Here is a 57,671-nt window from a genome sequence, read left to right as displayed (position 1 = left end):
ACCGCGCTCTGGTACGCGGGCGACGCGCGCCGGTTCCTCGACCTCGCCTGGCGGCGGCTGGTCGAGGCGAGCTGCCACGACTCCGTCACCGGCTGCGGCAGCGACGAGACCGCCGAGCAGGTCGCCGCGCACATGGCGGAGGCCGAGCAGCTCGGACGGGCCGTCTGCGACCTCGTCACCGCCGAGCTGGCCGCGTCCGCGCCGCTCGGCGCGCACGTGGTGTTCAACCCGTCCCCGGCGCCCCGGACGGGCCTGGTCGTCGTGGACGTCCCCGGCGATGGGCCGCTGGTGACCGGCGACGGGGAGCCGGTGCCCGCGCAGACGCTTGAGGCCGCGCCCACCGTGCTGGACGACGCCGTCCACCCGGCGTCAGCGCTGCCGATCGTGCTGGAACGCGTGTACGGGCGGGTGCTGTTCGGGCAGGAGGTGCGCGACTGGTCGGTGTCCCACGACGACCGGACGCTGACCTTCCACGTGACGTCCCGCGCCGACACGCCGTTCGACATCGGCGACGTGCGCGCGGCCCTGCGCGGCGCCGAGGGGGAGTGGCGCGTCCGCATCCTGGCCGACCCGAGGCGGACGGTCGCCGCGCTGGTCGGCGTGCCCGCGCTGGGGCTGGCCACGGTGCGTCCCGGCGGGCCGTCCGCCGCCGTCTTGGACGCCCCGGTCACGGCGGAGGGAGGCGTCCTGGACAACGGGCTCCTGCGCGCCGAGATCCGCGCGGACGGCACGCTCGGGCTGGCGGCCCCGTCCGGCTGGGCGGCCGAGGGCCTCGGACGCGTCGTGGACGGCGGCGACCTCGGCGACACCTACAACCACGCGCCGCCCGCCGCCGACCGGCTCGTCTCCGATCCGCTGAGCGTCCGCGTCGAACCTGTCTGGACGGGCCCGCTGGTCGCCGCCTACGACATCGTCCGGACGTACCGGTGGCCCGCCTCCGGCGACCTCGACCGCGACGCCAGGTCAGAGGCGGAGGAGGACGTGACGGTCACCACGCGGGCGGAGCTGCGGGCGGGCGAGCCGTTCCTGCGGCTGTCGGTCGCGTTCGACAACCGCTGCGCCGACCATCGCGTCCGGCTGCACCTGCCGCTGCCGGGCCTCGCGGAGTCGTCGTTCGCCGAGGGGCAGTTCGCGATCACCGAGCGGGGGCTGACGGCGGAGGGCGGGTTCGGGGAGCGCCCGGTGCCGACGTTCCCCGCGTCCGGGTTCGTCGCGGCGGGCGGGCTCGCCGTCCTGCTGGAGCACGTCACCGAGTACGAGGTCACCGGCGGCGGGCGGGAGCTGGCGCTGACCCTGCTCCGCTCGGTCGGCCACCTGTCGCGTGACCGCAACGCCTACCGCGACCAGCCCGCCGGGCCGCAGCTCCCCACCCCGGCCGCCCAGTGCCGGGGCGAGCGCGCGGTCTCCTTCGCCGTCATGCCCTGCGGCGGGCGTCCGGGGCCGGACGTCCTGCGGGCCGCCGAGGAGTTCCGCCACGACCTGCTCGCGGCCGCCGGGTACGGGCCCGCCGACGCGTCCGCGCCGCCGTCCCGGGAGGGGCTCGCGATCACCGGCGACGGCGTCGTCATGACCTCGCTGCGCCCCCGCGACGGGTGGATCGAGGCCCGGCTCACCGCCCAGCGGGACGAGCCGGTCACCGCCGTCCTGCGCGGCGCGTTCACCCAGGCCGTCCGGGTCGATCTGCGCGGGCGGCCCCTCCTGCCGCTGGACGTCCGCGACGGGACGGCCGCGCTGGCGCTCCGCCCGTGGGAGATCGCGACCGTCCGGCTCAGGCGCTGACCCGACCGGCGGGATGCGCCGCGGCGGCGGCCATCGCCGCGCCGACGATGCCCGCGTTGTTCACCAGCCGCGCCGGGACGATCTCCGCCCGCACCCCCTTGATCAGCGGGACGAACCGCTCCGCCTTCCGGCTCACCCCGCCGCCCAGGATGAACAGCGACGGGGAGATCAGCGCCTCCAGCGTGCTCAAATACACGCTCAGCCGCTTGGCCCACTTCTCCCAGCCGAGGCCCTCGTCCTCGCGGGCCTTCGCGGACGCGCGGTGCTCCGCGTCCCGCCCGTCGATCTGGATGTGCCCGAACTCGGTGTTCGGGACGAGGACGCCCTCGGTGAACACCGCGCTGCCGATGCCCGTCCCGAGCGTGAGGACGGCGACGGTGCCGCCGCGGCCGCGTCCGGCGCCGAGCCGCATCTCCGCGATCCCGGCCGCGTCCGCGTCGTTGAGGACGGTCGCCGGGCACCCGGCGGCGTCCGCGATCAGGGCGGCGGCGTCCACCCCGATCCAGCGCTTGGACACGTTCGCCGCCGACAGCGCCACCCCGTCGATCACCACGCCCGGATAGGTGACGCCGACCGGCCCCTCCCAGCCGAAGTGCTTCACGATCTCGGCGACGACCCGGGCGACCGCCTCCGGCCTGGACGGATGCGGCGTCGCCGCGCGGAACCGGTCCCGGGTGAACGAGCCGTCCGACAGGTCGACGGGAGCCCCCTTGATCCCGGACCCGCCGATGTCGATCCCCAGCATCTCGCTTGCCATGACTCCACTCTGCCCCGTGGGCGCGGGCCCTAAGAGCCCTCCACGAGCTGCAGGCCGACCACCCCCGCCACGATCAGCCCGAGGAACACGAGCCGGGCGGGCGACGCGCTCTCGCTGAACGCGACCATCCCGGCGACGGCGACGCCGATCGCGCCGAGGCCGACGAACACCGCGTACGCCGTCCCGACCGGGAGCTGCCGCAGCGACAGCGACAGCACGGCGACGCTCAGCACCGCCACGCCCAAACCGGTCACCGTGGGCCAGAGCCTCGTCAGCCCGTCCGACTGCTTCAACGCCGTCGCCCACACCAGCTCCATCAGCGAGGCGACGATCAACAGGATCCATGCCATCAGGCCGCGTACCCCCCATCGACCGCGATCGCCGCGCCGGTGACGTAGTCGCCGCCCGGCCCGGCCAGGTGAGCGACCATCGCGGCGATCTCCTCCGCGCGACCGTAGCGGCCGAGCGCGCTGAACCCGCGCTCGAACTCGGCGCCGGGGGAGTCGGCCGGGTTCATCTCGGTGTCGGTCGAGCCCGGCTGGACGACGTTCGCGGTGATCCCGCGCGGCCCGAGGTCGCGCGCGAGGCCCCTGGTCAGGCCGGTCAGCGCGGACTTGCTCATCGCGTACAGCGTCCACCCCGGGTAGGGGACGCGCTCGGCCATGCTGCTGCCGATGTTGACGATCCGCCCGCCCCGCCCGAGGTGCCGGGCCGCCGCCTGCGCCGCCACGAACGCCGCCCGGACGTGGATGTCGATCGTCAGGTTCAGCTCCTCGGCCGAGACGTCCTCCAACGGCCCGTAGGGGGCGATCCCGGCGTTGTTGACCAGGATGTCGAGGCGTCCGAACGCCGCCGCCGCCCGGTCGACGGCGGCGGTCACGGCCGCCGGGTCGGCCGCGTCGGCGGCGATCGCGAGGCCCCGGCGGCCCGCCGCCTCGACGCCGCGGACGACCTGCGCGGCGCGCTCCGGGGCCCGCACGTAGGTCACCGCGACGTCGGCGCCGTCGCGGGCGAGGCGCAGCGCGATCGCGGCGCCGATGCCGCGTCCGCCGCCCGTGACCAGGGCCGACCGTCCTTCAAGGTGCGCAGCCATCCCGTCCTCCGGGGTGTAATAGGAGAAGTTTCCGGTTATGGAGATTAATCGGAGAACTCTCCGGATACAACTCCGCTACGCTGCCTAGCCGAACCGAGAGGGGGACGGGATGCGGAACCTGCCGGTCGTCGGAAGCCCGCCCGCCGAGCGCGCCGACGCGGCGCTCAACCGGCGCCGCATCCTCCGCGCCGCCGCCGAGCTGATCGCCACCCGCGGCCCGGAGGCCGTGTCCATGGACGAGGTCGCCCGCGCCGCCGGGGTCGGCGTCGGCACCGTCTACCGCCGGTTCGGCGACCGCGCCCGGCTCGTCTACGCGGTGATCGACGAGCGCGAGCGCGAGTTCCAGAGCGCGTTCATCCAGGGGCCGCCGCCGCTCGGGCCCGGCGCGCCCCCCGGCGACCGCCTGCGCGCGTTCCTGCACGCCCTGGCCGACCGCACCGACGCGCAGGCCGACCTGCTGCTGACGGCCGAGTCCGGCCCGTCCGACGCGCGGTTCAGGGACGGCTCCTACGGCCTCTACCACCGGCACCTCGCGCTGCTCATCGGCGAGGTCCGGCCGGACGCCGACGCCGCCTACCTGGCCGACGCGCTCCTCGCCCCCTTCGCCGCCAACCTGTTCCTCCACCAGCGCCGCACCCGCGGGATGCCGCTCGACCGCATCAAGGACGGCCTGGACGCCCTCGCCTCCGGGCTGGTCTCCGGCGCGCCGGCCGGATGATCAGGGCAGATCATGACGAGAATCCTTTAACCGGACGCCCGCGGACCGTCAGACTGGGGGGCGTGAGCGACTTCGATCTCCTCGTCCTCGGTTCGGGCCCCGGCGGGCAGCGCGCCGCCATCGCCGCCGCCAAGCTGGGCCGCAGGGTCGGCATCGTGGACCGCCGCGACATGATCGGCGGCGTCTGCATCAACACCGGGACGATCCCGTCCAAGACGCTCCGCGAGGCCGTCCTCTACCTGACCGGCCTCAACCAGCGCGAGCTGTACGGCCAGAGCTACCGGGTCAAGGACGACATCACGGTCGCCGACCTCGGCATGCGGACGCGGCACGTCATCGGCCGCGAGACCGACGTCGTCCGCAGCCAGCTCGCCCGCAACCGCGTGACGGTCCTGCCCGGCCGGGGCCGGTTCCTGGCGCCCGACACGGTCGGGATCGGCGGGAACGGCGCCCGCGAGCAGAAGGTCACCGCCGACCGCGTCGTGATCGCCACGGGCACGCGCCCGGCCCGGCCCGAGACCGTCGACTTCGACGACCGGACGATCATCGACTCCGACGGCATCATCCACATGGACCGCATCCCGGAGACCATGGTCGTCGTCGGCGCGGGCGTGATCGGCATCGAGTACGCCTCGATGTTCGCCGCCCTCGGCACCAAGGTCACCGTCGTCGAGCGCCGCGAGCGCATGCTGGACTTCTGCGACCTGGAGATCGTCGAGGCGCTCAAGTACCACCTGCGCGACCTCGCCGTCACGTTCCGGTTCCGGGAGACCGTCGCGTCCGTGGAGCGCATGGGGAACGGCGCGATCACCGTCCTGGAGAGCGGCAAGCGCATCCCCGCCGACACCGTCATGTACTCGGCGGGGCGCCACGGCATGACCGACGACCTCGGCCTCGACGCCGCCGGGCTCAGCGCCGACAAGCGCGGCCGGATCAAGGTCGACGAGGACTACCGCACCGAGGTCCCGCACATCTACGCGGTCGGGGACGTGATCGGCTTCCCGTCCCTCGCCGCCACGTCCATGGAGCAGGGCCGCCTCGCCGCCCACCACGCCTGCGGCGAGCCCGTCGCGGAGATCCACGAGACCCAGCCCATCGGCATCTACACGATCCCCGAGATCAGCTTCGCCGGCCGCACCGAGGACGCCCTCACCGAGGCGAAGATCCCCTTCGAGGTCGGCGTGTCCCGCTACCGGGAACTCGCCCGCGGGCAGATCATCGGCGACTCCTACGGGATGCTGAAGCTCCTCGTCTCACCGGAGGACCACCGGCTCCTCGGCGTCCACGTGTTCGGCACCGGGGCCACGGAGCTCGTCCACATCGGCCAGACCGTCATGGGCTGCGGCGGGACGGTCGACTACCTCGTCAACGCCGTCTTCAACTACCCCACGCTCGCCGAGTCCTACAAGGTCGCCGCCCTGGACGCGATAAACAAGATGCGCCACATCGCCCGCCTGTCCGGCTAGGACGGCCAGAGCAGGTTCTCCAGCTCCGCGTCGATGTCGATGAACTCGCTCTCCTCACCGGCCGGGACGGCCTGGTAGGTGCGGTGCAGGAAGTCGGCGAGCGGCGACAGCGGCACCTCGAACAGCGCGTCCCCGAACGGGGACGACAGCGCGATGTTGAGCGTGCCGTCGTCGGAGCCCGGCCAGACCTCCACGTCCCCGTCCCCGACCTTGCGCACGATGCCGACCGTCAGCAGCTCTCTAGCGAAGATCCACTCCACCGGCTCGTCATCGCCCACGTAGAAGGCCATGCGGATCGCGTACGGGTCGTCGGCCGCGTACTCCATCCCGGCGAGCAGAGGGACGGTCGTGCGGTCGGGGACGACGAGACGAAGGCCCAGCTCCGCTGAGACTGTGGTACTGCTGTCCATGGCCATTCCCTCTGACGTCGGTCCCCTGGCGGGGAGTGCCCCCGGTGCTCCCACTCACGGACATCCCCGCGATCTATGACGCCTAACTGCCTGAGCGCGGCCGAACATTCCGGCGTCCTGGGGCCTTGTGACCCATCTCACCGCCTTTGACCTGCACAAAGACGCCTCCCGCCGGCGCCGCCGCCCGCATCGCCGCAGTTCCCGGGGCCGACTCCTGCCTTAACGTAAAGCCGTGGCAATCAATGACAAAAAGGAAGCCCAACCGGCCGAGGAGCGGCGGTTCCACCGTTTCCGCGCCCGCCTCCGCCGCAACCCCCTGCTGAACACGGCCTGGCGCGCCGGCGTCTTCGCCGTGGGCGCCACCGTCCTCGTCGGCGGCCTCGTCATGATGGTCACCCCCGGCCCCGGCCTCCTCGGCACCGCCACCGCCGTCCTGGCCGCCGCCGTGGTCGCCGCCTACCTGGCCGTCTACGGCTTCGTCGTCCCCTGGAACATCGACGACCCCACCTTCTGGACCTGACCCCCCGCCCAAACGGATGCACGCGCAACCCCCGACATGCGCTAGAGTTTCCGTCGCCGGGGCGATTAGCTCAGTGGGAGAGCGCTTCGTTCACACCGAAGAGGCCACTGGTTCGAACCCAGTATCGCCCACCCCTCACCCAGCAAGGCCAGAGGCCACTTCCGAATTCGGGAGCGGCCTCTTTGTCGTACTCGGGCCACATCCGGCTCCGCGAACCCGGGGCGGCATCCGTCCATCTCCTGGAAAGATCTAGTGGCGGGTGTTATGGCCCGTTACCAGGCGGTTTCGCGTGCCTGGGTGGGGTGTCGCCGGGGACGGGCGAGGGCGTGGAGGAGGCGGTGCCGTGGAGCCTGGTCAGGTGCTGGGGGATAGGTACCGGCTGGTGGAGCGGCTCGGGCGCGGCGGCATGGGTGAGGTGTGGTCGGCCGCCGATCAGGGCCTGGACCGCAGGGTCGCGATCAAGATCGTGCTGGCGGAGCTGGACGGCGAGCCGGGGCTGATCGCGCGGTTGCGGCAGGAGGCCCGGGTGGCGGCCGGTCTGCAGCATCCCGGCATCACCGTGGTGCACGACATCGGCGAGCACCGGGCCGGTGACCGCGTTCACCCGTTCTTCGTGATGGAGCTGCTGGCGGGCACCGACTTTCGGACCTTGCTGGCAGGTCACCCCGATGGGCTGCCGGTGGAGCGGGTGACCGAGCTGGTGGCGCAGGTGGCCGACGCGCTGGACTACGCGCACCGCAAGGGAGTGGTGCACCGCGACGTCAAACCGGCCAACCTGATGGAACTGGCCGAGGGCGGGGTGAAGATCTGCGATTTCGGGATCTGCCGGTACGCCGACGCCACCACCCAGCTCACCGCGACCGGCGGAATGCTGGGCACCCCCGCCTACATGGCCCCCGAACAGTACGAGGGCAAACCGGTGGACGCCCGCGCCGACCTGTACTCGCTGGGCTGCACCCTCCACGCGCTGCTCACCGGACGGCCGCCCTTCACCGGCTCCCCGGCCACCCTGATGCACCAGCACCTGACCGCCGACCCGCCCCGCCTCACCGTCCTGCGTCCCGACGCCCCGCCCGAACTCGAACACCTCATGGCGCGGCTGCTGGCCAAAGACCCCGAGGACCGGCCCGCCACCGCGGCCGACGTCGCCGCCGCCCTGCGTGACATCCCGCACCGTCCCGCGGATCCCGCGCCCGGCCCGGTCGGCGACGGCATCACCCAGGAGAACCTGCCGACCGAGCCGGTCGCGGTGCCGCCCGCCGGGGACGACGGCACACCACCGACGACTCGGGCCCCCCGACCGCCGCACCTGACCCGCCGCCGCGTTCTCATCGGCGCCGCCGCCACGGCCGTGGCCGCGGTCGGCGGCGGTGGCGTGGCCCTGGCCTCGCTTCTGAAAGATCACGACCGATCGGACTCAGACAAGCCGACTGGACCAATCGTCCTCTCCGGCTACTTCGGCGCCGTCAACGAGGTGGCGGTCGCTCAGTTGCGCGGCAAGACCGTCGCCGTGTCCGGAACCGCCGACGGCACGGTGCGGCTGTGGGATCTGGCCGCCGGGGAGCAAGTCGGCGCACCCCTCTCCGGCCACACCGGCGCCGTCTTCGGAGTGGCGGTCGGCCACTTGAACGGTAGGGTCATCGCCGTCTCCGGTGGCGACGACAACACCGTGCGGGTGTGGGATCTGGCCGCCGGGACGCAGCTCGGGGCACCCCTCTCCGGCCACAGCGACGCCGTCAGCGCGGTGGCGGTCGGCCAGTTGAACGGCAAGACGATCGCCGTCTCCGGAGCCTGGGGCGACGGCGCGGTACGAATGTGGGATCTGGCCGCCGGGAAACAGCTCGGTACACCTCTCACCGGGCACAGCGACTCCGTCAACGCGGTGGCACTCGGTCAGTTGAAGGGCAAGGCCATCGCCGTCTCCGGAGAGCTCGACGGCACGGTGCGGGTTTCGGATCTGGCCGCCGGGAAGCGGCTCGGCGCACCTCTCACCGGCCACAGGAACGCCGTTTACGCGGTGGCGGTCGGTGAGTTGATGGGAAAGGCCATCGCCGTTTCCGGAGGCGCCGACGGCACGGTACGGGTGTGGGATCTGGCCGCCGGTAAACAACTCGGCGCACCCTTCGAGAACGACTCCGGCAATGTCAACGCGGTCGCGGTCGGTCAGTTGAACGGCAAGACGATCGCCGTCTCCGGAGCCGGGCGCGGCGTGGTGCGGGTGTGGGACCTGGTCGCATGGAAGCAGCTCGGCGCACCCCTCACCGGCCACAGCGACATGGTCAATGTCTATGGGGTGACGGTCGACCAGATGAACGGCAAGACCATCGCCGTCTCCGGAGCCGGAGACAACGCGCTGCGGGTGTGGGACCTGGCCGCTGGCAAGCCTTTCACCTACCCCGGGAGTTGAGGGACGGAGCAGCCGATTTCGTCGCCCCTCGGGGCGGGTTCACGAGTGCGACCTGTTCATCGCGACGCCCGGCGTGGGCGCAACAAGGCGTGGCGCGAGGCAGTTTGGGCCGCGCGGCCGGGATGCACCGGGGAAGACTCCCCGGCCGCGCGGCGGCTTTGGGTTAGCGCTGGTTGCGGGCCTTGAGGATCAGGTGGACGAGGGTGTCCGGGTCTTCGGCGCTGACGATCTTCCATCGGGTGCCGCCGGGGACGATCGCCCACCACTCGTAGGTGTACGCGCCCCACCAGCAGACGACTCCGGCGAAGCGTTCGTGCAGTCCGGCGATCGCGGTCGCGTGGGTCGGATCTGGGACGGCTGGGGGAGTGGACGACGGTCGTCTTGTCGTCTGCGTTTGGTGTGAGCGGGCCGCGCGTACGGCTGTGACGTACGGGATCAGGATGCGGGTCACCTGCTTGGCCGCCTGGGCTGGCTTGGTGTGGGGTGCGAGGTCTTCGCCCGTGCTCGACCTGAACCACCATCGGTTGGGGGCCAGGTCGGGCGCGAGCGTGATGCTCTCGCCGAACTCCGGGATGTCGCGGTCGTAGACGTGGACGAGCGGCTGCGGCCCGTCGTATCGCCGGGCGACTTGCCAGCCTTCTTGGACGGCTTCGTCGGCGAATCGGTCGAGATGGAATTTCCTGGACGAAGCGGGAACGTGGACGCTCCAAGGCTTCGGTTCGATCCACCTAATCACCGTCGCACCCACTTGGTGGGGTTCGATATTGGGTTGATGGATGCGCGTTTGAGTTCGACGGTCAGCGCCTCGTGTAGCTCTTCTGCGTTGTTGCGTACAACGGTCGCTTCTACACCGGCCTTTGGGTCGTGCAGAGTGGCGACCCATGCGCCGAGTTTTCCGTCGTGGCGTGTTGCGCGCCAGATGCGGTGTCCCTGGAACTCCTCGCGGAGTCGAGACAACGCCTGGTCAGCGGGGTTGGCGGGCGTTTCCATGATCAGTTGAACTTTCGTCGCGATTTCTCTCCGTTACGGCTTCCTACCTTCCCGTGATCAGGTTATCTTCGGGAAGAGCAAGAAGGCCGTCGAAAGAAAGCCCCCGGGTGCGGTTGGAAAGTCGCGCCACTTTCGGATCTTGGAGTTCTCCATGCCTCGCCACCCTCGCGACCCCGGTATCCCGTCCTCGCCATCCGAATACTTCGGTACTGAGTTGCGCGCTAGGCGGGAATTGTCCAGGATGTCGCGACCGCAGCTTGCGGAGAGGCTGGGCTACTCGCCCCAATGGATCGGACAGATCGAATCCGGCATCGGCACTCCGTCTGAGGACTTCGCCAACGACTGCGACGCCTTCTTCCAGGCAAACGGGACGTTCCGCCGCATCTGGGAGTGGATGCAGGAGCTCGGCAAGTTGCAGGTGCTCCCGCCCGGCTTTCCTGACTTCGTTGAGCGCGAACGGGAGGCCGAGGTGGTGTACATCTTTGAGACCATGCTCATCACGGGCCTGTTCCAGACGCCCGAGTACGCCCGCGAGGTGCTCAAGTCGGGGAAGACGCCCGATGCGGTAGAGCAACTCGTTACGGCTCGGATGGAGCGCCAGGAGATCCTAAAGCGAGAGTCCCCGCCCCACGTGGTCACGATCTTTGATGAAGGAGCCGTTCGCCGCCCAATCGGGAGCCCGGAAGTGCTGAAAGGGCAGATTCAGCACCTCGCCGACCTCGCGGAGCTGTACCACGTTACGATCCAGATTGTCCCCACCGTCACGGGAGCCTACGCGGGCTTGCCTGGCGCATTCACGATCTTGAGTTTCCAGGACGAGCCAGACGCGGTCCTCGTCGAAGGTCATGTGGGTGGACAGCTCGTGGATCACCCTGCGGTTGTCCGGAAGTATGGGGTACGTTTCGATTTGATCAGAGCCTCGGCGTTGAACGCCGGAGACTCTCTCGCCTTCCTCCGGACGATCTTGGAGAGCCTATGAGTACGCAGCATCAGTGGGCTGTGGAATGGAGCAGGAGCAGCCACACAACTGATATTGGTGGACAGCACGTCGAGGTCGTCTTGGTGCCGTCAGGTTGGCACAAGAGCAGCTACAGCACTGACACCGGTCACCAATGCGTCGAAGTGGCGCCGATGGTGCCGATCTCCGCTGCGGTGTGGAAGAAGAGCAGCCGAAGCACAAACACCGGTGACCAATGCGTCGAGGTGGCGGACCTGGCGGCGGCGGTGGCGGTGCGGGATTCCAAGGACCCGGACGGGCCGAAGCTAGTGTTCGGTCCGGCCGCGTGGCAGGCGTTCGCGGCCGAGGCCAAGTCAGGTGCCCTCGACCTGAGTTGAGACCGTCCGACCGGGAGCCCCGGCCGTCTTCCTGACGCCCGGGGCTCCCGCGTTCACACACTGGTTTTGCTGCGGTTCCGGCGCCGGGCGGCCGTCCACATTTGCACCGAAGCCCTCGACCCATGCCGAAATCGGCGATGCCCCCGTCCGTCACACGCCGAGCCCGACGAAGCGCGCGAAGCCTGATCGGAATCAGGGGAAGTGGACGAGACAGCCCGCCAGTAGCGCTAGTTGACCATTGACCGTCAGTGCGGAACCGGATACGGAACGAGAATGGGCATCGACCGGCCGAAGGCGACCGACACCCCCACCGAGAACAACGGGCAGGCTCCAACCAAAGACGGTCCGCCGCCCGACTTACCCGGACAGCCCGGCTACCCCTCTAATAGCGCAGGTGTGGCTTCGTGTCCCTGTCTCGTATGCGCGTTCAGGCGCCCCCTCTAAATTCCGTGGTGAGCGGGAGAAGGGGGAGCATGAACTTTGATGGAGGGGCCGAATTGGTCGGAGCAGGGGATCGATCGGCGGGCGGGGTGGTATCCGCTGCGGGTGGAGGTGCCGGTCCTGCGGGCGATTGACCTGCTGGTTCCGGGGTCTCGGCGGTGACCCGGTACGTCCGCTACTACGCCCTGTACACGGCGCTCGGCACCCATGCCGCCGAACACGACCTGGGCGGCGCGGCGTGCCCGCGGCTGTTGCGGCGCAGCGAGCCGGACCCGGCACGGCACGGGAAATCCGGCGAACGCCGCCGACCGGGGGCCCTGCCCGCTCGGCTCGCCACCGCCACCCTCGCCGCCCGTATCGCAGATCTGGACAGTGCCCTGGCGGTCCTCTCCGAGCCTGTTCGTTTCATCGGCGAATAGCAGTTTCGCGTGTTCGTCCGTGCCCACGCTCGGCCTTCTGGGGAGGTGGGCGTGGGCATGGACGGTCACGGGGGTTTGGGCTCGGTTAGAGGCCGCGGACGGTGGCTACGGTGAAGGGGAGTTTGGGGGTGCCTGGGCCGGTGGGGCCGCCCTTGTCGAATTGGGAGCGGACCACGTAGAGCTTGCCGTGCTTTCGGAGCAGGGTCGTCGGGGTCTGGAAGTCCAGGTCGATGACGCGGCGGGTCAGTCGGGCCGTGTGGCCGTCCGAGCCGATGTGCCAGCGGCTGATCGCGTAGGCGTCGGTTATGGGGTGGGCCACCCAGAGGGTGTTGTCCTGGAATTCCATTCCGTCGCCCGTGGTGACGTCGCCGCCGGTGAGGGCCACCTTGTCGACCTTTCCGGAGGGGAGGGCGATGCGGTACAGGTCCCCGCCGGTCATGTCGACCGTGAGCAGGTAGCGGCCCGAGGGGCCGGCGACGATTCCGTTGAGGGTGATCGTGTCGGGGGCGTGGGGTTCGACGACGTCGCTCAGGTCGAAGGCGGGGGTCAGGGGTGTTTCGCCGCCTTGTTCGTGGGCTTTTTCCAGTTGGGCTGGGGTCACGCGGTAGACGGTGGAGCGTCGGCTGTCGGTGATGTAGGCCGTGCCGTCCGGTGTGATGGCCATGTCGTTGACCAGGCGGGCCGCGTCACCGGGGACGACGAAACGGGCCACCAGGCGCCGGGTGGGGATGTCGTACACCGCGAGGCCGGTGGGGCGGTCGATCACCCACAGGCGCCTGGCGCGGTCGACCTCCAGGCCGAGGGCCTGGGAGCGTCCGTCGATGCGCGGGGGCAGGAACTCGGTCGCGACCCGCTGTCCGGGTGACGCCTTGAAGATGGTTCCGCCCTCGTACGTCCCGACGTAGAAGTCGCCGGTGTAGGGGTCGGTGGCGATTCCCTCGGGGTAGACGCGGTCGCCGGGGAGCTCGAAGGCCGTAGAGATCCGGACGTGTCCGTCCGCGTGGGGCTCCGCCGCCGCCCAGGCGGCGGAGCCGAGGAGCAGCGGCGCGGTCAGGGCCGCGATGACGATGGAGTGACGCCGGGCTGCGCGGTACATGATCACCTTCTCCGTGAGGTCTCTCGGGCGGCGGCTCGACCCGTGGGCCGGACGGGTCCCGGGCGTGGGCACGGGCGGTCTGCCGTGGTCACGTGGTGCGGGGACGGCTGCTCAAGAGACAAGGCGGGGGTCGTCGTCCGGGCGTAACGGCGGACGCATCAGGCGCATGACCGCTCCTCCGCCTCTCCGGACGCACTGGTGCGACCTCGGGGAACCGGCAGGTTCCTCGCAAGGCAGGCTAATCAGCCGAAGTGTCAGTGTCTACGTAGTACGGACGTTGACCGATGTCGGACAAACTCGCCGAAGCTGGACGGGTTCGGTCCGGCGCGTCCGGGGAGCATGGGGGCGTGGAGGCGTTGGTGACGTTCGGGCACGGGGTGGCCGGGCGGGAGGAGATCGTCCGGCTGCTCGACGGCGCGGGGGTGCGGGACGTGGTGGACGTCCGCACCGCGCCCGGCAGCCGCCGCAATCCCGACGTCATGCGCGACGCCCTGGCGGAATGGCTCCCCGAAGCCGGAATCGGCTACCGCTGGGACAAGCGGCTCGGCGGTTTCCGGAAGCCCGCCCCGGACGCCCCCGACACCTTCTGGCGCAACGACGCGTTCCGCGGCTACGCCGGATATATGCGCACCCCCGAGTTCCTGGCGGCGATGGACGAACTCCTCCCCGCGACCGAGCGCACCCGGACGGCCGTGATGTGCAGCGAGTCGGTGTGGTGGCGCTGCCATCGGCGGCTCATCGCCGACTTCGCGGGGCTGGCGCGCGGGCGGGACGTCCTGCACCTGGCCCACGACGGGCGCCTCGCCGAGCACCCGCCGACGCCGGGCGCGCGGCTGCGGGACGACGGCCTGCTCGTCTACGACGTGGAGCCGTGACGCGGGCGGAGCGCGGGCGGGTGTCGGTCGCGTGAATGGGAGATCGGCGCACGGGGGCGGAAAAGGGAATTGCGGCGGTCCAACGGCTGGGGCATATGGAGGGTCGAGCGGGATTCGGGGTGATTCTCAGGCTGATCAATTTATGGTGGTTTCAGGTGGTAGGTCCGCACTGTCTGTGCTACCTTGTGAGCCACGTGTCACCGGCTTTCGAGGGTAAGGGATTCGGGGAATTCGCAGTGGAGAAACCTCTTTCCGTGGCGGCCTCCCCGGCTGCGGAATCCGCCGAATTCGAGGATCCGTCGTATTCCTGGGTATTCGCGCTGTTCGGGGTCACCCTCGGGATGTGGATCGGCCTCCTCGCGGCGGCGCAGGTCCTGCTGCCCAGTCAGATCGAGGCGATCGACCCGTCCGACAAAGTGTGGCTGATGGGCGCCGTGACCACCTCGGGCGCGGTCGCGGCCGTGCTCGCCGCGCCCGTCATGGGCGCCCTTTCCGACCGCACGCGATGGGGTTTCGGAAAGCGCCGCTGCTGGGTGCTCGGCGGCATCGCCTGCTGCGCCGCCGCCCTTCTGACGATGTCCCGGCAATCGTCGGTGGTCGTCGTCGGGATCTGCTGGACGATCGTGCACGGCGGCGTCGGCGGAATTCACGCCGTATTGTGCGCCATCATCCCCGACAAGGTGCCGGTGCACCGCCGCGGCACGGTGTTCGCCATTCTCGGGTTCGCCCAGCCGCTCGGCCTGGTGCTCGGCACGCTGCTCGTCTCCGGCCTCTCCGTCGGCGTCGGGTACCCGGTCGTCGCCGCCCTGGTCGTGGTGCTCGCGCTGCCGTACGCGCTGATCGGACGGGACGTCCCCGCCGCCGCCGAGCCGAGCCCGGTCGGCCGCTGGCTGCCCGACCCGTCCGCCCTCGGCCGGGATTTCGGCTGGGCGTGGGCCGGCCGGTTCGCCGCGCAGTTCGCGACCTCGCTCGCGACCATCTATCTGCTCTACTTTCTCCGTGACCAGATCAAGATGGGCGATCCGGCCAAGGGCGTGGCCGTGCTCAGCCTCCTTTACACGGCGGGGATCGTCACCGTGAGCCTGGTGGTCGGCCGGATTTCCGACCGGGTCCGCAAGCGCAAGGTCTTCGTCATTCTCGCCGCCGTCCTGATGGCCGGGGCGCTCACCGGAATGGCGCTCGTCCCGACCTGGCCGACGGCCGTCGCGGCGGCCACCGCGCTCGGCGCGGGATACGGCGCCTACCTCGCCGTCGACCAGGCGCTCGCGACGCAACTGCTGCGCAGCGAGGGCGACCGCGGCAAGGATCTCGGGACGATGAACATGTCCACCAGCGCCGCCGTCGCGATAGCCCCGGTCGTCGCCGCGGAGAGCGTCGCGTACGGTGGTTACCCGATGCTGTTCTTCCTCGCGGCGGGCATGGCCGTGTTGGGCGGATTCCTCGTCCAACCGATCAAATCGGTCCGTTGACGGCATACGTCGTAATGGCTCCTGATTGGCGTTCGGCGGAGGTGTCGCGGGCGTGAGCGCAGAGGGTGTGTCCTTCCGGGTCCTCGGCCCGCTGTCGGTCGGGGTCGACGGCGCCGAGGTGGCGCCGCCGCGCTCGCCCGTCCTGCAGGGGCTGCTCGGCGTGCTGCTCATCGGACGGGGCGAGCCGCTGTCCGCCGACCGCCTCGCCGAACTGGTGTGGGCCGACCGCGCGTGGGAGACGAGCCGCCAGTCGGTCCACGTCGGCGTGTCGCGGCTGCGGAAATGGCTCGCCTCCCTCGACGCGGGCCGTCCCGACCGGACCGAGATCAGCTACCGCGACGGCTACCTGTTCCACCACGCCGCCGACCGCTCCGACCTCGGCCGGTTCCGCGCGCTCACCGGCGAGGCGGGCTCGCTGACCGAGCCCGCGCGCCGGTACCGGGCGCTGTCGTCGGCGTTCGCCGAGCGGAAGGGGCCGCTGCTCGCCGGGCTGCCCCGCATCGACCGGGACGACCCGCTCGTCCGCGGCCTGGAGGAGGAGATCCGCCGCGCCGGGATGGACCTCGCCGCCGCGGCCCTGGCGGCGGGCTCGCCGGAGGGCGCGGTCGCCGCCGTCACCGCGCTGACCGAGGAGTTCCCGTTCGACGAGCCGCTGCACGCCGCCCTCATGGACCTGCTCGCGGCGAGCGGGCGGCGGGCCGAGGCCCTGCGCGTCTACCGGCGGCTCGGCGAGCGGCTGGACGCCGAGCTGGGCGTCCAGCCGAGCGAGCGGGCGCGGCGCGCGCACATGCGGGCGCTGTCCGCCGACCAGGACGAGCCGGGCGGCAAGGACGAGCCGGGGCCAGCGGCCGAGCCGCCCGCGCCGGGGCCCCCGCCCGCGCAGCTCCCGCCCGACATCCCCGACTTCACCGGCCGCACCATCGAGGTCGCCGAGCTGGCGGAGCGGCTCATCGGCGGCGCCGGGACGGGCCGCCACCGCTCGGTCGCCGTCGCCACCGTCGCCGGGATGGGCGGCGTCGGCAAGACCACGGTCGCCGTCCACGTCGCCCACCAGATCGCGAACTTCTTCCCCGACGGCCAGCTCTACGCGAACCTGCACGGCGACTCGGCCAGCCCCGCCGAACCCGGCGAGGTGCTCGGCCGGTTCCTGCGCACGCTCGGCATGCCGGGCGCGGGCGTCCCGCCGTCCCTGGACGAGCGCGTCGCGCTCTACCGGAGCCGCCTCGCCGGGCGGCGGATCCTCGTCGTCCTCGACAACGCGGCGCGGGAGAGCCAGGTCCGGCCGCTGCTGCCTGGCACCCCGGACGCGGCCGTGCTCGTCACCAGCCGCAACGCCCTGCTCGGCCTGGAGGGCGCGAAGCCGCTCGAACTGGACGTGCTGCCGTCCACCCAGGCGGTCGAGCTGATCACGAGCATCGTGGGGGAGCAGCGCGTCGCCGCCGAGCCGGGCGTCGCGGTGGAGATCGCCCGGCTGTGCGGGCACGTCCCGCTCGCGGTGCGGATCGCGGCGGCCCGGCTGCTCGGCCGCGGCCACTGGACGCTGGCGCACCTCGCCGACATCCTCCGCGAGGAGCGCCGCCGCCTGGACGAGCTGGTCGCGGGCGACCTGGAGGTCAGGGCCGGGTTCGCGATGAGCTACCGGCTGCTGCCCGCGCGGGCGCAGCGCGCGTTCCGGCTGACCGGCCTGCTCGACGCCCCCGACTTCGCCTGCCGGACGGTCGCCGCCCTCCTCGACGTCCCCGAGCTCGACGCGCGCCGCCAGCTCGAAACCCTCGTGGACGCGCACCTCGTCACCGTCGCGGGCGTGGACGAGACCGGCGAGGTCAGGTACCGGCTGCACGACCTCCTCCGGCTGTACGCCCGCGAGCTGGCCGAACGCGACGACACCGAGGCCGAGCGCACCGCCGCCCTGCGGCGCGCCCTCGGCGGCTGGCTGGCGCTCGCCGAACAGGCCGCCGAGCACGTCCCCGGGCCGTGCTACGCGCTGATGCACGGCCCGGCGGAGCGGTGGACGCCGCCCGGCGGGGGCCGTCCGCCCGCGGACCCGATGGCCTGGTTCGCCGCCGAGCGCGCCGCCCTCGTCGCCGCCGTCGGGCAGGCCGTCGACCTGGGCCTCGCCGACCACGCCTGGGACCTCGCCGCCTCGATGGAGCGGTACTGCGACGTCCGCGCGCTGTACGACGACTGGCGGCGCATGCACGAGCGGGCCCTCGGCCTGTGCGAGCGGACGGGGAACCGGCGCGGCGAGGCCGTGCTCCTGCGCGGCCTGCTCGAAGTGATCACGTGGACGTCGCCCGCCGGGCCCGGACCGGCGATGACGCGCATGCGCGCGATGGCCGCCCGCCTCCTCGACCTGTTCACCGAGCTGGACGACCCCGTCGGGATGGCCGACGCGATGGTCGCGATGGTCTGGGGACGGGTCGCCGACGGCGAGAACAGCGAGGCGTTCGAGCTCGCCGAGCGGGCGCTGCGCGTCGCGCGCGGCGCGGGCTACGAGAGCGGGCAGGCGCGGGCCCTGCACGTCATGGCCGTCGTCCACGGGGAGGAGAACCCGCGGCCCGCCCGCGAGTGCCTGGAACGGGCGCTCGTCATCGCCGAGCGGGTCGGCAACCCGCGCTTCGTCGCGACGATCGTGCAGTTCCTCGGCGCGGCGAAGGCGCTGTGCGGCGACATCGAGGGCGGCCGCGCGCTGCTCGACGAGTCCGTCGCGATGGCGCGGAGCCTCGACGACCGCTACCTGGAGACGTTCTCCCTCCTCTACCTGTCCAAGCTGTTCGTCGCCACCGGGGACGAGCGGGCCAGGCCGACCCTCGACCTCGCCCTCGCCTACAGCCAGGCGGGCAACTTCCGGCACCATCTCGCGGACGCGCTCGGCGTCCTCGGCGAGCTGAACCTGGCGGAGGGCGACCTGCCGGGCGCGGTCGCGTCCCTCGAACGGTCGGTGCAGGTGTGGCGCACCCGCGGCTGGATCCCGTTCCTGGCCCGCGCCCTGCGGACGCTCGGCGACGCCCACTCCGCCGGCGGCGACCACGACGCCGCCCGCGCGTCCTGGACGGAGGCGCGCGAGCTGTTCCAGCGGATCGACGACGCGGCCGGCCGCTCCTCCGTCGAGGAGCGGCTGCGTTCCCGGGACATGATCGGCTGACGCGCCGCGCATTCCGGTTAGCGATCGGTAAGGACCCTCTCGCTAGTGTCCGACGAAGACGCGCGGGAACGGGGCGCGGCGGGAGGGAATCGGCGCGGGGGCCGGTGGTCCGGCGGGCCGCGTCCGCCCTCCGGCGAGAGGTTCCTCGGTGGCACGGGTGCCCACCGAGGCGCCGGTGGCCCCGGGCCACCTCGTCCGGTGCGAGGCGGCGCGGCACGCCCGCCCTCCCGGGTGTGCCGCGCCACCCGGCCCCGCCCCGGCGTCCTCGCCCCGGCGGCCTTCCGCGGGGCCGAAACGGCGGACTTCACGCAAAGCGACATGTCGATTGCACGCGCCCTGCCCGGATGGGAGCCTGCTGCCGTGGCCGCGGACCGTCCGCGCCGTCCCCGCATGCCTCCTGCCGCCGACACACGCCATCAGGACGACCGAATCGATGACCCCACAGAACCCTCCGGGCTGGTCCGCCGGGGCCGGCGTCCGTCCGCTCGACCCCGGCGACCCCGAGTCCGTCGGGACGCACCGCCTCCTCGGCCGCCTCGGCGAGGGCGGCATGGGCGTGGTGTACCTGGGGCTCGCCCCGTCCGGCCGGAAGGCCGCCGTCAAGGTGATCCGCGGCGAGCTGGCCCGCGACCCCGCGTTCCGCGCCCGGTTCGCCACCGAGGTCGCGAACGCCCGGCGCGTCGCGTCGTTCTGCACGGCGCGGGTCCTCGACCACGGCGAGTCCGGCGGGGCGCCCTACCTCGTCACCGAGTACATCGACGGGCCGTCCCTCACCGACTACATCAAGGCGCACGGCGGGTTCCCGCCCGGCGCGCTGCGCAGCCTCGCGGTCGGCGTCGCGACCGCGCTGACCGCGATCCACGCGGTCCGGCTCGTGCACCGCGACCTCAAGCCGCGCAACGTGCTGCTCGCCGCCGACGGGCCCCGCGTGATCGACTTCGGCATCGCCCGCGCGCTGGACTCCGAGGACCACCACACCCAGACCGGCGCCGTCATCGGCAGCCCCGGCTACGTCGCCCCGGAGCAGGCGTTCGAGGGGCGGGTCGGCACCGCCGTCGACGTCTTCGCCTGGGGGACGCTCGTCGCGTACGCGGCGACCGGGCGCAACCCGTTCGGCACCGGGACGATGCCCGTCCTCGCCGCCCGCGCGCAGCAGGCCATGTACGACCTGACGGGCGTGCCGGCGGACCTCCTGCCGATCGTCCGGGCGGCGCTCGACCCCGACCCGGCCCGGCGCCCGGCCGCGGAGGACCTGCTCGTCCGGCTGGTGGGGGAGCAGGCGCCGGAGGAGGCGGCCACCGACATCATCCACAGCGAATGGCGTCCCGGCCCGATCCCGCCGCCCTCCCCGCCGGGGCCGCGGGCGGGGACGGGCACGTCCGCGTTCACGCCCCGGACGGTGCCGCCGCGCTCCGCCGGGCGCCGCGCGCTGGTCGCGGCCGGGGCGACCGCGCTGATCCTGCTCGGGACGACCGGCGTCGTCTACGCCGTCGGCCGGAGGTCCGGCGAGCGTCCCGCCGAGGGGGCGGCGCCGCCGACGTCGGCGAAACCCACGGTCACGGTCACGCGGGCGCCCGCGAAGCAGTGGCGCGAGGTCGGCGGCCTGGACCGGATGACGGCCGAGTGCGCGGAGCGCGGCTACAAGGAGACGTCCCTCTACACCGAGGGCGGACGCAAATGGTGGTGCCAGGACCCCGGAGGCGCCCTGCACCGCATCGACCTGGCGGCGTCCTGCCGGTGGCACTATCCGCGCTTCGACGAGGTGCGCCTCCGCCAACGCCCCGACCCGGGCCCCCTCTACGAGGTCCACTGGTACTGCGAAGCCCTCGTCTGACCGTCCCGTACTTCGACCGCCCGGCAGGAGTACGGAGCGGAGCTCTACCGATCGTCCGACATATGTGAGAACGCACCCCCGGGGGAATCACGTCAGATGAGGCGTCTTTCAGCCATCGCCCTGCTCTTTGCGTTAGCGGCGTCGACGGTCACCGCCGGTGTGGCGGTGAACCAGATCTACAGCGACGGCAAACTCAGCTTCCATTACACCTACCTCGCCTTCGGCTTCGCCGTTCTGGCAGTGGTGCTCGAACTGCACTACTGCGAGTCGCTGAGGGCGAAACTGTCGGATAAGAAGGCGTTCAGGGGGAGGTTCAGCGTCTATGTCGATCAATTACGCGCGTCGGTCTCCTATATGGAGACCCTCGGCCTGCTGACTCAGGGGGAATACGTTCACCGGATGGAACAGGTGTACGTGGACGTCGCGCTGCGTCCACGGCCGCCGCAGGACACGGCCGTCGAATCGGTCCAGATGGCGAGGGACACCGATCACAGGCGGCGTCCGCTGACCTCCTTCCTGGAGCCCGGCAGGACGCTGGCCGTCATCGGCCTTCCGGGATCGGGGAAGACGACCCTGGTCAGGCACACCGCGCTGAACCTCTGCACCCGGCAGTGGCCGCCCCGGGCGCGGCGCGTCCCGGTGCTCCTCTACCTGCGCGATCACGCGGACATGATCCTCGGCGACCGGCCCTGCGACCTGTCGGAGGTCGCGGGCGCGGCGAAATGGCTCGAAGGCAGGGTCCCCGCCTCCTGGCTGCGGGCGCAACTCGCGGCGAAGCGCTGCGTGGTCCTGCTGGACGGGCTGGACGAGGTCGCGGACGCCAAGGACCGCAAGAAGGTCGTCGCCTGGATCGACGCTCAGATGCACCGGTACCAGGGGAACGCCTTCGTGCTGACGTCCAGACCGCACGGATACCTGTCCAATCCCCTTCGGGCCGCCGACATTCTCGAGGTCCAGCGGTTCACCACCGACCAGATAGCGCAGTTCCTGCGCTACTGGTACTACGCCAACGACCAGCGCGCGCACGGCACCACGAACGAACACATCCGCAAGCAGGCGGAGCAGAAGGCGGACGACCTCTTCAAGGGCCTGCGCGACCGCGTCGCGCTCTACCACCTCGCCGCGAACCCGCTGCTGCTCACGATGATCGCCCATGTGCACCGGTATCGCGGGGCCCTTCCCGGGAGCCGCGCGGAACTGTACGCGGAGATGTGCGACGTCCTCATCCACCGGCGACAGGAGTCCAAGGACCTCGCCGACCTCACCGGGCTCGACGGCGCGAAGAAGGAGAACGTCATCCGCCAGTTGGCGTTCCACATGATGGTCCACGAGTTACGCGCCATCCCGGTCGGGCAGGCGTGCGCCGTCGTGGCGGCGCCCCTCACGTTCGTCGCCGGAGAGAACTCGCTCTCCGCCACGGAGTTTCTCGAGGAGGTCCGCAAGAGCGGCCTGCTGGTGGAACGAGAGCAGGGCGTCTACGGATTCGCCCACCTCACGCTTCAGGAACACCTCGCCGCGGCCCATATCCGAGAGAACCCGGCCTACCTCTCGCTGTTATCCGGCAACGTGAACAAGGCGTGGTGGCGGGAGACGACGCTGCTCTGGGCGGCGGCCGGCGACGCGACACCCGTGATCAACGCCTGCCTCAACGCCCGCACCTTCCACGCGCTGGCCCTGGCCTTCGACTGCGCGGACGAGGCACGGAAGATCGAGCCGGCCGTCCGCGCCCGCCTGGACCAGGCGATGCGGGTCGTGATGGACGACAACTCCCCGGAGAACGTGCAGCACCGCAGGCTGGTCGCGGCGGTGACCCTCAACCAGCGGCTCCGCGACATCGTCTGGCTCGACGATCGGGCGGCCATCTGCGCGCACCCCGTCACGGTGGAGGACTACGCCCTGTTCCTCCTGGACGAGCACCTTTCGCAGCGACATGCGGCGAGCGGCCCGTCCAGCGCGACCAGGAGGGGGAAGAGTCCTGTGACGGGGATCTTCCCCGACGATGTCGCGCGATTCGTGAACTGGGTCAACAACATCCTCCAGGACGGACGGCGGTACCGGCTGCCGACGTCGGCGGAAGTGTCCAAGATCGACGGCCGGCTCGTGCCGGTCCTCGCCGATCACACACCGTGGATGCGGGCGGGCCACGTCGAGATCCGGCTGGCGAGGCCGGGGAGCCGGCGGAGCCCTCGGCTCCCGAGCCCGGAGTGGCAGCGCCAGCTGCCCCGCGCGCTGACGGAGAGCATGGGCGACGCCAGGCTCATCCTGCGGATCAGGCAACGGCGGGGGCTGCCCGTCACGAGTCTGGAACTGGGGTACGCCAACGCCTTCAGCGACGCCGCGCGGGGTGTCCGCGGCACGCCGCACCAGAAGCTCGTGGTCGCCCTGGACCACGCGCGTGATCGGCTGCTCCTCGCGGAGCGGACACGGCCTCCGGAACTCGACGACCTGCCCGGTGTCATCGACGCGTTCGGTGTGGCCAGGGAGCATTGCTCCGATCTGGTCAGAAGGCTTTCGGCGACCATGGAGGGCGCCTCGGACAGCCGGTGGGACACGAACCTCGGAAATCTGAAGGCCTACGCCGACTCGCTGTCCTGGGCCATTGAACAGCACGTGTTCTATGTGCGAAGCCTGGTCGGATATCGGCGGTCTCAGTCTCACCTTCTCTTCAACCGGCCCGCGGGAGCGGTCGTCGCCGAGATAGCGGCCGGCGTGAACGGATCCATCCAGACGGCGATCTCGCTGGCCCGCGGCGTGGACGGGCTGGCGACCGCGGGGACGCCCGCGGTGGACGCGGCCGAGCTGCGCCAGGCGTTCAACATCGCCGACGGGACCCTGACCGCGACGGACGTCCCGGTGAACGGGCACTACGCCGAGGTCGACCGCGCCCGCCTCACCGACCTGTGCCGTCGCTGCTGGGGGGCCGCTCTGGCGGAGGGCGGCGACGCCCGGCGCCCCCTTCCACCGCTGGAACCGGTCCCGTACGGCTCCGCGGACGCCGATCACTGGCATGCCCGGGAACTGGCGCTCGCCCTCACCGCCGGTCCCGGCCATGGGCGGCACGTCACCGGATTGATGACGACCTACGAGGTGCTCCGCCGCGAGTCCGCCGGCGGCCCGCCCGGCAAGAGGCTGGCGGAGCTCATCGCCAAGACCGTCGCCATGGCCGACTCCTCGGCCGACGATCCCGAATGGAACCTGCGGCAGGCCCTGCACGGAGCGCAGGGCGTCGACTTCCGGCACGCGAGCGGGTTCGACCGCGGCCACCTCCAGAAGGTGCTGGAACTCGCCGTCAGCATGGTCCTGCCGATGACGAAACGATGGACGCCGTTCGACGCGCGGGCCGCGCATTCGGCGATGGCCGCGATTCTGGCCGGCGTCGTCCTCGTCCGGCCGCTCAGGGGCATGGACCAGCCGAGGCGGCACCTCGCGTCCGCGTTCACCGGTCTCGCCGCGATCACGGACCCCGGCTTCGCGGAACGGGCGGACGACGTGATCCTCCTCGTCCGCGACTGACGCACTCGTCCGCATCCGACGCACCGGTGTCGGCGGCCCGTGTCGCCGGTCCGGTGACGTGGGGTAGCGTGGCGGGCTCGTCAGGGGGATCGGTGCGGGTTGCCACGGGTTTGTCCGCGGGTGCGGTTACCCTGCCGTGAACTGGTGGTCCGCGGGTGATTCGGGTGGGGACGCATGGCCGACGAGGCGGCGGCGGGACAGGTCGTCGGACGGGTGCTCGGGACGCAGTCGGCGACGCCGCTGTCGTTCTGGGTCGGGCTTGAGCCCGGCACCGTCGTCCAGCTGGACGAGGTGATCGCGGCCCGCCGGGACGTGCCCGGACGCGGCGAGGTGCTGATCGCCGGGGTGGTCACGAACGTCGAGGCCCGGCACGAGGGCGCCGCCTACGACTCCGACGTCTTCCTGATCGCCGAGGGCGTGCTGCCCGCGGCCGTGGTGGAGGCGGCCGAGGTCACGGTCACCCGGGTCGAGCCGGAGGTGTACGTGCCGCCGCTGCCCGGCTCGACCGCGTCCCGCGCGGGGGAGCGGGAGCGGGAGCGGGCGCTGTACTTCGACGTGATGGAGCGGCGCGTCCCGGTCGGGCTCGGACGCGACGGCGAGCCGATCCACGTGAACATGGACTTCCTGGACGGCACGCGCGGCGCCCACGTCTCCATCTCCGGCATCTCCGGGGTGGCGACCAAGACGTCGTTCGCCACGTTCCTGCTCTACTCGATCTTCAACTCGGGCGCGCTCGGCGCCGAGGCGCACAACACCAAGGCGCTGATCTTCTCGGTGAAGGGCGAGGACCTGCTGTTCCTCGACCACGCCAACAAGCGGCTGGACGCGGACGCCCGCGAGGCCTACCGGCGGCTCGGGCTGGAGCCGAACCCGTTCGGCAGCGTCCACGTGTACGCGCCGCCGCGGCCGGGCGACCCGAACGGCACGCCGCACGTGTCCGCCCGCACGCAGGACGTCAGCCCCTTCTACTGGACGCTCGCCGAGTTCTGCCGGAACGAGCTGCTGGGCTTCGTCTTCGCCGACGCCGAGGACGAGCGGGCCCAGTACACGATGCTGATCGGGCAGGTCGCGGCGCGGCTCGCCCGCACGGCCGAGCCCGTCGGCGGCGCGGTGCGGCTGCGCGCCACCGACGACGCCGAGCCGGTGGTCTGCCGCACCTACGACGACCTCGTCCGGTTCGTGGAGGAGGCGCTCACCGACGAGGACGCCCGCCGCGCGTGGGGCGCGCAGCTCATGGGGCTCGGCACCGTCAACGCGTTCCTGCGCAGGCTGCGGTCGTCGGTGCGGGCGCTGTCGCCGATCGTCCGGGGCGACCTGTCGGCGAAGGCGTCGATCGCGACGGAGTCGCAGGTCACCGTCGTCGACCTGCACAACCTGCCGGAGCGGGCGCAGCGGTTCGTCGTCGGCGTGGTGCTGCGCGGCGAGTTCGCGCTGAAGGAGAGCACGGGCAGCGCCCGGCCGCTGCTGTTCGTCGTCCTGGACGAGCTGAACAAGTACGCGCCCCGCGAGGGCGGCTCCCCGATCAAGGAGATCCTGCTGGACGTGGCCGAGCGCGGCCGGTCCCTCGGCGTGATCCTGATCGGCGCGCAGCAGACGGCGTCGGAGGTGGAGCGCCGGATCGTCGCGAACTGCGCGGTCCGGGTCGCGGGACGGCTGGACGCGGCGGAGGCGTCCCGCGGCGAGTACGGCTGGCTGCCGCCCGCAGCGCGCGCCCGCGCCACGATCGCCAAGCCGGGGACGATGTTCGTCGGGCAGCCCGAGATCCCGGTGCCGCTGGCGGTGGAGTTCCCGTTCCCGGCGTGGGCGACCCGTCCCGCCGAGGCGGCGCCGCCGCCCGCCGCGCGGTCCGGGCCGGGGCGCGCCGACCCGTTCGCGGGGCTCGGCGCCGACGCCGACGAGGAGGTCCCGCCGTTCTGACGCACGGGGAGCGGAGATGAGATTCCTGCACACCGCCGACTGGCACGTCGGCAAGGTGCTCCGGGGCCGGTCGCGGTTCGAGGAGCACGCGCGGGTGCTGGACGAGCTGGTCGGCGTCGCCCGGGAGGAGGACGTCGACGCGGTCGTCGTCGCGGGCGACGTGTTCGACGGCGCCGTCCCGACGCCGCCCTCGCAGGCCCTCGTGATGCGGACGCTGATGGCGCTGCGCGAGGACGGCCGCGAGGTGGTCGTGCTCGCGGGGAACCACGACGACCCGCGCCTGCTGGACGACGTGTACCGGCCGGTGCTCGGACGCCTCGGCGTCCACGTCGTCGGCAGGTTCCGGCGGCCGGACGACGGCGGCGTCCTGGCGTGGACGTCCCGGTCCGGCGAGCCGGTCCGGCTCGCGGCGATGCCGTTCCTGTCGCAGCGGTACGTCGTCCGCGCGCTTGAGGCGCTCACCGGCACGCCCGACCAGCACAACCGCGACTACGCCGACCGGTTCGCGCGGCTCGCGGACGCGCTCACCGCCGGGTTCGGGTCCGACACCGTGAACCTCGTCGCGGCGCACGGCACGCTGCCCGGCGGGCGGCTCGGCGGCGGCGAGCGCGAGGCGCAGACGATCTTCTCCTACTACTTCGAGTCGGCGGCGTTCCCGCCGTCCGCGCACTACGCGGCGCTCGGCCACCTGCACCGGCGGCAGCGCATGCCGGGCCCGTGCCCCATCTGGTACAGCGGCTCCCCGATCGCGGTCGACTTCGGGGAGGAGCAGAACACGCCGGGCGTCCTCGTCGTGGACGCCTCGCCGGGGCGCCCGGCCGAGGTGCGGGAGGTGCCGCTGCGCGGCGCCCGGGTCCTGCGCACCGTGACCGGCACGCTCGACGAGCTGGCCGCGATGCGCGACGACCTCGCGGACGCGTGGCTGCGCGTCGTCGTCGCCGAGCGGCCGCGCGCCGGGCTCGCCGACGACGTCCGGGAGATCCTGCCGGACGCGCTGACCGTCGACGTCGACGAGGCGTTCCGGCCCGCCGCCGCGCGCCGCCCGGCGTCGCTGACCGGCGGCGGCGAGTCCCCGACGCCGCGCGGGCTGTTCCGCGCGTACCTGGAGCACAGGGGCCACGAGGACGAACGGGTCGTGGCGCTGTTCGACCGGCTGCACGACGAGCTCGACGGGCATGGGGGAGGGGACGCCTGATGCGCCCGCTGTGCGTCCACATGGACGACTTCTGCAGCTACCGGACGCCCACCTCGGTGGACCTGCACGACGTCGACTACTTCGTCCTCGTCGGCCCGACCGGCTCGGGGAAGAGCACGGTCATCGACGCGATCTGCTTCGCGCTGTACGGATCGGTGCCGCGCTGGGGCAAGGAGAACGTGATCAAGCTGGCGCTGGCGCCGTCCGCGAACTCGGGGCGGGTGGCGCTGGTGTTCGAGTCGGCGGGCCGCCGGTACGGGGTCGTCCGGGCGCTGGCCCGCAGCAGCCGGGGCACGGTGGCGACCAAGACGGCCCGGCTGGACGAGCTCGACCCGTCCGTCGACCCGGCGGACGGCATCGAGGCGATGCTCGGAGCCCAGGTCCGGTCGGTGGCCGAGGGCGAGGGGGTGACCGCCGCCGTCGAGAAGGTCACCGGGCTGGAGTTCCGGTACTTCACGCAGTGCGTCGTCCTGCCGCAGGGGCGGTTCGCCGACTTCCTCCAGGCCGAGCCGAGGAAGCGGCAGGACCTGCTCGTCCAGCTCCTGGACGTCGGCGTGTTCGAGGCGATCATGAAGCGGGCGGGCGAGGAGGCGAAGGCGGCCGAGGCCCGCGCCGGTTCGGCCCGGGCCAGGCTGGACGAGCTGGACGGCGCCGACGAGGCCGCCGAGGACGCGGCCGCCCGCCGCCTGAACGAGGTGCGGGCGCTCGAAGACCGGGTCCGCTCGGCCCTGGACGACCTCCAGCGGACGGACGCCGAGATCCGCGAACGCGAGTCCGAGGCCGAGCACGCCCGCGACCTGCTCGCCGCGCTGACCGCGCTCGCCATGCCCGCGGACGTCCCGACCCTCGCGGACGAGCTGAGGTCCGCCGCCGACGAGACGGAGCGCCTCAAGCGGGAGGTGGCGCGGCACGAGCGGGCGGAGGGCGCGGCGCGCGAACGGCTCGACGCCCTCGGCGACAAGGCGGCCCTCGCCCTGGCCGCCACGGCGCACCGCGAGCACGCCCGCGTGACCGCCGAGATCGAGACCGCCCGCGCCGACGCCGAGCGGGCCCGCCGGGAGACGGACGCCGCCGAGGGCAGGGCGGCCGCCGCCCGCGCGGACCTCGAGGAGGCGGAGCGCGAGCGGCAGCGCGTCCGGGACGCGCACACCGCCGCCGACCTGGCGCGGCGCCTGTCCGCCGGAGAGCCGTGCCCGGTGTGCCTGCGCGAGGTCGCCGACCCGCCCGAGCACCACGCGCCGCCCGCCCTCGGCGCCGCCGACCGCGACGTCGAGGCCCGCAAGCGGGACCTCGACGAAGCGCAGGCCGAACACCGGAACCTGGAACGCGGGCTGTCCCGGCTCGAAGCGCACCTCGACGGCCTCGCGCGGCAGCTCGCCGTCCAGGCCGAGCACATCGGGGCCCACCCGGAAGAGGCCGACGTCCGCCGCCGTCTCGGCGCCGTCGCCGAGGCCGAGGCCGCCGCCGCGGAGGCGCGCCGCGGCCTCCGCGCCGCGCGCGACGAGCTGGCCGGGGCCGAGCGGCGCCGCGCCGAGCTGGACGACAGGGCCGCCGAGGCGATCACGAAGCTGGACGCGGCGCGCGACACCGTCGTGGCGCTCGGCGCGCCGCCGCTCGACCGGTCCGACCCGCACGCCGCCTGGACGGCCCTCCTCGCCTGGCGCGACCAGGAGAGGGGCCGCCGCGAGCAAGCCGCCGGGGAGCTGGAGAACGACCTGGGCGCCCTCCACCGGAGGCGTGATGGTCAGCGGGGCTCGCTCGCCGAGGAGCTGGCCGCCCACGACATCGCCGCGCCCGCGTCCGTGGAGGGCGTCCGCGAGGCCGTGGTGGAGGCCCGGAACCGGGCCGAGCACCGCCTCGCCCGCGTCCGCGACGACCGGCGGCTCGCCGGGAGGCTCGCCGAGGAGGTCCGCCGCCATGAGCGCGACGCCGCCGTCGCGCACGACCTGGCCCGGCACCTGCGCGCGAACAACTTCGAGAACTGGCTGTGCGGCGAGGCGCTCGCCGTGCTGGTGGAGACCGCGTCGCAGACGCTGCGGGAGCTGTCCGGCGGGCAGTTCGAGTTCGTCCTCGACGACCGGAACGCGATCGAGGTGGCCGACCACACCGAGGCGGGGCTGCGGCGCAGCGTGCGGACGCTGTCCGGCGGCGAGACGTTCCAGGCGTCCCTCGCCCTGGCGCTCGCCCTGTCGGACCAGGTCGCCCGGTTCGGCGGCGGCGCGGCCCGCAGCCTCGACTCGATCTTCCTGGACGAGGGCTTCGGCACCCTCGACCCGGTGACCCTCGACACGGTCGCGACGACGCTGGAGCGGCTCACGGCGAACGGCGACCGCATGGTGGGGATCGTCACGCACGTCCCGGCGCTGGCCGAGCGGGTCCCCGCCCGGTTCGACGTGGCGCGCGACAACACCGGCTCGCACCTGACGAAGAAGGCGGTCTGATGGCACGGACGACCACGGCGCCGCGGGCCGCCATCACCGTCGACCCCTGGGACCCGGGGTACGCCACCTCGCTCACCGCCGAGGCGCTCGGCGAACTGGACGCCGGGTCGCGCCGCCAGCTCGACCTCGGCGTGGAGCTGCCCGCCGACCGGTGGCGGCCGGTCACCCCGGCGGCGGCCGGGCTCCCGCCCGGCGGGCTGATCGTCGCGGACGGGGTGCGCCGCGTCGAGGCGCGGGTGTGGGTCGCCGACCCGGACGGCGGCATGCCCGCCCCCGGCATCGCCGCGTCCTGCGCCGCCGGGCTCGTCCGCTGCCGTCCGGGGCGCCCGGCGGAGCTGGCCGAGGTGGACGTGCGCCGGTCGCTGTTCACGCCGTCCCCGCACGCCGCCGACGTCGCCACCTGGGCGGGCACCTACCAGGCGGAGAAGGCGCAGGGCGGCACGGCCGAGCAGCTCTCGCTCGCGCTGCAGCGGCGGCTGACGGACGTGGAGGTCGGTCTCGCCACCCGGTACCGGACGGAGTCCGGCCACGACGACGACCTCCTCATCGTTGACGGCCCGCTGCGCGGACGCGCCCACCTGCCGCGCACCGTCGGCTACGTCAAGACCCACCACGCCGCCTACCTGACGGGCGCGCAGGCGTCGGTGCTCGCGGCGCTGCGGCCGGGGCAGCGGACGCCCGTGTTCCTGATGACGACGAGCTGGGCGCGGCACTCCTGGTACCTGCGGCTGCCGACCCCGTCGGACGCGCCGTGGGCGGGCGTCGCCCGCTGCGAGGCCGCTCCCGACCTGCCCCGCAAGGCGGTCGCGGAGCTGGCCGACCAGAGCGCGGCGATCATTCCCGCGCTGGCGGGCGTCGACTACAAGGATCCGCGCGCGCCGCAGAACCTCGTCCCGATCGGCGGGCTGGAGAAGGTGCTCCGGCACCGGCTCGGCGACGCGGGCCTGCTGTACCGGGCGCTGCGCACGGTCGCTCAGGGCTGAAGGCCGCGCGTCCAGGTCGGTTCGAGGCGGCCGCCGTCCGCCGGGGCGAGGCCGCGCGAGCGCGCCGCCGCGCGGGGCCCGGCGGCGAGCCGGACGGCGATCGCGTCCTCGATGTCCTTGGGCGCGCCGCCGGAGTAGCCGTTGAACACGATCGAGAAGATCAGCCTGCGGCCGTCCGGGCCGGTGACGTAGCCGGACAGGGCGGTGACGCCGGTCAGCGTCCCCGTCTTGGCGTGCACGTTCCCGGCGGCGGCCGTGCCGCGCATGCGGTTCGCGAGCGTCCCGCCGACGAGCGGACCGGGCCGCCCCGCGACCGGCAGCGCCGCGTACCAGGCGGGGAACCACGGCTGCCGCCGCGCGCTCCGCAGCAGGGCGCCGAGCTGCGTGGCCGTCGTGCGGTTCGAGCGGCCGAGGCCGGAGCCGTCGGTCATCGTGATCCGGGACGTGTCGACGCCGAGCCGGGTGAGCCGGGCGCGGATGGCGGGCAGCCCGGCCGCCCACGTCCCCTCGCCGCGCGCCTTCCGGCCGATCGCCTTGACGAGCGTCTCGGCGATGACGTTGTTGCTGAGCTTCAGGAACGGCGCCGCGAGCCGGGACAGCGGCATCGACGTCCGGGACGCGACGGTCCGCGCGCCCGGCGGGGTCCGGCCGCGCCTGGTCGCGCCCGTCACGCGGACGCCGTGCGCCGCCAGCGCGCGGCGGAACACGTCCGCCGCGTACAGCGTCGGCCGCTCGACCGTCCGCAGGACGGTCGCGTCCGCCGCGTCCGCCGGGTGCGACCCGGTCACGACGATCGTGTCGGACCCGTTCTCCCTGTTCACGGCGAGCGTGGACGGCGACCCCGCCGCCCCCGTGGTCGCCCTGTTGTCGATCTTCACGACGCCGGTGGCGGGGGTGAGCCCCACCGCGACCGGCTCGCCCGGACGCGTCGCGGCGACCGAGACCTGGACCGAGCCCGCGTCGAAGTCGTCGTTCGGCGAGACGGTCAGCGCCGACGTCCGCCCCGCGTAGGCGTACTGGAGGTCGTCCGGCTCCCAGCCGTCGGGGACCCGGTCGGCGTCGAACCAGGTGTCGTCCGCGACGAGGTCGCCGCCGACCTTCCGCACGCCCGCGGCGGCGACGGCGGCGGCCAGCCGGTCATACTCGGCCGCGCGCATCGTCGTGTCGCCGGTGCCCTTCAGGTAGAGGTCGCCGCCCCTGACGCTCACCGCCGTCCGGAACCGGTACCCGGCGCCGAGGATCTCGAAGGCGGCGGCGGAGGTCTGGAGCTTGTTGTTGGAGGCGGGCATGACCCGCCGCCCGCCGCCCCGGTCGTAGCGGACGCGGCCCGTCCGCGCGTCGCGGACGACCACGCCGACCGCCGCGCCGGACAGCCGCCCGTCCCTGAGGATCGCGTCCAGATCCCTGGCGAGGCCGCCGTCCGGGGCGGCGTTCGCGGGGAGGGCGGCGGCGCCGCCGACGACCATGCAGCCGCCCAGGAGCAGGCCGAGCCCGACGCTCTTGATCATGACCTCTGAGTTTACGGTCCGGGGGTCGGGTACCAATGGGCCTTGACCATTCCATCACCTCTTCTTGCCTCGGACGGCGCGTCCCCGTCACGGGAGTGCCGTACGAGTTGAGATGGCACGTTCCCAGGGACCTTTGTCCTCTTCTGGAGTGGACCGGATGCGCGCAGACTGGCAGGAGGAGGGCAGGCATATGGACCGCGGAGGAAGGACCCGAAGACCGAGCGTCCTGTTCGGCTTCGACGGGACGCCCGAGAACGACGCCGCGCTGGGCTGGGCCGTGGACGAGGCCCGCCGGCGCGACCTCGACCTGGAGCTGTGCCACTGCTGGCACTGGCCCTACGCGAGCGGGCACGTCGACCGCGACGCCGAGACGATCAGGCGGCGGGCGGGCGACAACCTGCTGGAGCGCGGGGTCGCGCGGGCCAGGGAGCTCGGCGCGCCCGCGGTGCGGCGGCGGCTGGTGCGCGGGCCCGCGGCGGCGGCGCTGCTGGAGGCGTCCCGCGGCGCCGAGCTGATCGTGATCGGCGCGCACGAGCGGCTGGACCCCGGCGCGACCGCCCTGGAGGTGCCCGCGCGGGCGGACCGGCCGGTGGTCGTCGTCCGGGGCCCGACCGGCGGGCCGGGCCCCGTCGTCGCCGGCGTGGACGGGACGTCCCGCTGCGACGCCGCGCTCGGCTTCGCGTTCGAGGAGGCCGCGCTGCGCGAGCGGGACCTGCACGTCGTGTACGGCTGCTGGGAGCCCGGCGCGGTGATGGACGCGGAGCTGGCGCTGTTCAGCGACCGGGAGCTGCTGGAGAAGACGCGCGCCGCCGAGCTGGAGGACGCCGTCGCGCCGTGGCGGGACCGCTGGCCGAAGGTCGAGGTCACCGTGTCGCTGCTGCTGGAGCGCCCGTGCGAGGCGCTCCAGGACGCGGTGGCGGGCGCGGCGCTGCTCGTGCTCGGCGACCGCGGGACGGGCACCGACCCGCTCGGCGCGACCAGCTCCAGCATGCTGCGCCTCGCGCCGTGCCCGGTCGCGATCGTCCCCGGCAGGCCCGGCGGCCGACCCGGCGGCTGACCCCGGCGCCCCCGGCGGCGGCTACGGTTTCGCGACGAGGGCGGCGGTCGCGGCGAGCGCCGGTTCGGCGGGCTGGTCCGGGTCGAGGATCAGCTGCAGCATGAGGCCGTCCAGCACCGCCGTGCACAGCATCGCGGTGCCCTCCCGGCGCTCGGCGGGCCAGTCCGGGCAGGTCTCGGCGAGCCGGGCGGCGACCCGGCCCCGGACGGCGCGCGTCCAGTCCCGCCGCTCGGCGCCCATCCGCGGGTCGCGCAGCGCCCTGACCAGCAGTTCCGCGGCGAGCCTGAGGTTGCGCTCGGCCGCCACGGCCGGGACCCCGGCGCGCATCGCGGCCACCGCGGACGCCGTGTCCGGCGCGGCGAGCAGCGCGTCCAGCACCGGGTCGACGACCATCTCGGTGGCGCGCCGCGCGACCGCCACGTGCAGGCCGGGGAGCCCGTTGAAGTAGTGGTGGAGCAGGCCGGGCCGGATCCGGGCCCGGTCGGCCACGGCCCGCGCCGTGATCGCGGGCCAGCCGCCCTCGGCGAGGAGGTCGAGGCCGATCCGCACCAGCTGGTCGCGGCGCGCCCGCCCGCGAGGAGTCGACGCGGCGCCCTGGCCGGCCGGGTCCTCGGGGGTCATGTCGCCCAAGCTATCCCAACGGTTGCACCGTGCAAAGATCGTTGAGCGGCCGCCCGGCGGTGCCGGACGGCCGCTCAGCGGCTTCGACCAGGGTCAGGAGGCGCGCTCGCGCTCGGCGGCGAGCTGCAGCGCCACGTCGATGATCATGTCCTCCTGGCCGCCGACGTACCCGGCCTCGCCGACCTTCTGCAGGATCTCGTGCGCCGGGACGCCGTAGCGCTCCGCCGCCCGCTCCGCGTGCAGCAGGAAGCTCGAGTACACGCCCGCGTACCCCTGCGTGATCGCGCCCCGGTCGGCGAACGGCAGCCGGTGCAGGAACGGCTTCACGACGTCGTCCGCCGCGGCGAGGGCGCCCTGCACGTCCACGCCGGTCGGGACGCCGAGCCGCTCGAACGTCGCGACCAGCACCTCGGTGGGGGAGTTGCCCGCGCCCGCGCCGAGCGCGCACAGCGCCCCGTCGATCTGCCTGGCCCCGTTCTGCTGCGCCAGGACGGAGTTCGCCACGCCCAGCGACAGGTTCTGGTGCCCGTGGAACCCGACCTGCGCCTCGTGCCCGATCTCCTTGACCAGCGCGCTGATCCGCTCCTGCGCGTCGCCGAGGACGAGCGCGCCCGCCGAGTCGACGACGTAGACGCACTGGGCGCCGCCGTCCACCATGATCCGGGCCTGCTTCGCCAGCTCGTCCGGGCCGATCCGGTGCGACAGCATCAGGAAGCCGACCGTCTCCATGCCGAGGTCGCGGGCCGCCGCGAAGTGCTGCAGCGACACGTCCGCCTCGGTGCAGTGCGTCGCGATCCGCGCGACGGACGCGCCCGCGTCGTGCGCGAGCCTCAGGTCCTCGACGGTGCCGAGCCCCGGCAGCAGCAGGACGGCGATCTTCGCCTGGGACGCCTCGTCAACGGCGGCGGCGACCAGCTTGACGTCGTCCTCCAGCGAGAAGCCGTAGTTGAAGGACGACCCGCCGAGCCCGTCGCCGTGCGTGACCTCGATGACCTCGACCCCGGCGGCGTCCAGCGCGTGCACGACCCCGCGGACCTGCTCCTCGGTGAAGCGGTGCGCCATCGCGTGGCTGCCGTCCCGCAGCGTCGAGTCGGTGATCCTGATCTTCTCGGTCATGAGGTCGCCTTCCTGCGCGCGAGCTGCTCGCCGACCCGGGCGGCGGCCGCGGTCATGATGTCGAGGTTCCCGGCCCACGGCGGCAGGTAGTCGCCGTTGCCGCGGACCTCAAGGAACACCGCGACGCGGGCCATGCCGTTCCAGATGTCGCGGGGCTCGTCGAACTGCGGCTCGGCGCGCAGCGTGTAGCCGGGGACGTAGGTCTGCACCTCGGCGACCATCTTCTCGATCGACGCGGCCACGGCCTTCGTGTCGGTGTCCTCCGGGATGGCGCAGAACACCGTGTCCCGCATGATCATCGGCGGGGTGACCGGGTTCAGGATGATGATCGCCTTGCCCCGTCCGGCGCCGCCGACCCGCTCGATCGCGCGGGCGGTCGTCTGGGTGAACTCGTCGATGTTCGCGCGGGTGCCCGGCCCCGCCGAGCGGGACGCGATCGACGCGACGATCTCCGCGTACGGCACCGGCACCACCGACGACACGGCGTGCACGATCGGGATCGTCGCCTGCCCGCCGCACGTGATCATGTTGAGGTTGGGGGCGTCGGACAGCGTGTCCAGGTTCACCGGCGGGCACACGAGCGGGCCCGTCGCGGCGGGCGTCAGGTCGATCGCCGTGATCCCCGCCTCCGCGTAGCGGGGCGCGTTGGCGAGGTGCGCCTTCGCGGAGGTCGCCTCGAACACGAGGTCGGGCTTCGTCGGCTGGGCGAGCAGCCAGTCCACCCCCTCCGCCGACGCCGGGACGCCCATCTTCCGGGCGCGCTCCAGGCCGTCCGACTCCGGCACCACCCCGACCATCGAGTGGACCTCGATCAGCTCGCTGCGCGTCAGCTTGACCAGCAGGTCGGTGCCGATGTTCCCGGGCCCGACGATCGCGGCCGTCAGCTTGCGCCGTGCTCCCTGCGAGGGGGCGACCCCCCGCGCCCCCCGGGTCGCTTCGCTCATCAGTGCTCCTCCTTCCCGAACCGCGCGGTCACCGTGCCGACGCCCGCGAACGTCGCGGTCAGCGTGTCGCCGGGCGCGACCGGGACGGCCGCGGTGATCGACCCGGGCAGCACCACGTGCCCGGCCTCCAGCGACACCCCGCGCTCGCCGAGCACGTTCGCCAGCCACACCAGCGCGTTGATCGGCGAGCCGAGCACCGCGCCGCCCGCGCCCGTGTCGATCAGGTCGCCGCCGCGGCGCAGCAGGCACCCCATCAGCGACAGGTCCAGGCCGTCCAGCCGGACGGGGCGGGTGCCGAGCACCACCCCGCCGCTGGAGGCGTTGTCCGCGATCGTGTCCGGCAGCGTGATCTTCCAGTCCGCGATGCGGGAGTCGATGACCTCCAGCGCGGGCAGCACGTACTCGACGGCGGCGACCGCGTCGGCGGCGGTCGCGCCGGGCCCGGCGAGCGGGCGGCCGAGCACGAACGCGATCTCCGGCTCGATCCGCGGCTGCAGGAAGCGGCCCGTGGGGATCGGGGCGCTGTCCTGGAAGAACATCGTGTCCAGCAGGACGCCGAAGTCCGGCTGGTCGACGCCCATCTGGCGCTGCATCGCGGCCGAGGTCAGCCCGACCTTGTGGCCCTTGATCCGCGCGCCCGCCGCCGTCCACGCCTCGACCTGCGCCTGCTGGACCGCGTAGGCGTCGGCCACCGTCATGTCCGGATGGCCCGCCGTCAGCGGCGCCACCGGGGTGCGCGTCGCGTAGGCGTCGAGCAGCGCGGCCGCGGCCTTCTCCACCGAACCCGGATCCATGGGGCCGTCCTTCACACGTCGTCTCATCGGCTGGCACGCCGAGCCTCTCCCGCGCGGCCCACCTCGGGCAACGCGGCCGTCCCGTGTGGTGGGACACTTCTTGCATGGCCGAATCCCCGCCGTCCGGCGGCACGTTCCTGCGCCGCGCCGTCGCGGTGCTCGCCGCGTTCCGCGCCGACGACGCCGACCTCGGCGCCGCCGAGCTCGCGCGGCGCAGCGGGCTGCCGAAGTCGACGGCGCACCGGATCGCGCTCGACCTCGTCGAGGCCGGGCTGCTGGAGCGGCGCGGGCCGCGGGTGCGGCTCGGGCTGAAGCTGTTCGAGATCGGGCAGCGGGTGCCGCGCCAGCGGGTGCTGCGGGACGCGGCCGTCCCGCACATGTCCGACCTGCGGGAGGCGACGCGGCAGACCGTCCACCTCGCGGTGCTGGAGGGCGCCGAGGTCGTCTACGTGGAGATCCTCGGCTCGGCGGGCGGGCCGCGGATGCCGTCGCAGGTGGGCGGGCGGCTGCCCGCGAACGTCACCGGCGTCGGCAAGGCGATCCTCGCGTTCTCCCCGCCGGAGGTGGTGCGGTCCGTGCTGGAGGCGGGCCTCGCCAAGACCAGCGAGCGCAGCGTCACCGCGCCCGGCCTGCTCGCCCGCGAGCTGGAGCGGGTCAGGCGGGAGGGCGTCGCCTACGACCGGGAGGAGTCGGGGACCGGGATCGTCTGCGCGGCGAGCCCCGTCCTCGGCCCGGACGGGTACGCGCTCGGCGCCCTGTCGGTGTCGGGCTGGGCGACGACGATGCGGCTCGCGGTCGTCGCGCCCGCCGTCCACACGGCGGCGCTCACGCTGTCGAGGACGCTCGGCGGCGAGCCCTAGCCGGTCCCTGTCTCGGGCTCGGTCTCGGGCGGCAGGTGCCGGGCGAGGAGCTGGGCGAGGTGCTCGCCGTCTCGCCCGGCCAGCTGGTGGAGCTGGGTGCGGCAGCTGAACCCGTCGGCGAGGACGGCGTCGCCGTCCGCCGCCTCGCGGACGGCCGGGAGCAACTGCTGCTCGGCGATCGCGACGGACACGTCGTGGTGGCCCTTCTCGACGCCGAAGTTCCCCGCGAGGCCGCAGCAGTTGCCGAGCCGGTCGAGCCGGGCGCCCGCCCGTTCCAGCAGGGCGGCGTCGGCGGACCAGCCCATGACGGCGTGGTGGTGGCAGTGCGGCTGCGCGACGCCGGTGACGCCGGACAGGTCGGGCGGCGTCCAGTCGGCGGTCTCGGTGAGCAGCTCGGCGAGGGTGCGGGTGGCCGCGGCGACCTCGCGGGCGGCGGCCGCGTCCACGCCGCGCAGCAGCTCGGCGGTGTCGGAGCGCAGCACGCCCGTGCAGGACGGCTCCAGGCCCACGACCACCGCGCCGCGCCGGACGTGCGGGAGCAGCGCGCGGACGGTCCGCCGCGCCTGTACGCGGGCGCCGTCGAGCTGCCCGGTGGAGATCCACGTGATGCCGCAGCACACCGGCCGCTCGGTGACGGTGACCCGGTACCCGGCGTGTTCGAGCACCCGCACGGCGGCCATGCCGACGTCGGGGGAGAACGCGTCGGTGAACGTGTCGACGAACAGGACGGCCTCGCCGTTGCGCCCCTCCCGGCCGCGGTGGGAGGCGAACCGGCGGCGGAACGTCCGCGGCGCGAACTCCGGCAGCGGGCGCCGCCGGTCGATGCCCGCGCTCCAGGCGACCAGGGGCCGCAGGGCGCGGGCGCGCATCGCCGCGTTGGCCGGGCCGACCAGCGCGGGGACGCGGGCCATGAGCCGGGTCCAGCGGGGCAGCAGGCCGAGCGCGTAGTGGGCGCGGGGCCGGATCCTGCGCCGGTAGCGCTGGTACAGGGCCTCGGCCTTGTAGGACGCCATGTCGATGCCGGTCGGGCAGTCCGACGCGCAGCCCTTGCACGACAGGCACAGGTCGAGCACGTCGTGCAGGGCGTCGGACCGCCACGGGTCGGGGCCGAGCTTCCCGATCACCGCGTCCTGGAGGACGCGGGCGCGGGCGCGGGTCGAGTCCTTCTCCTCCCGCGTGGCGAGGAACGACGGGCACATCACGCCGCCCGCGCCGGTGTTGTCGGCCCGGCACTTGGCCACGCCCGTGCAGCGGTGCACGGCGCGGGACAGGTCGCCCCGGTCGTCCCGGTAGGCGAGGCCGAGGCCGAGGCCGCGGGTCAGCGGGACGGCCTCGGCGGGGCGCAGACCCGCGTCCACCGCCGCCGGGCGGACGATGATGCCCGGGTTGAGCAGGTCGTCCGGGTCGAACACGTCCTTGACCGCCGCGCACAGGGCGAGGGCCTCGGGGGAGTACATGTGCGGCAGCAGCTCGCTGCGGGCGCGCCCGTCGCCGTGCTCGCCGGACATCGTCCCGCCGTGCCGCGCCGCCAGCGCCGCCGCGTCGTTCAGGAAGCCCCGGAAGACCCGCGTGCCGTCGGGACGCGCGAACGGGAAGTCGATGCGGACGTGGATGCAGCCGTCGCCGAAGTGCCCGTACGGGACGCCGAACAGCTCGTACCGCCCCATCAGCTCCTCGAACTCGCGCAGGTAGCCGCCGAGCCGCTCGGGCGGTACGGCCGCGTCCTCCCACCCGGCGTGCGCCTGCTCCCCGTCCGGGGTGCGGGCGACGAGGCCGGAGCCGTCCTCGCGGATCCGCCACAGCGCGTCGGCGAGCGCCATGTCCTCGACCAGCGTCGAGTCGCCGCACCCGGAGTCGGCGACGACGTCGCGGGCCTTGGCGCGCAGGGCCGCGACGTCCGGCCCGGCGAGCTCCACGAGCATCCAGCCGGACCCGGCGGGCAGCGGCGGCACCGCGCCGGGGCCGCGCCGCTCGGCCACCACGCCGGTGATCCGCGCGTCGAGGCCCTCGCAGGCGACCGGGCCGTGCGGCAGGATCGCCGGGACCGCGTCCGCCGCCTCGGCCATCGACCCGTAGCCGAGGACGACCAGCACCCGGCACGCGGGCTCGCGCACCATCCGGATCCGCGCCGCGAGCGTCAGCGCGAGGGTGCCCTCGCTGCCGGTCAGCGCGCGGGCGACGTCGAACCCGTTCTCCGGCAGGAGGTGCTCCAGCGAGTAGCCGGACACCTGGCGGCCGAAGCGCCCGAACTCCGTCCTGACCAGCGCCAGGTGGTCGCCGACGAGGCTCCGCAGCCGGTCGAGCAGCGGGCTCGCCGCGCCGTCCGCGCCGGGGACGTCGCCGAGCCGCAGCCGCTCCCCGGACCCCGCGACCACGTCGAGCCCGAGGACGTTGTCGCTGGTCCGCCCGTATCCGAGCGCCCGCGACCCGCACGCGTTGTTGCCGATCATCCCGCCGAGCGTCGCCCGCGTCCGGGTGGACGGGTCGGGCCCGAACCGCAGCCCGTGCTCCGCCGCGATCTGGTGCAGCCGCGCCTGGACGATCCCCGGCTCCACGAGCGCGGTGCCCGCCTCGGGGTCGATCTCCAGCACCCGGTTCACGTGGCGGCTGACGTCAACGACCACGCCGGGGCCGACCGCGTTGCCCGCGATGGACGTCCCGCCGCCGCGCATCGTCAGCGGCGCCCCGAACCGGCGGCACACCTTCAGCACGGCGGGCAGCTCGGCGGCCTCGCGCGGCGTGACGACCACCCGGGGCGGCACCCGGTACAGCGACGCGTCGGCCGAGTACATGGAGCGGGCCAGCGCGGAGTCGTCGACCCGGCTCACCCCCGCCCGCCGCAGCGCGGCCACGAGATCGCCCTGGTCGGGCCGGTCGGCCGGGTCGGTCGGGTCGGGTCGGTCGGTCACGCTGTCAACGTTAGGTCATTCGTCCGGGTAGAGGCCGCGGACCCGGGCGTTCAGCCGGGCCAGGCCGAGCAGCGCGTCCACGGACGGCGTCGCGACGCCGACCGTCCGCCCGAGCTCGGCCACGCCGCCGACCAGCGCGTCCAGTTCCACGGGCCGCCCGGCCTCGGCGTCCTGGAGCATCGACGTGCGGACGGCGCCGAGCCCGCGGCTGACCGCGTGCCGCTCCTCGGGGTCGGTGCCGATCGGCAGCCCGATCCGCGCCCCGACCTCGGCGGCCTCCCGCATGCACGCGCTCGCGAACCCGCGCGCGAGCGGGTCGTCGAGGATGCGGTCCATGGTCGCGCCCGTGATCAACGACAGCGGGTTCAGGGTCATGTTGCCCCAGAGCTTGTACCAGACGGCCCGCTGGATCCGGTCGGCGGTCTCGACCTCGAACCCGGCGCGGCGCAGCGCCGCCGCGACCGGCTCGGCCCGCGCCGAGCCGCCCGCCGGGTCGCCGAGGATGATCCGCTCGCCCGCCGGGCGCCGGACGACGCCCGGCTCGGGGCACGACGCGGCGAGGTGCAGCACGGCTCCGACGACCTGGTCGGCGGGGAGCCGCCGCGACAGCGTCCCGCCGGGGTCGGTCGACTCCAGCCGGATGTCGCGTCCGAGGCCGTGGAAGAACCACCACGGCAGCCCGTTCATCGCGGGCACGATCGCGGTCTCCGGCCCGATGAGCCGGGCGATCGCCGGTGCCGCCGCGGGCAGCGCGGTCGCCTTGACCGCGATGATCACGACGTCCTGCGGGCCGAGCGCGGCGGGATCGTCGGTGACGGTCAGCGGGACCGGGGCGGACGGCTCCCCGTCCGGCCCTTCGGCGAGGACCAGCCCGCCGCGCTCCCGGACGGCCGCCAGCGTCGCGCCGCGCGCGACGCCCGCGACCGGGGCGCCGGAGCGCGCGAGCCGCGCGGCGATCAGCCCGCCGACCGCGCCGAGCCCGAACACGCAGATCGTCACAGCGCCTCCCGAACTAAGGGCCTGCCGAACTACAGGGGCTCCCCGACACCGTCGCCGGACGGCAGCGGCGCGTCCTGCCGCCGCGCGGACTCGGCGAGCAGCGCCTCGCGCGGCATCCGCCCGGCGGCGTCGAGGACGCGGCCCACCGGATACGCGTGCGCGCTGTCGGGCAGGCGTCCCGGACGGCCGCTGAGCATCACCTCGACCCCGCCCTCGGGGCCGTCCGGCGCGGGCGCCAGCCCGAGCCGGCGGAGCGTCTGCCGGGCGACCGCCTCCGCGCTGTCGTAGAGGGTCGCGCCCGCGGGGAGCCGTCCGAGGATCTCCGCCGCGACCAGCGGATAGTGCGTGCATCCGAGGACGACGGCGTCGCAGTGCCGGGGGGTGCGCGCGGCCGCGTCCGCGATGACCTCCGACGCGGCGGCGACGTCGCCGTGGTCGATCGCCTCGGCGAGGCCGGGGCAGGCGACCCGCTCGACCGGCTTGCCGTCCGCGAAGTCGGCGATCAGCCGGGTCTGGTAGGCGCTCGCCGTCGTCCGGACGGTCGCCCACACCGCGATGCTGCTGCCCGCCGCCGCCGCGGGCTTCACCGCAGGGACCGTCCCGACGACAGGCACGCCCGGCTCGAACTCGGCGCGGAGGGCGTCGATGGCGGTGACGGTGGCGGTGTTGCAGGGGACGACGATCGCGTCCGCGCCCCGCTCGACCGCCGCGTGCGCGGCGGCGAACAGCCGCCCGGTGATGAACGACGTGCTGCGCGGCCCCCACGGCGCGCCGTCCGGGTCGAGGAGCAGGAGCAGGTCGAGCTCCGGGACGAGGTGGCGCACCCACCCGGCGGTGGACAGCAGGCCGAGCCCCGAGTCGATCAATGCGACCTTCACGCCGATCAAGCTATCAAGCCGGGCAACCCGCCCGCCGGGACGCGCCGGTCAGGTGCGGGCGGGCGCCTCGGCGGGCACCTCGCCGCCCGCGGCGGCCCGCCGCGCCCTGCCCCCGGGCAGCGCGAGCGTCACCACGGCCCCGGCCAGCGCCCCGGCGCCCGCGATCAGCATCCCCGCGTGGAAGCCGTTCTCCGACGGCAGCGCGTGCCCGCCGAGGTCGGTGGTCATCTGCGCCAGGACGACGCCGACGACCGCCGCGGACACCGACGTCCCGATCGAGCGCATGACGGTGTTGAAGCTGTTGGCCGCGCCCGTCTCCGACAGCGGCACCGCGCCCATGATCAGGGCGGGCATGGCGCCGTAGGCGAGCCCGACGCCCGCGTTGATGACGCAGGTGAGCGCGAGGACGCCCCACGTCGAGCCGAGCAGCCCGATCGACATCCCGTAGCCGAGCGCGATGACGAGGCTGCCCGCGCACAGCGTCACCTTGGGGCCGCGCGCCTGCGACAGCCGCGCGCCGAGCGGGGACACGGCCATCATCATGAGCCCGGCGGGCGCCATCCACAGCCCGGCCGCGAGCATCGACTGCCCGAGCCCGTACCCGGTGGCCTCCGGGAGCTGGAGGAGCTGCATCACGATCAGCGACTGCGCGTACATCGCGAACCCGACGAGGACCGACGCCGCGTTCGTCAGCCCGACCTGGCGTCCGACGGTGACGCGCAGGTCGACCAGCGGGTCCGCGGAGCGCAGCTCCCACCAGGCCCACACGAGCAGGATCGCGGCGGCGGCGGCGAACAGGCCGAGGGTCGTCCCGCTCGTCCACCCCCAGTCGGCGCCCTTGGACACGCCGAGCAGCAGGCACACGAGGCCCGCGCCGAGCCCGACCGCGCCCGGCACGTCGAACCGCCCGGCGGCCCGCCGCGGGACGGCGGGCACCACCCACCAGATCAGCGCGGCGATCAGCACGCTGAGCGCGGCGGCGCCCCAGAACAGCGCCCGCCAGCTCGCGTTCTCGGCGACGGCCGCCGACAGCGGCAGGCCGAGCGCGCCGCCGATGCCGAGCGAGGAGCTCATCAGCGCGATCGACGACCCGAGCCGCTCGGGCGGCAGCAGGTCCCGCATGGCGCTGATGCCGAGCGGGACGATCCCCATCCCCATGCCCTGGAGGCAGCGCCCGACGACCATCGGGGCGAGCGAGCCCGCGACCGCGCACAGCACCGAGCCCGCGATCAGCGGCACCGTGCAGGCCAGCAGCATGCGCCGCTTGCCGTGCAGGTCCGCGAGCCGCCCGGTGGAGGGGACGGCGACGGCTCCGGCGAGCAGCGTCGCCGTCACCGCCCACGACGCGTTGGACGCCGAGGTGTGCAGCAGCTTCGGCAGCTCGCCGATGAGCGGCACCACCAGCGTCTGCATGAGCGCGGCGATGACGCCCGCGACCGCCAGCACCGCCACGATCCCGCCGGGGCGTCCGGCCGCGCCGGCGTGCTTGGGGTGGTCCACGTGGTGTCTCCCGTCCTGTCCGCGGCGTCCGGCCGCAGGTGTGTGCATGTGCACGATACATACGATGTGCATCATGCACAAAGTGGAGGTGTACGATCGCCAGGGATGGACCGTCCCACGCACCTGATCGAGTACGAGACCATGCTGCTCGGCCGCTACACGCTCCGGGTCGCCTCGGGCGCGGGCGACGAGGCGGGCGGCCTGGAGCGCAGCGCCTACATCCTGCTGAGCCGGGTGCGCGCCGAGGGGCCCATGTCCATCCGCCAGCTCAGCGACGCCTTCGGGCTCGACCCGTCCACGCTCAACCGGCAGACGTCGGCGATGACGCGCGCCGGGCTGCTGGAGCGCATCCCCGACCCCGAGGGCGGCATCGCCCGCAAGTTCCGCATCACCCGCGACGGCGCCCGCCGCCTGGACGAGCACCGCGACCACATCATCGCCGGGCTCGACAAGGTCCTCGCCGGCTGGACGCCCGACGAGGTCGCCGCCTTCGCCGGATACCTCAAGCGGTTCAACACCGACATCGAACGGCTCTCCGGGCGCGCCTGGCCCCGCCCCTGACCCCGCCGCGCGGGACCGTTCCCGGGACGAAGGTCCCTATCCGCCGCCGCGGGCCTCCAGGAGGCTGAGACCGCCGGTAACCGATCATGGTTACCGGCCGCACCGGGGGGGAACGTCCCCGGCACGTACGCGGTGGACGGTGAAGGCGGTGCTCGCGTGACGAGGACGCGGCAGGAGGCCGGGCGGGGACGGACGGGGCCCGGACGTCCCGGCGGCGACCGGCGGCCCATGGTCATGCTGGCCGTGGCCACGATCGGGTTCGCGGTGAACTTCTGGGCGTGGGCGCTGCTCAGCCCCCTCGGCCCCCGCTTCAAGGACACCCTCGCCCTGAGCTCGTTCGAGCAGGCGCTCCTGGTCGCGGTGCCCGTCGTGGTCGGCTCGCTGGGCCGTGTCCCGGTCGGGGCGCTGACCGACCGGTTCGGCGGGCGCGTCCTGTTCCCGGCGGTGTCGGCCGTCACGATCGTGCCCGTGCTGTACCTCGGGCTGGCCGGGCACTCGTCCCTGGGCGCGCTGCTGGCGGGCGGGTTCTTCCTCGGCGTCGGCGGGACGGCGTTCGCGGTCGGGGTGCCGTTCGTGAACGCGTGGTTCCCGCCGGAGCGGCGCGGCTTCGCGGTCGGGGTGTTCGGCGCGGGCATGGGCGGCACGGCGATCAGCGCGCTGACGACGGTCCGGCTGGTGGACGCGCGGGGGATGGCGTTCCCGTTCGTCCTCACGGCGGTCCTGCTCGCGGTCTACGCGGTGGTCGCGTGGTTCGTCCTGCGCGAGGCGCCCGGGCGGACGCCGCCCGCCGAGCCGCTCGCGAGGCGCCTCGCCGAGACCGTCCGCCTGCCCGTCACGTGGCAGGCGTCCGCGCTGTACGCGGTGGCGTTCGGCGGCTACGTCGCGTTCTCGGTCTACCTGCCCACCTACCTCAAGACCGAGTACGGGCTGACGCAGTCGGACGCGGCGAACCGGATGGCCGGGTTCGTGCTGCTCGCCGTGGTGATGCGGCCGGTCGGCGGCTGGCTGTCGGACCGGGTCGGCGCGGTGCGGGTGCTGCTCGCCGCCCTGGCCGCGACGGTGGCGGGCGCGGTGGTCCAGGCGTTCGCGCCGCCGCTGGCGCCGGTCGGCACGATCGCGTTCCTCGCCATGGCGGCGGCGCTCGGCGCGGGCAGCGGCGCGACGTTCGCGCTGGTCGCGCGGATCGCCCCGGCGAACAAGGTCGGCGCGGTGACCGGCGTGGTCGGCGCCGCGGGCGGGCTCGGCGGGTTCCTCCCGCCGCTGGTGATGGGAACGATCTACGGGAGCCTCGGCTCCTACGCCCTCGGCCTCGCGCTGCTCGCGGTGGTGGCGGCGGCCGCGGCGGTCCTCACCGCCACGGTCGTGCGGCGCGCGGTCGAGGCCCGGACGTCCTAGCGCCCGTCCGCCCCGGTGGCGGACGCCCGGCACGTCCCGCACGCACGACGCACGGCACGAAGAAGGGATCCGAGGGTTGAGCTCGACGAAGCCAGGACTGGACGGCCCGCTCGAAGACGCGCTGGTGAGCACCCGCAGGTACTTCACCCGCGCCAGGGTCTCCCCGGACCTGCGGACGATGACCAAGGCCGGCGGACGCCAGGCGGACGCCTTCTACCGGGACCGCTGGTCCCACGACAAGGTCGTGCGCTCCACGCACGGCGTGAACTGCACCGGCTCGTGCTCGTGGAAGGTGTACGTCAAGGACGGCATCATCACCTGGGAGGCGCAGCAGACCGACTACCCGTCGGTGGGCGCGGACCGCCCCGAGTACGAGCCGCGCGGCTGCCCGCGCGGCGCGTCGTTCTCCTGGTACACCTACTCGCCGACGCGCGTCCGCTACCCGTACGTGCGGGGCGTGCTGCTGGAGATGTACCGGGAGGCCAGGGCGCGGACGGGCGACCCGGTCCGCGCGTGGCGCGAGGTGGTCTCCGACCCGGAGAAGGCCCGGGCCTACAAGGCGGCGCGCGGGCGCGGCGGCCTCGTGCGCGCGACGTGGGACGAGGCGACCGAGATGATCGCCGCCGCCCATGTCCACACGATCGCCGCGCACGGCCCCGACCGGATCGCCGGGTTCTCGCCGATCCCGGCGATGTCGATGGTGTCGCAGGCGTCGGGGGCACGGTTCACGTCCCTGATCGGCGGGACGATGCTGTCGTTCTACGACTGGTACGCCGACCTCCCGGTGGCGTCGCCGCAGGTGTTCGGCGACCAGACCGACGTGCCGGAGTCGGGCGACTGGTGGGACGCCGGATACCTGATCATGTGGGGCTCCAACCTTCCGGTCACGCGCACCCCGGACGCGCACTGGATGACCGAGGCGCGCTACCGCGGGCAGAAGGTCGTCGCCGTCTCGCCGGACTACGCCGACAACGTCAAGTTCGCCGACGAGTGGCTCGCCGCGCAGCCCGGCACCGACGGCGCGCTGGCGATGGCGATGGGGCACGTCGTCCTCAAGGAGTTCTTCGTCGACCGGCGGGTCCCGTACTTCGTCGACTACGTCAAGCGGTACAGCGACCTGCCGTTCCTCGTGCGGCTGGAGAGGCGCGGCGACGCCTACGTCCCGGGCAAGTTCCTGACCGCCGCGGACCTGCCCGGCGCCGAGGCGGAATCGGAGAACGCGGCCTTCAAGACGGTCGTCCTGGACGCGGCGACCGGGCGCCCGCTGGTGCCCAACGGGTCGCTCGGATTCCGCTACGGCGCGTCCGGCGAGGGCCGCTGGAACCTGGACCTGGGCGACGCCGACCCGCTGCTCTCCCTCCACGGCGGCGAGGCGGTGGAGGTGGAGCTGGCGCGCTTCGACGCGCCCGACGGCTCGCCGGGGACGCTGCGCCGCGGCGTGCCCGTCCGGGACGTCGGCGGCCACCCGGTCACCACCGTCTACGACCTGATGCTCGCCCAGTACGGCGTGCCGCGCGACGGCCTGCCGGGCGAGTGGCCGTCCGGGTACGGCGACGCCTCGCAGCCGTGCACGCCCGCGTGGCAGGAGGCGATCACGGGCGTCCCGGCGCGGGCGGCCGAGCGGATCGGACGCGAGTTCGCCGCGAACGCCGAGGAGTCCCGCGGCCGCTCGATGATCATCATGGGCGCGGGCACGAACCACTGGTTCCACTCCGACACGATCTACCGGGCGTTCCTCGCGCTGACGACGCTGACCGGCTGCCAGGGCGTGAACGGCGGCGGCTGGGCGCACTACGTCGGGCAGGAGAAGTGCCGCCCGGTGACCGGCTGGGCGCAGCTCGCGGGCGCGCTGGACTGGTCGCGCCCGCCCCGCCAGATGATCGGCACGGCGTTCTTCTACCTGCACACCGACCAGTTCCGCTACGACCAGTTCAGCGCCGGGACGCTGGCGGCCGCGACCGGCGCCGGGCGGCTCGCCGGGCGCTCCACCGCCGACGTCATCGCGCAGGCGGCGCGGCTCGGCTGGATGCCGTCCTACCCGACGTTCGACCGCAACCCCCTGGACCTCGCGGACGAGGCGGCGGCGGCCGGGAAGGACGTCCCGGCGCACGTCGTCGACGAGCTGAAGGCCGGGCGGCTGAAGTTCGCCTGCCAGGACCCGGACGCCCCCGAGAACTTCCCGCGCGTGCTGACGGTGTGGCGGTCGAACCTGCTCGGCTCGTCCGCGAAAGGCGACGAGTACTTCCTCAAGCACCTGCTCGGCACGGACAATTCCGTCCGCGCGGAGGAGACGCCGGAGGCGCTCCGTCCCGAAGAGGTCGTCTGGCGGGACGAAGCGCCCGCCGGGAAACTCGACCTGCTCCTCTCGCTCGACTTCCGGATGACGAGCACGACCGTCTACTCCGACATCGTGCTGCCCGCCGCCACCTGGTACGAGAAGCACGACCTGAGCACGACGGACATGCATCCGTTCGTCCATTCGTTCAACCCGGCGATCGCGCCGCCGTGGCAGACCCGCAGCGACTGGCGCGCGTTCCAGGACATCGCGGACGCGTTCAGCCGCCTCGCCGCCGACCACCTCGGCACCCGCACCGACGTCGTCGCCGCGCCGCTGCTGCACGACACGCCCGACGAGCTGGCGACGCCGCACGGCCGCGTCCTGGACTGGGCGAAGGGCGAGTGCGAGCCGGTGCCCGGCGTGACGATGCCGAGGCTCGTGACGGTCGAGCGCGACTACCCGGCGGTCGCGGCGAAGCTGTCGGCGCTCGGCCCGCTCGCCGAGCGGCTCGGCGCGACCACCAAGGGCGTCACGTTCGACCTGGAGCGCGCCGTCGAGACCCTGCGGAACAAGAACGGCGTCGTGCGCGGCGGCCCGGCGGACGGGCGCCCGTCGCTGCGCCGCGACGTGCACGCCTGCGAGGCGATCCTCACGCTGTCCGGGACGACGAACGGCCACCTTGCCGTCCAGGGGTTCCGCGCCCTGGAGAGGCGCACCGGCGTCCGGCTCGCCGACCTCGCCGCCGAGCACGAGGGCACGCGGATCACGTTCGCCGACACCCAGGCCCGCCCGGTGCCGGTCATCGCGTCCCCGGAATGGTCGGGCGCGGAGAGCGAGGACCGCCGCTACTCGCCGTTCACCATCAACGTCGAACGGCTCAAGCCGTGGCACACCCTCACCGGGCGCCAGCATTTCTACCTCGACCACGACTGGATGGCGGAACTGGGGGAGCAGCTCCCGACGTTCCGCCCGCCGCTGAACATGCACGCGCTCTTCGGCGAACCGGAACTCGGGGAGACCGGGGAACTCGGGCTGACCGTCCGGTACCTCACCCCGCACAACAAATGGTCGATCCATTCCGAGTACCAGGACAACCTGTTCATGCTGTCGCTGTCGCGCGGCGGCCCGGTGATCTGGATGAGCGGCGCGGACGCGGCGAGGATCGGCGTCCGGGACAACGACTGGATCGAGGCGGTCAACCGCAACGGCGTCGTCGTCGCCCGCGCGGTCGTCTCGCACCGCATGCCGGAGGGGACGGTGTACATGTACCACGCGCAGGACCGGCTGATCGACGTCCCGCGCGCCGAGACCTCCGGCCGCCGCGGCGGCGTGCACAACTCGCTGACCCGGCTGCTGGTCAAGCCGTCCCACCTGATCGGCGGGTACGCGCAGCTGTCGTTCGCGTTCAACTACCTCGGCCCGACCGGCAACCAGCGCGACGAGGTCACCGTGATCCGCCGCCGCGCCCAGGAGGTGGAGTACTGATGCGCGTCATGGCCCAGATGGCGATGGTGATGAACCTCGACAAGTGCATCGGCTGCCACACCTGCTCGGTCACCTGCAAGCAGGCGTGGACGAACCGGTCCGGCGTCGAGTACGTGTGGTTCAACAACGTCGAGACCCGCCCCGGGCAGGGCTACCCGCGCCGGTACGAGGACCAGGAGCGCTGGCGCGGCGGCTGGACGCTAAACCGGCGCGGCCGCCTCGCGCTGAAGGGCGGCGGGCGGCTCCGCAAGCTCCTCACGATCTTCTCCAACCCGAAGCTGCCCGGCATCGACGACTACTACGAGCCGTGGACCTACGACTACGAGACCCTGACCAGCGCGCCGCTGCAGGAGCACACGCCGGTCGCCCGGCCGAAGTCGCTGCTGTCCGGGAAGGACATGAAGATCTCCTGGTCGGCGAACTGGGACGACGACCTCGGCGGCTCCCTCGACCACGGCGACAAGGACGTCCTGCTCGCGCAGATCTCCGACAAGGTGAAGATGGAGTTCGACAAGACCTTCATGTTCTACCTGCCGCGGATCTGCGAGCACTGCCTCAACCCGTCGTGCGCGGCGTCGTGCCCGTCCGGCGCGATCTACAAGCGCACCGAGGACGGCATCGTCCTCGTCGACCAGGACCGCTGCCGCGGCTGGCGGATGTGCGTGTCCGGCTGCCCCTACAAGAAGGTGTACTTCAACCACCGCACCGGCAAGGCCGAGAAATGCACGTTCTGCTTCCCGCGCGTCGAGGTCGGCATCCCCACGGTCTGCTCGGAGACCTGTGTCGGACGCCTGCGCTACATCGGCCTCATGCTCTACGACGCCGACAAGGTGCTGGAGGCGGCGTCCACCCCCGATGACACCGGGCTCTACGAGGCGCAGCGCGAGGTGTTCCTCGACCCGAACGACCCGGAGGTCGTGGCCGCCGCCGAGAGGGAGGGGATTCCGCGGGACTGGATCGAGGCCGCGCAGCGATCCCCGATCCACGCCCTCATCAACACCTACAAGGTCGCGCTCCCGCTGCATCCCGAATACCGGACCATGCCGATGGTCTGGTACATCCCGCCGCTGTCCCCGGTCGTGGACGTCGTGCGCGACACCGGCCACGACGCCGAGAGCGCGGGCAACCTCTTCGCCGCGATCGACGCGCTGCGGATCCCGGTCGAATACCTCGCCGAACTGTTCACCGCCGGGGACACGGCGCCGGTCGACGCCGTCCTGCGACGGCTGGCCGCCATGCGCGCCTACATGCGCGACATCACCATGGGCCGCGACCCCGACGACGCCATTCCGGGGCGGGTCGGGATGACCGGCGAGGCGATGTACGACATGTACCGGCTCCTCGCGCTCGCCAAGTACGACGAGCGCTACGTGATCCCCACCGCGCACGCCGAGCAGGCCCACGGCCTCGAAGAACTGGCCACCGACTGCCCGCTGAACTACGAGGGCGGCCCCGGCATGGGCGGCGCCGGGACGGGCGGCGGCTCCGGCCCGTTCGGGGAGTCCTCCGGCGGCGCGAACCCCATCGCGGTGGAGAACTTCCACATGCTGCGGCAGCGGCAGACCGCCGACAGCCCTGTCGACCCGGCCGACAAGCGCAACCGCGTCAACCTGCTCAACTGGGACGGCAAGGGCGCGCCCGCCGGGCTCTTCCCGTCCCGCCGGGAAACGCCGCCGGACGACACCGGATCGGAGCGCGAACAGTGAAGATCAGACCGGCGCGGAAACCGGAGTTCACCGGCGCCCAACTGGCCGCCACCTGGCAGGCGGCATCGCTCCTCCTCGGCTATCCGGACGCCGAACTCATGCGGCGGCGCCCCCTGCTGCGCCGGGCCGCGGAGAACGCCCCCGAAACGGCTGGACGCCACTTGCGCGCGTTCCTCGACCACCTCGACGCGACGCCCCTGCCCGAATTGGCCGCCGACTACGTCGCCACGTTCGACCACCGCAAACGCTGCTGCCTCTACCTGACCTACTACGCCTACGGCGACACGAGGAAGCGCGGCATGGCGCTGCTCCGCTTCAAACAGACCTACGCCGCCGCCGGGCTCGACCTGGACGACGCCGAACTGCCCGACCACCTCGCCGTCGTCCTGGAGTTCGCCGCCACCGGCGACCTCGCCCAGGGGCGCCGCCTCCTGCTCGAACACCGCGCCGGGCTGGAACTGCTCCGCCTCGCGCTCACCGAGTCCGCGTCGCCGTGGACGGCCGTCCTCGACGCCGTCACCGCGACCCTCCCGCCCCTGACCGGCCGCACCGAGGACGCCGTCGCCCGCCTCATCGCCCAGGGCCCGCCCGAGGAGGAGGTCGGCCTCGCGCCCTACGGGGGAGGGCCCGTCCCGCTGCCCGACCCGGTCATGGCACCCGCCCCGGTCCCGCTGCCCGACCCGTCCGTGGAGGCCCGGTCATGATCGACGTCCTGCTGTGGGTCGCGCTGCCCTACGTCACGCTCGCCGTCTTCGTCCTCGGGCACGTCTGGCGGTACCGGTACGACAAGTTCGGCTGGACGACCCGCTCGTCCCAGCTCTACGAGAACCGCCTGCTGCGCGTCGGCAGCCCGCTGTTCCACTTCGGCATCCTGGTCGTGCTGCTCGGCCACGTCGGCGGCATCCTCATCCCCGAGAGCTGGACCGACGCCGTCGGGATCGGCGAGGACGCCTACCACGTCGTCGCCCTCGTGCTCGGTACCGTCGCGGGCGTCTGCACGCTGGCGGGCCTCGCCATCCTCGTCTACCGGCGCCGCACCGTCGGCCCGGTGTTCTCCGCCACCACCCGCAATGACAAGCTCATGTACGCCGTCCTGACGCTGACGATCGTGCTGGGCCTGGCCGCCACCGTCGTCGCGAACCTCCTCGGCGGCGGCTACAACTACCGCGAGACCGTCTCGCCGTGGTTCCGGTCGATCTTCTACCTCCGGCCCGACCCGGACCTCATGTCGGGCGTCCCGATCCTGTTCCAACTGCACGCGCTGAGCGCGCTCGCGCTGTTCTGCGTCTGGCCCTTCACACGGCTCGTGCACATGCTCACCGCGCCCGTCGGCTACCTCACCCGCCCTTACATCGTGTACCGCAGCCGCGACGTCCAACTCGGCATGCACCGGACGCCGAGGGGGTGGGAGCGCGTCCCCTGACCCCGGACGCGGGCCCGGCGGGACGGGCGGTAACGTCCCTGGAAAACCGTCCCCCGATCTTCGCCCCCGGAGGCCCCGTGCTCGCCGTCACCACCGCCGACCTGCGCATCTTCCTGCACGTGCTGGCCGCGACGATCTGGGTCGGCGGGCAGATCACGCTCGGCGCGCTGGTGCCCGCGCTGCGCGGGTACGACGGCGTCGCCAAGGCCGCCGCCCGCCGCTTCAACGCGATCGCCTGGCCCGCGTTCGCCGTCCTCGTCCTCACCGGGATCTGGAACATCACCTCGGGCGACCTCACGGACGCCGCGCAGCGGACGCTTGAGGTGAAGCTCGTGTTCGTCCTGCTGTCGGGCGCGGGCGCGTTCCTGCACATGCGCGCCACGTCCAAGGCCGGGCTCGCCGCCTGGGGCGCGGTCGGCGCGGTGGGCGCCCTGGCCGCGCTGTTCTTCGGCGTCCAACTCGGCTGAATGTCCCCGCGGGTGGCGGAACGTCTAGTTTGTTCGCCATGAACGATTCCCCCGTGGCGGTCGGTCTGGTCGGGGCGGGACCGTGGGCCGGGATGGTGCACGCGCCCGCGCTGGCGGCGGGCCCCGGCACCCGGCTCGCGGGCGTGTGGGCGCGGCGGCCGGAGGCGTCCGCCGAGCTGGCCGCCCGGCACGGCGCGCCGTCCTTCGCCCGGATCGAGGAGCTGTTCGACGCCTGCGAGGCCGTGGCGTTCTCCGTCCCGCCGGACGTGCAGGCCGAACTGGCCGCGCGGGCGGCCCGCGCGGGCAAGGCCGTCCTGCTGGAGAAGCCCCTCGCCATGGACCTCGCCGGGGCGCGGCGGCTGGCGGACGCCGTCGCCGGGTCGGGCGTCGCGTCCCGGATGGTGTTCACGCTGCGCTACACCGCCGCGGCCCGCGCCTTCCTCGCCCGCGCGCGGGACCTGGACCCGTTCGGCGGCTACGGCTCGTTCGTCTCCTCCACCCTCGGCGGCGGGCCGTTCGCCACCCCCTGGCGGCTGGAGAAGGGCGCGCTGCTCGACCTCGGCCCGCACATCGTCGACCTCCTGGACGCCGCGCTCGGCCGGGTCGCCGGCGTCCGCGCGCACGGCGACCCGCTCGGCTGGGTCGGGCTGACGCTGGAGCACGAGGGCGGCGCGGTCAGCCAGGCGTCGGTGTCGATGGCGGGCGCGGGCGACCTCCCGCCCGCCCACGTCGAGGTGTACGGACGGCGCGGGCACGCCCGGCTGGACTGGTCCGAGCTGGGCGACGACGCGTTCGCGACGATGGTCGCCGAGTTCGCCGCCGCCGTCCGCGGCGCGCCGGAGGACGGACCCCGGTTGGACGCCGCCCACGGCCTGCGCGTCCAGGAGATCCTGGCGGCCGCGGAGACGCAGCTCACGTCCTGACGGGATTTCCGACCGGTTTTACAGGATGTCATGCTGGACGCCATGGCTCGAACAATCAACGAGGTCCTCGCCGAGGCGCGCGGCCGGCTGACGCGCATCGACCCGGAGCAGGCCCACGCGGAGACGCGCGACGGCGCCGCCCTGCTCGTCGACATCCGCCCCGCCGCCCAGCGCGCCGAAGAGGGCGAGGTGCCCGGCGCGCTGATCGTGGAGCGGAACGTCCTGGAATGGCGGTTCGACCCGTCGTCGGACGCCCGGCTGCCCGAGGCGACCGGCCACGACGTGCGCGTCATCGTGCTCTGCTCGGAGGGCTACACGTCCAGCCTGGCCGCCGCGTCCCTCCAGGACCTCGGGCTCACCCGCGCGACCGACGTCGTCGGCGGCTACCGCGCCTGGCGGGCGGCGGGCCTGCCGACCGTCGGCGGCCGGTGACCGCCGCCCCGGCTGCGCTGGAGACGGCCGGAACCCCGGGGCCGGTGCAAGGGAGTGATCATCCTCCTCGGGGTCCGGCCGTCCCCGCTGGCCCTCGCGGTGCTGGGTCGCCGTGTCGGAACGACCGGGGGCGTACGGCCGGGATCCGCTGAGCGAACGCGAGGAATTCGAGCCTAACTCCGCAGGTCAGAACAACGTAATGACACCGGGCTTACAGTTGTTTCCCACTGGTGTCCGAGGCCCGCGGTGGCAAAATCACCCGGCCTCCGGGCCGTTCACCGCCGTGCGCGACAATGGGACGGATGAGAGCGGTGGCCATCTCCGACACCCACGCCCCGCGGCGCTGGAAGTCGTGCCCGCCGCGGGTCGCCGAGCACCTGCGGGACGCCGACGTGATCCTGCACGCGGGCGACGTGTGCACCGCCTCCGTCCTGGACGAACTGGCCGCGTTCGCGCCCGTGCACGCCGTCCTCGGCAACAACGACGGCCCCGACGTCGCCGCCTGGGGCGCCCCCGAACGCCTCGAACTCGACCTGGACGGCCTCGCCGTCGCGATGGTCCACGACAGCGGCCAGGCCCGCGGCCGCACCGCCCGGATGCGCCGCTGGTTCCCCGCCGCCGACCTCGTCGTCTTCGGCCACTCCCACATCCCGCTGGACGAGACGGGCGACGGCGTCCGCATCTTCAACCCGGGCTCGCCGACCGACCGGCGCCGCCAGCCGCACGGCACGATCGGCCTCCTCGACATCCGCGCCGGGCGGCTCACCGCGGCGAAAATCGTTCCCGTCACCTGACCGCGCCGCGCCACAATGCCCTGATGGACACCGTGACCGGCACCCGGCTCCCCTGGGAGCGCACGCCCGCGCACGTCCGCGCCGGGGTCGAGGCACTGCTGGAGGGCCGGGTCGTCGAGGCGGTCTCCCAGCCCGGCGGGTTCTCGCCCGGCGTCGCCGCCCGCCTCCTGCTGGACGACGGCCGCCGCGCGTTCGCCAAGTCCGTCGGCCCCGAGCCGAACCCCGACTCGCCCGGCATCCACCGCGCCGAGGCCCGGATCGCCGCCGCGCTGCCCGCGTCCGCGCCCGTCCCGCGCCTGCTCGGCGCCCTCGACCGCGACGGCTGGGTGACCCTCGTCTTCGAGGACGTCGACGGCCGCCACCCCCGCGACCCCTGGTCCGACGCCGACCTCGGCCGCGTCCTCGGCGCGCTCGGCGAGCTGGCGTCCGCCATGACCCCGTCCCCGGTCGACGCGCCGACCCTCGCCGAGCGGTTCGGCGGCGCCTTCCGCGGCTGGCGGATCCTCGCCGCCGACCCCGGCCGCGCCCTCGCCGGGCTCGACCCCTGGGCCCGGACGAACCTGGCCCGGCTCGCCGCCCTCGAAGCCGAATGGGAGGACGCCGCCGCCGGGACGACGCTCGCCCACGCCGACATCCGCGCCGACAACGTCCTGCTCACCGCCGACCGGGTCGTCGTCATCGACTGGCCGTGGGCCTGCCTCGCCGCGCCGTGGTTCGACCTGCTCGCGATGCTGCCCAGCGTCCGCATGCAGGGCGGACCGCCTCCCGACGACGTCTTCGCCGCCCACCCCCTCGGCCGGGACGCCGACGCCGAGGCGGTGACACGGGTCGTCGCCGCCCTCGCCGGTTTCTTCGTCGAGCAGGGCCTGCGCCCACCGCCCCCGGGCCTTCCGACCCTCCGCGACTTCCAGGCGGCTCAGGGGGCCGAGGCCCTCACCTGGCTGCGCCGACGCCTGGAGCGAACCCTCTGACGCCCCGTCCCGCAGGACGGCTTCCGCGGGCCCGGCTCACGACAGCCCCATGATGCATGCGCCGTCCAAGCCAGGTTTTGTCCGAGGCCCGGGGCGCTCAGGACCAGAACGCGGCGACCTTCGCGGCCAGCGCCTCGCCCTGCGCGAGCCCCGCCTCCGCCGCCGGGGTGCGGGTGGACGGCGACAGCGGGTCCGTCCCGAACGCGGCCAGCGACGGCTCGTCCGGACCGATCACCTCGACGCGTCCGCCCTTCTCCGCCACCGCGGCGACGCCCGCGTCGAGCGCCGGATCCGGCAGCGGCGCGAGGAGCAGGACGCGCCCGTGACCGGCGGCCAGGTCGAGGTTGGTCATCGTCCGCACGCCGCCGTCCACGTACCGGACGCCGTCGATCGTCACCGGCGGCCAGATCATCGGGACGGCGCTGCTCGCCGCCACCGCGTCCACCAGCGCGACCCCGGAATCGCGGTCGAAGACCCGCAGCTCACCGGTCAGCGCGTTCACCGCCGTGATCCGCAGCGCCCGGGACGGCCACTCGTGAACGGGCAGCCGCGCCTCGATCACCGCCAGCCGCTCCCGCTCCGGGACCGTCTCGGCCGCCAGCGCCCGCGCCCCGATCCGCTGCCGGACGGTGACCAGGTCGCCGCCGCTCTCCTCCATGAGCCGGGCCCAGATCTCCATGAACTCCGCCGGAGAGGTGCCGCCGGACGGCACCAGTTCGCGGGTCTGCAACTCGGGGTCCGCCTGCCGGGCGAACAACTCGTCGACCGGCAGGCCGCCGGCGACCTGCGCGGCGACCGTGGCGCCCGCCGAGGTGCCGAGCAGCAGGTCCGCGCCGGTCACGTCGGTCCCCGCGCGGGCGAGCCCGGCGATGACCCCGGCCAGCCAGGCGATGCCCGCGACACCGCCGCCGCCGAGCACCAGGGCGCGTCCGTCGTCGCTCATGATCGATCCTTCCGTCGTGACGGACAGAGCGTACGAGGACGCCGATCCATTCCCCTCTCCCAGGGGCCTCGGCGCCGATTTGACGGGGTCGGCGAGTCCACGTATCTTGGCCGTTCGTCCCCACCACGGATGCAGGACGCCCCATGGGCGGCCGACCGATCGGGGAAACCACGACCTCACAAACGGACACGGCTTCGTCGTGTCCGTCGCGTCGTGGCGTCGGAAAGGCTTGGTTTTGACAATCGGGCCGGATCTGATGAAATGGTTCCACCGCCGGAACGAAACCGCGCAAGCGGGTTCGGAT

Annotated in this window: 47 protein-coding genes and 1 tRNA gene (1 of these 48 running past the window's edge); 31 read left to right on the top strand and 17 right to left on the bottom strand. The window is 73.5% G+C overall.

Features of this window, described 5'->3' with window-relative positions; all coding sequences use genetic code 11:
• On the top strand, positions 1–1,779 hold the 3' portion of the coding sequence (locus ACH01S_RS08465; RefSeq protein WP_067887788.1) for a glycoside hydrolase family 38 N-terminal domain-containing protein. Its footprint begins 921 nt before the window's first position; the window shows 1,779 of its 2,700 coding nt (coding positions 922–2,700); its start codon lies beyond the left edge, outside the window; the stop codon is at positions 1,777–1,779.
• On the opposite strand, the gene ppgK is transcribed toward ACH01S_RS08465, so the two are convergent.
• Genes ppgK through ACH01S_RS08450 form a run of 3 tightly spaced genes read right to left on the bottom strand, consistent with a single transcriptional unit; the run spans position 1,769 to position 3,629 of the window.
• Entirely contained in the window at positions 1,769–2,536 is a 768-nt protein-coding gene (gene ppgK, locus ACH01S_RS08460; RefSeq protein WP_067887450.1) for a polyphosphate--glucose phosphotransferase, read from the bottom strand. The genes ACH01S_RS08465 and ppgK overlap by 11 nt on opposite strands.
• A gap of 29 nt (positions 2,537–2,565) precedes the next feature.
• On the bottom strand, positions 2,566–2,886 hold the full coding sequence (locus ACH01S_RS08455; RefSeq protein WP_067887447.1) for a DMT family transporter: 321 nt from the start codon (positions 2,884–2,886) through the stop codon (positions 2,566–2,568).
• A complete protein-coding gene (locus ACH01S_RS08450; RefSeq protein ID WP_067887444.1) occupies positions 2,886–3,629 on the bottom strand; it encodes an SDR family oxidoreductase in 744 nt (247 codons plus the stop codon). The genes ACH01S_RS08455 and ACH01S_RS08450 overlap by 1 nt, the downstream gene beginning before the upstream one ends.
• Before the next feature lie 109 nt (positions 3,630–3,738).
• On the opposite strand from ACH01S_RS08450, the gene ACH01S_RS08445 reads away from it, so the two are divergent.
• Complete coding sequence (locus ACH01S_RS08445; RefSeq protein WP_067887442.1) at positions 3,739–4,347, top strand: TetR/AcrR family transcriptional regulator; 609 nt, start codon at positions 3,739–3,741, stop codon at positions 4,345–4,347.
• 62 nt (positions 4,348–4,409) lie between these two features.
• Positions 4,410–5,813 (top strand): Si-specific NAD(P)(+) transhydrogenase, encoded by a 1,404-nt coding sequence (gene sthA, locus ACH01S_RS08440; protein ID WP_067887438.1) that lies wholly within the window; start codon positions 4,410–4,412, stop codon positions 5,811–5,813.
• On the opposite strand, the gene ACH01S_RS08435 is transcribed toward sthA, so the two are convergent.
• Positions 5,810–6,223: an SsgA family sporulation/cell division regulator gene (locus ACH01S_RS08435; protein WP_067887785.1), complete on the bottom strand. Its 414-nt coding sequence runs from the start codon at positions 6,221–6,223 to the stop codon at positions 5,810–5,812. The genes sthA and ACH01S_RS08435 overlap by 4 nt on opposite strands.
• Before the next feature lie 232 nt (positions 6,224–6,455).
• On the opposite strand from ACH01S_RS08435, the gene ACH01S_RS08430 reads away from it, so the two are divergent.
• The 3 genes from ACH01S_RS08430 to ACH01S_RS08420 all read left to right on the top strand — a co-directional run bounded on the left by ACH01S_RS08430 (position 6,456) and on the right by ACH01S_RS08420 (position 9,150).
• Positions 6,456–6,743, top strand: a complete 288-nt coding sequence (locus ACH01S_RS08430) for a hypothetical protein (RefSeq protein ID WP_067887434.1) — start codon at positions 6,456–6,458, stop codon at positions 6,741–6,743.
• Between the two features lie 59 nt (positions 6,744–6,802).
• Positions 6,803–6,874: transfer RNA gene (locus ACH01S_RS08425), tRNA-Val, on the top strand.
• A 212-nt stretch (positions 6,875–7,086) separates the two neighbouring features.
• On the top strand, positions 7,087–9,150 hold the full coding sequence (locus ACH01S_RS08420; RefSeq protein WP_148344663.1) for a WD40 repeat domain-containing serine/threonine protein kinase: 2,064 nt from the start codon (positions 7,087–7,089) through the stop codon (positions 9,148–9,150).
• A gap of 163 nt (positions 9,151–9,313) precedes the next feature.
• Here the strand turns inward: ACH01S_RS08420 and ACH01S_RS08415 are convergent, their stop codons facing one another.
• Both ACH01S_RS08415 and ACH01S_RS43280 read right to left on the bottom strand, forming a co-directional pair.
• A complete protein-coding gene (locus ACH01S_RS08415) occupies positions 9,314–9,898 on the bottom strand; it encodes a hypothetical protein (protein WP_067887429.1) in 585 nt (194 codons plus the stop codon).
• A complete protein-coding gene (locus ACH01S_RS43280) occupies positions 9,883–10,140 on the bottom strand; it encodes a hypothetical protein (RefSeq protein ID WP_148344665.1) in 258 nt (85 codons plus the stop codon). Before ACH01S_RS43280 ends, ACH01S_RS08415 begins: the two co-directional genes overlap by 16 nt.
• Before the next feature lie 151 nt (positions 10,141–10,291).
• Between ACH01S_RS43280 and ACH01S_RS08410 the strand changes: the two genes are divergently transcribed.
• From ACH01S_RS08410 to ACH01S_RS08400, 3 genes are all read left to right on the top strand, one after another.
• Positions 10,292–11,119 (top strand): helix-turn-helix domain-containing protein, encoded by an 828-nt coding sequence (locus ACH01S_RS08410; RefSeq protein ID WP_083980480.1) that lies wholly within the window; start codon positions 10,292–10,294, stop codon positions 11,117–11,119.
• A complete protein-coding gene (locus tag ACH01S_RS08405) occupies positions 11,116–11,475 on the top strand; it encodes a DUF397 domain-containing protein (RefSeq protein WP_067887422.1) in 360 nt (119 codons plus the stop codon). The genes ACH01S_RS08410 and ACH01S_RS08405 overlap by 4 nt, the downstream gene beginning before the upstream one ends.
• A 599-nt stretch (positions 11,476–12,074) precedes the next feature.
• Entirely contained in the window at positions 12,075–12,335 is a 261-nt protein-coding gene (locus tag ACH01S_RS08400) for a hypothetical protein (protein ID WP_067887419.1), read from the top strand.
• A gap of 85 nt (positions 12,336–12,420) precedes the next feature.
• On the opposite strand, the gene ACH01S_RS08395 is transcribed toward ACH01S_RS08400, so the two are convergent.
• Positions 12,421–13,431, bottom strand: a complete 1,011-nt coding sequence (locus tag ACH01S_RS08395) for an SMP-30/gluconolactonase/LRE family protein (protein WP_067887417.1) — start codon at positions 13,429–13,431, stop codon at positions 12,421–12,423.
• A gap of 347 nt (positions 13,432–13,778) precedes the next feature.
• Here ACH01S_RS08395 and ACH01S_RS08390 point away from each other — a divergent pair, with 347 nt between their 5' ends.
• From ACH01S_RS08390 to ACH01S_RS08350, 9 genes are all read left to right on the top strand, one after another.
• Entirely contained in the window at positions 13,779–14,306 is a 528-nt protein-coding gene (locus ACH01S_RS08390; RefSeq protein ID WP_067887413.1) for a DUF488 domain-containing protein, read from the top strand.
• A gap of 254 nt (positions 14,307–14,560) precedes the next feature.
• Positions 14,561–15,775, top strand: a complete 1,215-nt coding sequence (locus ACH01S_RS08385; RefSeq protein WP_169809228.1) for an MFS transporter — start codon at positions 14,561–14,563, stop codon at positions 15,773–15,775.
• A gap of 52 nt (positions 15,776–15,827) precedes the next feature.
• Positions 15,828–18,920 (top strand): ATP-binding protein, encoded by a 3,093-nt coding sequence (locus ACH01S_RS08380; RefSeq protein ID WP_169809227.1) that lies wholly within the window; start codon positions 15,828–15,830, stop codon positions 18,918–18,920.
• Positions 18,921–19,353: 433 nt separating this feature from the next.
• Positions 19,354–20,754 carry a serine/threonine-protein kinase gene (locus tag ACH01S_RS45135; RefSeq protein ID WP_067887404.1) on the top strand — a complete coding sequence of 467 codons (1,401 nt, stop codon included), beginning with the start codon at positions 19,354–19,356 and terminating at the stop codon, positions 20,752–20,754.
• Positions 20,755–20,850: 96 nt separating this feature from the next.
• Positions 20,851–24,267: an NACHT domain-containing protein gene (locus ACH01S_RS08370; protein ID WP_083980456.1), complete on the top strand. Its 3,417-nt coding sequence runs from the start codon at positions 20,851–20,853 to the stop codon at positions 24,265–24,267.
• Positions 24,268–24,441: 174 nt separating this feature from the next.
• A complete protein-coding gene (locus tag ACH01S_RS08365; protein WP_067887396.1) occupies positions 24,442–26,184 on the top strand; it encodes an ATP-binding protein in 1,743 nt (580 codons plus the stop codon).
• Between the two features lie 16 nt (positions 26,185–26,200).
• Entirely contained in the window at positions 26,201–27,379 is a 1,179-nt protein-coding gene (locus ACH01S_RS08360; protein ID WP_067887394.1) for a metallophosphoesterase family protein, read from the top strand.
• Positions 27,379–29,820 carry an AAA family ATPase gene (locus tag ACH01S_RS08355; RefSeq protein WP_067887391.1) on the top strand — a complete coding sequence of 814 codons (2,442 nt, stop codon included), beginning with the start codon at positions 27,379–27,381 and terminating at the stop codon, positions 29,818–29,820. Before ACH01S_RS08360 ends, ACH01S_RS08355 begins: the two co-directional genes overlap by 1 nt.
• The gene (locus ACH01S_RS08350; protein WP_067887387.1) at positions 29,820–30,803 is read left to right on the top strand and encodes a hypothetical protein; all 984 of its coding nucleotides are present in this window, start codon (positions 29,820–29,822) and stop codon (positions 30,801–30,803) included. Before ACH01S_RS08355 ends, ACH01S_RS08350 begins: the two co-directional genes overlap by 1 nt.
• Here ACH01S_RS08350 and dacB read toward each other — a convergent pair.
• Positions 30,794–32,311, bottom strand: a complete 1,518-nt coding sequence (gene dacB / locus ACH01S_RS08345; protein ID WP_067887384.1) for a D-alanyl-D-alanine carboxypeptidase/D-alanyl-D-alanine endopeptidase — start codon at positions 32,309–32,311, stop codon at positions 30,794–30,796. The genes ACH01S_RS08350 and dacB overlap by 10 nt on opposite strands.
• Positions 32,312–32,468: 157 nt before the next feature.
• On the opposite strand from dacB, the gene ACH01S_RS08340 reads away from it, so the two are divergent.
• Positions 32,469–33,368, top strand: a complete 900-nt coding sequence (locus tag ACH01S_RS08340; protein ID WP_246237079.1) for a universal stress protein — start codon at positions 32,469–32,471, stop codon at positions 33,366–33,368.
• A 21-nt stretch (positions 33,369–33,389) separates the two neighbouring features.
• Here ACH01S_RS08340 and ACH01S_RS08335 read toward each other — a convergent pair whose 3' ends face one another.
• From ACH01S_RS08335 to ACH01S_RS08320, 4 genes are all read right to left on the bottom strand, one after another.
• A complete protein-coding gene (locus ACH01S_RS08335; RefSeq protein ID WP_067887782.1) occupies positions 33,390–33,989 on the bottom strand; it encodes a TetR/AcrR family transcriptional regulator in 600 nt (199 codons plus the stop codon).
• Positions 33,990–34,082: 93 nt separating this feature from the next.
• Entirely contained in the window at positions 34,083–35,105 is a 1,023-nt protein-coding gene (gene dmpG / locus ACH01S_RS08330) for a 4-hydroxy-2-oxovalerate aldolase (RefSeq protein WP_067887378.1), read from the bottom strand.
• Positions 35,102–36,049: an acetaldehyde dehydrogenase (acetylating) gene (locus ACH01S_RS08325; protein ID WP_083980455.1), complete on the bottom strand. Its 948-nt coding sequence runs from the start codon at positions 36,047–36,049 to the stop codon at positions 35,102–35,104. The genes dmpG and ACH01S_RS08325 overlap by 4 nt, the downstream gene beginning before the upstream one ends.
• Positions 36,049–36,843: a 2-keto-4-pentenoate hydratase gene (locus ACH01S_RS08320; protein WP_067887375.1), complete on the bottom strand. Its 795-nt coding sequence runs from the start codon at positions 36,841–36,843 to the stop codon at positions 36,049–36,051. The genes ACH01S_RS08325 and ACH01S_RS08320 overlap by 1 nt, the downstream gene beginning before the upstream one ends.
• Positions 36,844–36,947: 104 nt before the next feature.
• Between ACH01S_RS08320 and ACH01S_RS08315 the strand changes: the two genes are divergently transcribed.
• Complete coding sequence (locus ACH01S_RS08315; RefSeq protein ID WP_067887372.1) at positions 36,948–37,703, top strand: IclR family transcriptional regulator; 756 nt, start codon at positions 36,948–36,950, stop codon at positions 37,701–37,703.
• On the opposite strand, the gene ACH01S_RS08310 is transcribed toward ACH01S_RS08315, so the two are convergent.
• The 4 genes from ACH01S_RS08310 to ACH01S_RS08295 are packed head-to-tail and all read right to left on the bottom strand — an operon-like array spanning position 37,700 to position 43,989.
• Positions 37,700–40,612, bottom strand: coding sequence for an FAD-binding and (Fe-S)-binding domain-containing protein (locus tag ACH01S_RS08310; protein ID WP_306303236.1), 2,913 nt, complete (start codon positions 40,610–40,612; stop codon positions 37,700–37,702). The two genes, ACH01S_RS08315 and ACH01S_RS08310, sit on opposite strands and share 4 nt — an antisense overlap.
• Before the next feature lie 15 nt (positions 40,613–40,627).
• Positions 40,628–41,611 carry a 2-dehydropantoate 2-reductase gene (locus ACH01S_RS08305; RefSeq protein WP_067887369.1) on the bottom strand — a complete coding sequence of 328 codons (984 nt, stop codon included), beginning with the start codon at positions 41,609–41,611 and terminating at the stop codon, positions 40,628–40,630.
• Between the two features lie 29 nt (positions 41,612–41,640).
• Positions 41,641–42,489: a glutamate racemase gene (locus ACH01S_RS08300; protein ID WP_083980454.1), complete on the bottom strand. Its 849-nt coding sequence runs from the start codon at positions 42,487–42,489 to the stop codon at positions 41,641–41,643.
• Between the two features lie 48 nt (positions 42,490–42,537).
• Positions 42,538–43,989 (bottom strand): MFS transporter, encoded by a 1,452-nt coding sequence (locus tag ACH01S_RS08295; RefSeq protein ID WP_067887363.1) that lies wholly within the window; start codon positions 43,987–43,989, stop codon positions 42,538–42,540.
• Between the two features lie 105 nt (positions 43,990–44,094).
• Here ACH01S_RS08295 and ACH01S_RS08290 point away from each other — a divergent pair, with 105 nt between their 5' ends.
• The 11 genes from ACH01S_RS08290 to ACH01S_RS08240 all read left to right on the top strand — a co-directional run bounded on the left by ACH01S_RS08290 (position 44,095) and on the right by ACH01S_RS08240 (position 56,424).
• Positions 44,095–44,550 carry a MarR family winged helix-turn-helix transcriptional regulator gene (locus ACH01S_RS08290; protein ID WP_067887360.1) on the top strand — a complete coding sequence of 152 codons (456 nt, stop codon included), beginning with the start codon at positions 44,095–44,097 and terminating at the stop codon, positions 44,548–44,550.
• A gap of 228 nt (positions 44,551–44,778) precedes the next feature.
• Entirely contained in the window at positions 44,779–45,945 is a 1,167-nt protein-coding gene (locus ACH01S_RS08285) for an MFS transporter (protein WP_067887357.1), read from the top strand.
• 76 nt (positions 45,946–46,021) lie between these two features.
• Positions 46,022–49,708: a nitrate reductase subunit alpha gene (locus tag ACH01S_RS08280; protein ID WP_218010186.1), complete on the top strand. Its 3,687-nt coding sequence runs from the start codon at positions 46,022–46,024 to the stop codon at positions 49,706–49,708.
• Positions 49,708–51,414, top strand: coding sequence for a nitrate reductase subunit beta (gene narH / locus ACH01S_RS08275; protein ID WP_067887350.1), 1,707 nt, complete (start codon positions 49,708–49,710; stop codon positions 51,412–51,414). Before ACH01S_RS08280 ends, narH begins: the two co-directional genes overlap by 1 nt.
• Positions 51,411–52,118: a nitrate reductase molybdenum cofactor assembly chaperone gene (gene narJ, locus ACH01S_RS08270; protein ID WP_067887348.1), complete on the top strand. Its 708-nt coding sequence runs from the start codon at positions 51,411–51,413 to the stop codon at positions 52,116–52,118. The genes narH and narJ overlap by 4 nt, the downstream gene beginning before the upstream one ends.
• Positions 52,115–52,837, top strand: coding sequence for a respiratory nitrate reductase subunit gamma (narI, locus tag ACH01S_RS08265; RefSeq protein ID WP_067887345.1), 723 nt, complete (start codon positions 52,115–52,117; stop codon positions 52,835–52,837). The genes narJ and narI overlap by 4 nt, the downstream gene beginning before the upstream one ends.
• Before the next feature lie 77 nt (positions 52,838–52,914).
• Positions 52,915–53,304 (top strand): hypothetical protein, encoded by a 390-nt coding sequence (locus tag ACH01S_RS08260; protein ID WP_067887342.1) that lies wholly within the window; start codon positions 52,915–52,917, stop codon positions 53,302–53,304.
• Positions 53,305–53,342: 38 nt separating this feature from the next.
• Positions 53,343–54,227 carry a Gfo/Idh/MocA family protein gene (locus ACH01S_RS08255; protein WP_067887770.1) on the top strand — a complete coding sequence of 295 codons (885 nt, stop codon included), beginning with the start codon at positions 53,343–53,345 and terminating at the stop codon, positions 54,225–54,227.
• Positions 54,228–54,269: 42 nt separating this feature from the next.
• Positions 54,270–54,659, top strand: coding sequence for a rhodanese-like domain-containing protein (locus ACH01S_RS08250; protein ID WP_218010185.1), 390 nt, complete (start codon positions 54,270–54,272; stop codon positions 54,657–54,659).
• Between the two features lie 302 nt (positions 54,660–54,961).
• Positions 54,962–55,453 carry a metallophosphoesterase family protein gene (locus ACH01S_RS08245; RefSeq protein WP_067887335.1) on the top strand — a complete coding sequence of 164 codons (492 nt, stop codon included), beginning with the start codon at positions 54,962–54,964 and terminating at the stop codon, positions 55,451–55,453.
• A 23-nt stretch (positions 55,454–55,476) separates the two neighbouring features.
• The gene (locus ACH01S_RS08240) at positions 55,477–56,424 is read left to right on the top strand and encodes an aminoglycoside phosphotransferase family protein (RefSeq protein WP_067887332.1); all 948 of its coding nucleotides are present in this window, start codon (positions 55,477–55,479) and stop codon (positions 56,422–56,424) included.
• A 97-nt stretch (positions 56,425–56,521) separates the two neighbouring features.
• Here the strand turns inward: ACH01S_RS08240 and ACH01S_RS08235 are convergent, their stop codons facing one another.
• Positions 56,522–57,367, bottom strand: a complete 846-nt coding sequence (locus ACH01S_RS08235; RefSeq protein ID WP_067887326.1) for a patatin-like phospholipase family protein — start codon at positions 57,365–57,367, stop codon at positions 56,522–56,524.
• Between the last annotated feature and the right edge of the window lie 304 nt (positions 57,368–57,671).

It is taken from the genome of Actinomadura chibensis NBRC 106107, from assembly GCF_001552135.1.
GTDB classification, from domain to species: Bacteria; Actinomycetota; Actinomycetes; order Streptosporangiales; family Streptosporangiaceae; genus Spirillospora; species Spirillospora chibensis.
Note: the sequence above shows the minus strand (reverse complement) of the source record. Positions and strands in the feature narration are given on the sequence as shown.

Bases quoted from the DNA above. Each gene is read 5' to 3' on its own strand.
- ACH01S_RS08235 (WP_067887326.1), bottom strand. From the start codon at position 57,367: ATGAGCGACGACGGACGCGCCCTGGTGCTCGGCGGCGGCGGTGTCGCG.
- ACH01S_RS08285 (WP_067887357.1), top strand. From the start codon at position 44,779: ATGGTCATGCTGGCCGTGGCCACGATCGGGTTCGCGGTGAACTTCTGG.
- ACH01S_RS08360 (WP_067887394.1), top strand. From the start codon at position 26,201: ATGAGATTCCTGCACACCGCCGACTGGCACGTCGGCAAGGTGCTCCGG.
- ACH01S_RS45135 (WP_067887404.1), top strand. From the start codon at position 19,354: ATGACCCCACAGAACCCTCCGGGCTGGTCCGCCGGGGCCGGCGTCCGT.
- narH (WP_067887350.1), top strand. From the start codon at position 49,708: ATGCGCGTCATGGCCCAGATGGCGATGGTGATGAACCTCGACAAGTGC.
- ACH01S_RS08315 (WP_067887372.1), top strand. From the start codon at position 36,948: ATGGCCGAATCCCCGCCGTCCGGCGGCACGTTCCTGCGCCGCGCCGTC.
- ACH01S_RS08245 (WP_067887335.1), top strand. From the start codon at position 54,962: ATGAGAGCGGTGGCCATCTCCGACACCCACGCCCCGCGGCGCTGGAAG.
- ACH01S_RS08405 (WP_067887422.1), top strand. From the start codon at position 11,116: ATGAGTACGCAGCATCAGTGGGCTGTGGAATGGAGCAGGAGCAGCCAC.
- ACH01S_RS08255 (WP_067887770.1), top strand. From the start codon at position 53,343: ATGAACGATTCCCCCGTGGCGGTCGGTCTGGTCGGGGCGGGACCGTGG.
- ACH01S_RS08435 (WP_067887785.1), bottom strand. From the start codon at position 6,223: ATGGACAGCAGTACCACAGTCTCAGCGGAGCTGGGCCTTCGTCTCGTC.
- ACH01S_RS08350 (WP_067887387.1), top strand. From the start codon at position 29,820: ATGGCACGGACGACCACGGCGCCGCGGGCCGCCATCACCGTCGACCCC.
- ACH01S_RS08355 (WP_067887391.1), top strand. From the start codon at position 27,379: ATGCGCCCGCTGTGCGTCCACATGGACGACTTCTGCAGCTACCGGACG.
- dmpG (WP_067887378.1), bottom strand. From the start codon at position 35,105: ATGACCGAGAAGATCAGGATCACCGACTCGACGCTGCGGGACGGCAGC.
- ACH01S_RS08370 (WP_083980456.1), top strand. From the start codon at position 20,851: ATGAGGCGTCTTTCAGCCATCGCCCTGCTCTTTGCGTTAGCGGCGTCG.
- ACH01S_RS08290 (WP_067887360.1), top strand. From the start codon at position 44,095: ATGGACCGTCCCACGCACCTGATCGAGTACGAGACCATGCTGCTCGGC.
- ACH01S_RS08240 (WP_067887332.1), top strand. From the start codon at position 55,477: ATGGACACCGTGACCGGCACCCGGCTCCCCTGGGAGCGCACGCCCGCG.
- ACH01S_RS08445 (WP_067887442.1), top strand. From the start codon at position 3,739: ATGCGGAACCTGCCGGTCGTCGGAAGCCCGCCCGCCGAGCGCGCCGAC.
- ACH01S_RS08325 (WP_083980455.1), bottom strand. From the start codon at position 36,049: ATGAGCGAAGCGACCCGGGGGGCGCGGGGGGTCGCCCCCTCGCAGGGA.
- ACH01S_RS08410 (WP_083980480.1), top strand. From the start codon at position 10,292: ATGCCTCGCCACCCTCGCGACCCCGGTATCCCGTCCTCGCCATCCGAA.
- ACH01S_RS43280 (WP_148344665.1), bottom strand. From the start codon at position 10,140: ATGGAAACGCCCGCCAACCCCGCTGACCAGGCGTTGTCTCGACTCCGC.
- ACH01S_RS08450 (WP_067887444.1), bottom strand. From the start codon at position 3,629: ATGGCTGCGCACCTTGAAGGACGGTCGGCCCTGGTCACGGGCGGCGGA.
- ACH01S_RS08320 (WP_067887375.1), bottom strand. From the start codon at position 36,843: ATGGATCCGGGTTCGGTGGAGAAGGCCGCGGCCGCGCTGCTCGACGCC.
- ppgK (WP_067887450.1), bottom strand. From the start codon at position 2,536: ATGGCAAGCGAGATGCTGGGGATCGACATCGGCGGGTCCGGGATCAAG.
- ACH01S_RS08395 (WP_067887417.1), bottom strand. From the start codon at position 13,431: ATGTACCGCGCAGCCCGGCGTCACTCCATCGTCATCGCGGCCCTGACC.
- ACH01S_RS08335 (WP_067887782.1), bottom strand. From the start codon at position 33,989: ATGACCCCCGAGGACCCGGCCGGCCAGGGCGCCGCGTCGACTCCTCGC.
- narI (WP_067887345.1), top strand. From the start codon at position 52,115: ATGATCGACGTCCTGCTGTGGGTCGCGCTGCCCTACGTCACGCTCGCC.
- ACH01S_RS08365 (WP_067887396.1), top strand. From the start codon at position 24,442: ATGGCCGACGAGGCGGCGGCGGGACAGGTCGTCGGACGGGTGCTCGGG.
- dacB (WP_067887384.1), bottom strand. From the start codon at position 32,311: ATGATCAAGAGCGTCGGGCTCGGCCTGCTCCTGGGCGGCTGCATGGTC.
- ACH01S_RS08455 (WP_067887447.1), bottom strand. From the start codon at position 2,886: ATGGCATGGATCCTGTTGATCGTCGCCTCGCTGATGGAGCTGGTGTGG.
- ACH01S_RS08340 (WP_246237079.1), top strand. From the start codon at position 32,469: ATGCGCGCAGACTGGCAGGAGGAGGGCAGGCATATGGACCGCGGAGGA.
- ACH01S_RS08250 (WP_218010185.1), top strand. From the start codon at position 54,270: ATGGCTCGAACAATCAACGAGGTCCTCGCCGAGGCGCGCGGCCGGCTG.